This is a genomic window from Mesobacillus subterraneus (genome assembly GCF_003937825.1).
Classification (GTDB): Bacteria; Bacillota; Bacilli; order Bacillales; family Cytobacillaceae; genus Mesobacillus; species Mesobacillus subterraneus.
This window is the reverse complement of the sequence record NZ_RSFW01000019.1, coordinates 1-57,114: the sequence shown is the minus strand read 5'-3', so window position 1 is coordinate 57,114 and position 57,114 is coordinate 1. Positions and strand designations below refer to the sequence as shown.

At 42.5% G+C, this 57,114-nt stretch carries 61 protein-coding genes, 3 pseudogenes and 1 riboswitch (1 of these 65 only partly in view); of the genes and pseudogenes, 43 read left to right on the top strand and 21 right to left on the bottom strand.

The genetic code is table 11. From position 1 onward, the window contains the following. Positions 1–727, bottom strand: partial view of a metallophosphoesterase family protein gene (locus EJA10_RS16610; RefSeq protein WP_125481149.1) — the 5' portion only. The gene continues 644 nt to the left of window position 1, outside the view; only the first 727 of its 1,371 coding nucleotides appear in the window; its start codon is at positions 725–727; its stop codon lies off the left edge, out of view. 425 nt (positions 728–1,152) lie between these two features. On the opposite strand from EJA10_RS16610, the gene EJA10_RS16605 reads away from it, so the two are divergent. Both EJA10_RS16605 and ppc read left to right on the top strand, forming a co-directional pair. Further along, on the top strand, positions 1,153–10,269 hold the full coding sequence (locus tag EJA10_RS16605; protein ID WP_125481148.1) for a carboxypeptidase regulatory-like domain-containing protein: 9,117 nt from the start codon (positions 1,153–1,155) through the stop codon (positions 10,267–10,269). A 196-nt stretch (positions 10,270–10,465) separates the two neighbouring features. Then, positions 10,466–13,228, top strand: coding sequence for a phosphoenolpyruvate carboxylase (ppc, locus tag EJA10_RS16600; protein WP_125481147.1), 2,763 nt, complete (start codon positions 10,466–10,468; stop codon positions 13,226–13,228). A 92-nt stretch (positions 13,229–13,320) separates the two neighbouring features. On the opposite strand, the gene EJA10_RS16595 is transcribed toward ppc, so the two are convergent. Continuing rightward, positions 13,321–13,782 (bottom strand): hypothetical protein, encoded by a 462-nt coding sequence (locus tag EJA10_RS16595; RefSeq protein WP_125481146.1) that lies wholly within the window; start codon positions 13,780–13,782, stop codon positions 13,321–13,323. Positions 13,783–13,891: 109 nt separating this feature from the next. Here EJA10_RS16595 and EJA10_RS16590 point away from each other — a divergent pair, with 109 nt between their 5' ends. From EJA10_RS16590 to EJA10_RS16580, 3 genes are all read left to right on the top strand, one after another. Continuing rightward, positions 13,892–14,173, top strand: coding sequence for a hypothetical protein (locus EJA10_RS16590; RefSeq protein ID WP_125481145.1), 282 nt, complete (start codon positions 13,892–13,894; stop codon positions 14,171–14,173). Between the two features lie 59 nt (positions 14,174–14,232). Further along, entirely contained in the window at positions 14,233–14,841 is a 609-nt protein-coding gene (locus tag EJA10_RS16585; RefSeq protein ID WP_125481144.1) for a CBO0543 family protein, read from the top strand. A gap of 105 nt (positions 14,842–14,946) precedes the next feature. Continuing rightward, a complete protein-coding gene (locus EJA10_RS16580; protein ID WP_125481143.1) occupies positions 14,947–15,273 on the top strand; it encodes an MGMT family protein in 327 nt (108 codons plus the stop codon). A 1-nt stretch (position 15,274) separates the two neighbouring features. Here the strand turns inward: EJA10_RS16580 and EJA10_RS16575 are convergent, their stop codons facing one another. Both EJA10_RS16575 and EJA10_RS16570 read right to left on the bottom strand, forming a co-directional pair. Then, positions 15,275–15,433 carry an aspartyl-phosphate phosphatase Spo0E family protein gene (locus EJA10_RS16575; protein WP_125481142.1) on the bottom strand — a complete coding sequence of 53 codons (159 nt, stop codon included), beginning with the start codon at positions 15,431–15,433 and terminating at the stop codon, positions 15,275–15,277. Positions 15,434–15,560: 127 nt separating this feature from the next. Continuing rightward, positions 15,561–16,574 (bottom strand): DUF3231 family protein, encoded by a 1,014-nt coding sequence (locus tag EJA10_RS16570; protein WP_125481141.1) that lies wholly within the window; start codon positions 16,572–16,574, stop codon positions 15,561–15,563. A gap of 185 nt (positions 16,575–16,759) precedes the next feature. Here EJA10_RS16570 and EJA10_RS16565 point away from each other — a divergent pair, with 185 nt between their 5' ends. The 8 genes from EJA10_RS16565 to EJA10_RS16530 all read left to right on the top strand — a co-directional run bounded on the left by EJA10_RS16565 (position 16,760) and on the right by EJA10_RS16530 (position 21,634). Further along, positions 16,760–17,446: a Na-translocating system protein MpsC family protein gene (locus EJA10_RS16565; RefSeq protein ID WP_125481140.1), complete on the top strand. Its 687-nt coding sequence runs from the start codon at positions 16,760–16,762 to the stop codon at positions 17,444–17,446. Positions 17,447–17,698: 252 nt separating this feature from the next. Beyond that, positions 17,699–17,977, top strand: coding sequence for a hypothetical protein (locus EJA10_RS16560; protein WP_125481139.1), 279 nt, complete (start codon positions 17,699–17,701; stop codon positions 17,975–17,977). Positions 17,978–18,086: 109 nt separating this feature from the next. Continuing rightward, entirely contained in the window at positions 18,087–18,515 is a 429-nt protein-coding gene (locus tag EJA10_RS16555) for a flavoprotein (protein ID WP_125481138.1), read from the top strand. A 17-nt stretch (positions 18,516–18,532) separates the two neighbouring features. Continuing rightward, positions 18,533–18,901 carry a YbaN family protein gene (locus EJA10_RS16550; RefSeq protein ID WP_211340590.1) on the top strand — a complete coding sequence of 123 codons (369 nt, stop codon included), beginning with the start codon at positions 18,533–18,535 and terminating at the stop codon, positions 18,899–18,901. A gap of 34 nt (positions 18,902–18,935) precedes the next feature. Beyond that, the gene (locus tag EJA10_RS16545) at positions 18,936–19,223 is read left to right on the top strand and encodes a hypothetical protein (protein ID WP_125481137.1); all 288 of its coding nucleotides are present in this window, start codon (positions 18,936–18,938) and stop codon (positions 19,221–19,223) included. A 240-nt stretch (positions 19,224–19,463) separates the two neighbouring features. After that, positions 19,464–20,069 carry an alpha/beta hydrolase gene (locus EJA10_RS16540; RefSeq protein ID WP_125481136.1) on the top strand — a complete coding sequence of 202 codons (606 nt, stop codon included), beginning with the start codon at positions 19,464–19,466 and terminating at the stop codon, positions 20,067–20,069. Between the two features lie 84 nt (positions 20,070–20,153). Further along, positions 20,154–20,840, top strand: a complete 687-nt coding sequence (locus EJA10_RS16535) for an aspartate/glutamate racemase family protein (RefSeq protein WP_125481135.1) — start codon at positions 20,154–20,156, stop codon at positions 20,838–20,840. 26 nt (positions 20,841–20,866) lie between these two features. Then, positions 20,867–21,634 carry an alpha/beta hydrolase gene (locus tag EJA10_RS16530; RefSeq protein WP_125481134.1) on the top strand — a complete coding sequence of 256 codons (768 nt, stop codon included), beginning with the start codon at positions 20,867–20,869 and terminating at the stop codon, positions 21,632–21,634. 53 nt (positions 21,635–21,687) lie between these two features. On the opposite strand, the gene EJA10_RS16525 is transcribed toward EJA10_RS16530, so the two are convergent. From EJA10_RS16525 to EJA10_RS16515, 3 genes are all read right to left on the bottom strand, one after another. Continuing rightward, positions 21,688–22,134, bottom strand: coding sequence for a hotdog fold thioesterase (locus EJA10_RS16525; protein WP_125481133.1), 447 nt, complete (start codon positions 22,132–22,134; stop codon positions 21,688–21,690). 74 nt (positions 22,135–22,208) lie between these two features. After that, positions 22,209–22,541 carry a cyclic-phosphate processing receiver domain-containing protein gene (locus EJA10_RS16520; protein WP_125481132.1) on the bottom strand — a complete coding sequence of 111 codons (333 nt, stop codon included), beginning with the start codon at positions 22,539–22,541 and terminating at the stop codon, positions 22,209–22,211. A gap of 590 nt (positions 22,542–23,131) precedes the next feature. After that, on the bottom strand, positions 23,132–23,464 hold the full coding sequence (locus EJA10_RS16515; RefSeq protein ID WP_125481131.1) for a hypothetical protein: 333 nt from the start codon (positions 23,462–23,464) through the stop codon (positions 23,132–23,134). 177 nt (positions 23,465–23,641) lie between these two features. Here EJA10_RS16515 and EJA10_RS16510 point away from each other — a divergent pair, with 177 nt between their 5' ends. After that, positions 23,642–24,247 carry a class I SAM-dependent methyltransferase gene (locus tag EJA10_RS16510; protein ID WP_125481130.1) on the top strand — a complete coding sequence of 202 codons (606 nt, stop codon included), beginning with the start codon at positions 23,642–23,644 and terminating at the stop codon, positions 24,245–24,247. Between the two features lie 105 nt (positions 24,248–24,352). Further along, on the top strand, positions 24,353–24,835 hold the full coding sequence (locus EJA10_RS16505) for a PaaI family thioesterase (RefSeq protein WP_125481129.1): 483 nt from the start codon (positions 24,353–24,355) through the stop codon (positions 24,833–24,835). A 45-nt stretch (positions 24,836–24,880) separates the two neighbouring features. Here the strand turns inward: EJA10_RS16505 and EJA10_RS16500 are convergent, their stop codons facing one another. Continuing rightward, positions 24,881–25,390, bottom strand: coding sequence for a hypothetical protein (locus EJA10_RS16500; protein ID WP_125481128.1), 510 nt, complete (start codon positions 25,388–25,390; stop codon positions 24,881–24,883). A gap of 138 nt (positions 25,391–25,528) precedes the next feature. Here EJA10_RS16500 and EJA10_RS16495 point away from each other — a divergent pair, with 138 nt between their 5' ends. Next, a complete protein-coding gene (locus tag EJA10_RS16495) occupies positions 25,529–26,242 on the top strand; it encodes a nucleotidyltransferase domain-containing protein (protein ID WP_125481127.1) in 714 nt (237 codons plus the stop codon). A gap of 44 nt (positions 26,243–26,286) precedes the next feature. On the opposite strand, the gene EJA10_RS16490 is transcribed toward EJA10_RS16495, so the two are convergent. Further along, entirely contained in the window at positions 26,287–26,748 is a 462-nt protein-coding gene (locus tag EJA10_RS16490) for a hypothetical protein (RefSeq protein ID WP_125481126.1), read from the bottom strand. A gap of 21 nt (positions 26,749–26,769) precedes the next feature. Next, complete coding sequence (locus EJA10_RS16485) at positions 26,770–27,186, bottom strand: hypothetical protein (RefSeq protein WP_125481125.1); 417 nt, start codon at positions 27,184–27,186, stop codon at positions 26,770–26,772. A 379-nt stretch (positions 27,187–27,565) separates the two neighbouring features. Between EJA10_RS16485 and EJA10_RS16480 the strand changes: the two genes are divergently transcribed. From EJA10_RS16480 to EJA10_RS16455, 6 genes are all read left to right on the top strand, one after another. Beyond that, positions 27,566–27,799, top strand: coding sequence for a hypothetical protein (locus EJA10_RS16480; protein ID WP_125481124.1), 234 nt, complete (start codon positions 27,566–27,568; stop codon positions 27,797–27,799). Between the two features lie 165 nt (positions 27,800–27,964). Next, a complete protein-coding gene (locus EJA10_RS16475; protein WP_125481123.1) occupies positions 27,965–28,342 on the top strand; it encodes a hypothetical protein in 378 nt (125 codons plus the stop codon). A gap of 75 nt (positions 28,343–28,417) precedes the next feature. Next, positions 28,418–28,460, top strand: a riboswitch (PreQ1 riboswitch). Positions 28,461–28,514: 54 nt separating this feature from the next. Continuing rightward, complete coding sequence (queC, locus tag EJA10_RS16470) at positions 28,515–29,171, top strand: 7-cyano-7-deazaguanine synthase QueC (protein ID WP_125481122.1); 657 nt, start codon at positions 28,515–28,517, stop codon at positions 29,169–29,171. Continuing rightward, a complete protein-coding gene (gene queD, locus EJA10_RS16465) occupies positions 29,171–29,647 on the top strand; it encodes a 6-carboxytetrahydropterin synthase QueD (RefSeq protein ID WP_125481121.1) in 477 nt (158 codons plus the stop codon). Before queC ends, queD begins: the two co-directional genes overlap by 1 nt. Then, entirely contained in the window at positions 29,640–30,365 is a 726-nt protein-coding gene (gene queE / locus EJA10_RS16460) for a 7-carboxy-7-deazaguanine synthase QueE (protein WP_125481120.1), read from the top strand. Before queD ends, queE begins: the two co-directional genes overlap by 8 nt. Positions 30,366–30,377: 12 nt before the next feature. Beyond that, positions 30,378–30,917, top strand: a complete 540-nt coding sequence (locus EJA10_RS16455; RefSeq protein ID WP_125481119.1) for a VUT family protein — start codon at positions 30,378–30,380, stop codon at positions 30,915–30,917. Positions 30,918–30,944: 27 nt separating this feature from the next. Here the strand turns inward: EJA10_RS16455 and EJA10_RS16450 are convergent, their stop codons facing one another. Continuing rightward, positions 30,945–31,820, bottom strand: a complete 876-nt coding sequence (locus EJA10_RS16450; RefSeq protein WP_125481118.1) for an SDR family oxidoreductase — start codon at positions 31,818–31,820, stop codon at positions 30,945–30,947. A gap of 118 nt (positions 31,821–31,938) precedes the next feature. Here EJA10_RS16450 and EJA10_RS16445 point away from each other — a divergent pair, with 118 nt between their 5' ends. The 6 genes and pseudogenes from EJA10_RS16445 to EJA10_RS24095 form a co-directional block, all read left to right on the top strand. After that, positions 31,939–32,205, top strand: a complete 267-nt coding sequence (locus EJA10_RS16445) for a hypothetical protein (RefSeq protein ID WP_125481117.1) — start codon at positions 31,939–31,941, stop codon at positions 32,203–32,205. Between the two features lie 280 nt (positions 32,206–32,485). Then, entirely contained in the window at positions 32,486–33,520 is a 1,035-nt protein-coding gene (gene desA / locus EJA10_RS16440) for a Delta(5) desaturase DesA (protein WP_125481116.1), read from the top strand. Positions 33,521–33,690: 170 nt separating this feature from the next. Further along, positions 33,691–34,833 carry a sensor histidine kinase gene (locus EJA10_RS16435; protein WP_125481115.1) on the top strand — a complete coding sequence of 381 codons (1,143 nt, stop codon included), beginning with the start codon at positions 33,691–33,693 and terminating at the stop codon, positions 34,831–34,833. Next, positions 34,830–35,429 (top strand): response regulator transcription factor, encoded by a 600-nt coding sequence (locus EJA10_RS16430; RefSeq protein ID WP_125481114.1) that lies wholly within the window; start codon positions 34,830–34,832, stop codon positions 35,427–35,429. Before EJA10_RS16435 ends, EJA10_RS16430 begins: the two co-directional genes overlap by 4 nt. A gap of 341 nt (positions 35,430–35,770) precedes the next feature. Further along, positions 35,771–36,172, top strand: a pseudogene (locus EJA10_RS16425) (transposase); the annotation flags it as partial. 30 nt (positions 36,173–36,202) lie between these two features. Beyond that, a pseudogene (locus EJA10_RS24095) lies at positions 36,203–36,382 on the top strand (transposase); the annotation flags it as partial. A gap of 189 nt (positions 36,383–36,571) precedes the next feature. Here the strand turns inward: EJA10_RS24095 and EJA10_RS16415 are convergent. Beyond that, positions 36,572–36,946, bottom strand: coding sequence for a nucleotide excision repair endonuclease (locus tag EJA10_RS16415; protein ID WP_125481113.1), 375 nt, complete (start codon positions 36,944–36,946; stop codon positions 36,572–36,574). 231 nt (positions 36,947–37,177) lie between these two features. Here EJA10_RS16415 and EJA10_RS16410 point away from each other — a divergent pair, with 231 nt between their 5' ends. Continuing rightward, positions 37,178–38,734, top strand: coding sequence for a DEAD/DEAH box helicase (locus EJA10_RS16410; RefSeq protein WP_125481112.1), 1,557 nt, complete (start codon positions 37,178–37,180; stop codon positions 38,732–38,734). 55 nt (positions 38,735–38,789) lie between these two features. On the opposite strand, the gene EJA10_RS16405 is transcribed toward EJA10_RS16410, so the two are convergent. Continuing rightward, positions 38,790–38,909 carry a DUF4023 domain-containing protein gene (locus EJA10_RS16405; protein WP_125481111.1) on the bottom strand — a complete coding sequence of 40 codons (120 nt, stop codon included), beginning with the start codon at positions 38,907–38,909 and terminating at the stop codon, positions 38,790–38,792. Positions 38,910–39,037: 128 nt separating this feature from the next. Between EJA10_RS16405 and EJA10_RS16400 the strand changes: the two genes are divergently transcribed. After that, positions 39,038–39,595, top strand: coding sequence for a GNAT family N-acetyltransferase (locus EJA10_RS16400; protein WP_125481110.1), 558 nt, complete (start codon positions 39,038–39,040; stop codon positions 39,593–39,595). Here EJA10_RS16400 and EJA10_RS16395 read toward each other — a convergent pair. After that, positions 39,592–40,143 (bottom strand): histidine phosphatase family protein, encoded by a 552-nt coding sequence (locus EJA10_RS16395; RefSeq protein ID WP_125481109.1) that lies wholly within the window; start codon positions 40,141–40,143, stop codon positions 39,592–39,594. The two genes, EJA10_RS16400 and EJA10_RS16395, sit on opposite strands and share 4 nt — an antisense overlap. 197 nt (positions 40,144–40,340) lie before the next feature. On the opposite strand from EJA10_RS16395, the gene EJA10_RS23470 reads away from it, so the two are divergent. The 6 genes from EJA10_RS23470 (at position 40,341) to EJA10_RS16370 (ending at position 45,657) form a co-directional block, all read left to right on the top strand. Continuing rightward, a complete protein-coding gene (locus tag EJA10_RS23470; RefSeq protein ID WP_170169168.1) occupies positions 40,341–40,490 on the top strand; it encodes a hypothetical protein in 150 nt (49 codons plus the stop codon). Positions 40,491–40,631: 141 nt separating this feature from the next. Beyond that, positions 40,632–41,639 (top strand): LacI family DNA-binding transcriptional regulator, encoded by a 1,008-nt coding sequence (locus EJA10_RS16390; protein ID WP_125481108.1) that lies wholly within the window; start codon positions 40,632–40,634, stop codon positions 41,637–41,639. Between the two features lie 46 nt (positions 41,640–41,685). After that, positions 41,686–43,365 (top strand): glycoside hydrolase family 13 protein, encoded by a 1,680-nt coding sequence (locus EJA10_RS16385; protein ID WP_125481107.1) that lies wholly within the window; start codon positions 41,686–41,688, stop codon positions 43,363–43,365. Between the two features lie 152 nt (positions 43,366–43,517). Continuing rightward, positions 43,518–44,249: an SDR family NAD(P)-dependent oxidoreductase gene (locus tag EJA10_RS16380; RefSeq protein ID WP_342773934.1), complete on the top strand. Its 732-nt coding sequence runs from the start codon at positions 43,518–43,520 to the stop codon at positions 44,247–44,249. 1 nt (position 44,250) lies between these two features. Then, positions 44,251–45,291, top strand: a complete 1,041-nt coding sequence (locus EJA10_RS16375; protein WP_125481106.1) for an S-adenosylmethionine:tRNA ribosyltransferase-isomerase — start codon at positions 44,251–44,253, stop codon at positions 45,289–45,291. 12 nt (positions 45,292–45,303) lie between these two features. After that, positions 45,304–45,657 carry a VOC family protein gene (locus tag EJA10_RS16370; RefSeq protein ID WP_125481105.1) on the top strand — a complete coding sequence of 118 codons (354 nt, stop codon included), beginning with the start codon at positions 45,304–45,306 and terminating at the stop codon, positions 45,655–45,657. A gap of 67 nt (positions 45,658–45,724) precedes the next feature. Here the strand turns inward: EJA10_RS16370 and EJA10_RS16365 are convergent, their stop codons facing one another. Next, entirely contained in the window at positions 45,725–46,201 is a 477-nt protein-coding gene (locus EJA10_RS16365) for a DUF2062 domain-containing protein (protein WP_125481104.1), read from the bottom strand. 308 nt (positions 46,202–46,509) lie between these two features. Between EJA10_RS16365 and pssA the strand changes: the two genes are divergently transcribed. Continuing rightward, a complete protein-coding gene (gene pssA, locus EJA10_RS16360; protein ID WP_125481103.1) occupies positions 46,510–47,205 on the top strand; it encodes a CDP-diacylglycerol--serine O-phosphatidyltransferase in 696 nt (231 codons plus the stop codon). Positions 47,206–47,274: 69 nt separating this feature from the next. On the opposite strand, the gene EJA10_RS16355 is transcribed toward pssA, so the two are convergent. Next, positions 47,275–47,469, bottom strand: coding sequence for a CsbD family protein (locus EJA10_RS16355; protein WP_125481102.1), 195 nt, complete (start codon positions 47,467–47,469; stop codon positions 47,275–47,277). Positions 47,470–47,554: 85 nt separating this feature from the next. Between EJA10_RS16355 and EJA10_RS16350 the strand changes: the two genes are divergently transcribed. Continuing rightward, positions 47,555–48,385, top strand: coding sequence for a nucleotidyltransferase domain-containing protein (locus EJA10_RS16350; protein ID WP_125481101.1), 831 nt, complete (start codon positions 47,555–47,557; stop codon positions 48,383–48,385). Positions 48,386–48,406: 21 nt separating this feature from the next. Here the strand turns inward: EJA10_RS16350 and pduL are convergent. Next, a pseudogene (gene pduL / locus EJA10_RS16345) lies at positions 48,407–48,969 on the bottom strand (phosphate propanoyltransferase). A 154-nt stretch (positions 48,970–49,123) separates the two neighbouring features. On the opposite strand from pduL, the gene EJA10_RS16340 reads away from it, so the two are divergent. Then, positions 49,124–50,173 carry an ATP synthase beta subunit C-terminal domain-containing protein gene (locus EJA10_RS16340; RefSeq protein ID WP_125481100.1) on the top strand — a complete coding sequence of 350 codons (1,050 nt, stop codon included), beginning with the start codon at positions 49,124–49,126 and terminating at the stop codon, positions 50,171–50,173. A 139-nt stretch (positions 50,174–50,312) separates the two neighbouring features. Next, positions 50,313–51,200, top strand: a complete 888-nt coding sequence (locus EJA10_RS16335; RefSeq protein WP_125481099.1) for a hypothetical protein — start codon at positions 50,313–50,315, stop codon at positions 51,198–51,200. A 19-nt stretch (positions 51,201–51,219) separates the two neighbouring features. Here EJA10_RS16335 and EJA10_RS16330 read toward each other — a convergent pair whose 3' ends face one another. Both EJA10_RS16330 and EJA10_RS16325 read right to left on the bottom strand, forming a co-directional pair. Then, the gene (locus EJA10_RS16330; RefSeq protein WP_125481098.1) at positions 51,220–51,708 is read right to left on the bottom strand and encodes a hypothetical protein; all 489 of its coding nucleotides are present in this window, start codon (positions 51,706–51,708) and stop codon (positions 51,220–51,222) included. Beyond that, entirely contained in the window at positions 51,701–53,242 is a 1,542-nt protein-coding gene (locus tag EJA10_RS16325; RefSeq protein WP_125481097.1) for a GGDEF domain-containing protein, read from the bottom strand. The genes EJA10_RS16330 and EJA10_RS16325 overlap by 8 nt, the downstream gene beginning before the upstream one ends. Positions 53,243–53,399: 157 nt before the next feature. On the opposite strand from EJA10_RS16325, the gene EJA10_RS16320 reads away from it, so the two are divergent. Next, on the top strand, positions 53,400–54,404 hold the full coding sequence (locus tag EJA10_RS16320; protein WP_125481096.1) for a DUF3231 family protein: 1,005 nt from the start codon (positions 53,400–53,402) through the stop codon (positions 54,402–54,404). A 44-nt stretch (positions 54,405–54,448) separates the two neighbouring features. Here the strand turns inward: EJA10_RS16320 and EJA10_RS16315 are convergent, their stop codons facing one another. Then, positions 54,449–54,811, bottom strand: a complete 363-nt coding sequence (locus EJA10_RS16315; RefSeq protein WP_125481095.1) for a hypothetical protein — start codon at positions 54,809–54,811, stop codon at positions 54,449–54,451. A 68-nt stretch (positions 54,812–54,879) separates the two neighbouring features. Next, positions 54,880–55,938: an AbrB family transcriptional regulator gene (locus EJA10_RS16310; protein WP_211340589.1), complete on the bottom strand. Its 1,059-nt coding sequence runs from the start codon at positions 55,936–55,938 to the stop codon at positions 54,880–54,882. A gap of 136 nt (positions 55,939–56,074) precedes the next feature. Between EJA10_RS16310 and EJA10_RS16305 the strand changes: the two genes are divergently transcribed. Both EJA10_RS16305 and EJA10_RS23125 read left to right on the top strand, forming a co-directional pair. Beyond that, positions 56,075–56,695, top strand: coding sequence for a pyridoxamine 5'-phosphate oxidase family protein (locus tag EJA10_RS16305; protein ID WP_125481094.1), 621 nt, complete (start codon positions 56,075–56,077; stop codon positions 56,693–56,695). A gap of 166 nt (positions 56,696–56,861) precedes the next feature. Further along, complete coding sequence (locus EJA10_RS23125; RefSeq protein ID WP_170169167.1) at positions 56,862–57,032, top strand: hypothetical protein; 171 nt, start codon at positions 56,862–56,864, stop codon at positions 57,030–57,032. The last annotated feature ends 82 nt before the right edge of the window (positions 57,033–57,114 follow it).

Here is a 57,114-nt window from a genome sequence, read left to right as displayed (position 1 = left end):
TGCATATTTGATTGATATCTTTCTCTGAAAGGCTTAACTCTCTTAGCCTTTTACCCACCACTATAGGGAGTTTTGAGGCAATCTCAGCTGCGATCACGTCACCAATTGGGGTTTGCATATAACTTTTTAGGTTTTTGTGATCTCCTTCAAAATTAAATGGGTCCCATTCGTGCCCATGCCGCGCAAACACCCCATGCTGTTCGTCCAGAAAATAAGTAGGAAATTGATCATTCTTTGACGACAAACCTTGCAAGTTGAGTTCATTGATTACTCGTTTTCTCAAAGCGGGATATACACTACATAAACGATCATGATTTCCCGGAATGTAAACGATTTCGGGACGTTTTGGAAATCCTAGCTCTTTCCATTCTCTTCCGGATAGAATTGATATTATCTCCTTATTCTCTTTCATTATATTACTCAAAATATCATAGGCTACCGCTTCTGTTTTCTTATTAGCTGTATTTCCCCATGGACGATCAGATAAAGGAACTTCAATTATTTCACTTCCAACTTTTTCTTGGAACCATCTTTCTGTCCTTATCACATCAAAAATATCCCCTAAAAGAACTATTTTAATACTCATATCGTCTGTATTTAAATGATTCAGCGCAGCATTTGCCTGGCGGGCAAGTTCAATAAAAGTATCTCTGAAAAGTTCAGATTCAACATGATGCCTACCTGCAGTTCCGTCCATTAAGTGTAAATCACTAATAAGTATAATCATCCTTTTCACATCCTTTTAGCCTGCCAAATCTTTTCCATAATGAGGTTTCTCCGTGAATAATGTTTTAGTGTGCTTGTCGATAGGTTACCGTACCACACGCAAGCATCTTTTTAAGTTGAGTTGATAATAGACGCATAGTTACGATGAACCTTAAAAATAGAAAGAATATGACAGTCAATATAGCTTTTATATATTTATATGCATGAAATTTAGAAAGGAATGGACATGTATCGAGGTATGTTTAAAAATAATCAGACCGTTTACAAATCTTCAATAAATTAAGGACTATCCTTCTAAAGTCACAATGCTTAATAGTTCTTTCGGGTTATTTTAGTCTGAAAAGTTAAAATATTCTTTATATTTAAAGGAATTTACAAAATTTTGCAGTATTTCTTCGATAATCAAATACTCAGGGGGTGCAAGAAATGAGAAGAAAGACGAAGCAAACATCAAGAAAGATTTCAGCTATCATACTGGCTATAATGATGATTTTTTCTACCTTTTCCAGCCAGTTGGCCTATGCAGCAGACCCGAAACCGAAGAGTTTTTCAGAAGAAGAACTGATTTTTGAGAAACAGCGAGAACAGCAACACAAAACTGGAGAACCTGAGCAAAAAGAAACCCAAGAGGATGAAGAACTGACATCATTGCTTAAAGGTCTGGGCATCGAGCCGCCACCATTAAAAGGGGCTGAGGAAAATGGGAAAGAAAGGGAAGAGAAAGAAGCCACTCTTCAAACAGCTTTTGGTAAGAAAAAAGAAATCGATGTCATCATCAGAATGAAGGAAAAGCCGGACCTCAACCAGGTGTATCCTCAAGTAAAGACCAAGAAAAAGCGGGCTGATAAAATTCAGGCCGTACAGGACCACCTTAAAGAAAAAGCGAGTCATTCCCAAAAAGGGGTCCAAAACGCGCTGGCTTCACTTGAAACGAAGGGAAAAGCAAAAAAGAAAGAATCACTTTGGATCATTAACGGAATTTCTGCAACCATTACAAAGGAAGCACTAGAAGAATTGAACCAGCGTGATGACATAGCGGAGATCTCTCTGGATGAGACATTGAGTTTGCCAGAGGTTACAGTAGAAGAAAACCCTCCAAAACTACCTCAGTGGGGATTAGAGAAAATCTATGCTCCAAAGGTATGGGGACAGTACGGATTAAAAGGGGAAGGGATTGTCGTTGGTATCATGGACTCAGGAGTGGATGGCAATCATGAAGCTCTTAAGCACAATTACCGCGGCCGGGATGGCAATCATCAATATTCATGGATTGATTTATCAGGACAAAATTACGCAACCCCGAATGATGGAAATGGCCATGGAACACATGTAGCCGGTTCGGCAGTTGGCGGCGGAGCTGGCGAACCTATCGGTGTAGCTCCGGAAGCAGAATGGATCGCTGCGAAGATCTTCAATGATGGCGGATCCACAACTCTCTCAGCCATCCACCAGGCATTCCAGTGGTTCATGGCTCCTGGCGGGGACCCGTCTAAGGCTCCGCATGTCGTCAATAACTCCTGGGGAAATTCAAATACTTATAATCTTGAATTCTACGAAGATGTGAAAGCATGGATAGCAGCAGGAATTTTCCCATCTTTCGCTGCGGGAAATGATGGTCCTGGTTCGCAGACAATCGGATCACCAGGAAGTTTCCCAGAAACATTTGCTGTCGGCGCGACTGATATCCATGACCAAACCGCCTATTTTTCAAGCAGAGGGCCGGTTTTCTGGAAAGATGAAAACGGACAGGAACGGCGAATCATCAAACCGGATATTTCCGCACCTGGCCACAAAATTTATTCAGCATGGCCGGCAAAACGGAATGAAGGAAAGTACCATACAATCAGCGGGACTTCCATGGCAACCCCTCATGTTACTGGAGGGATTGCATTACTGCTGCAGGCAAATCCCAACCTGACAGTTGACCAGGTAAAAGAAACGCTTATCCAGACAGCAAGGGTAGAACCGCATATGGGCAGCCTGCCGAATGACTCCTATGGCAGCGGCATCATGAATATCTATCAGGCGGTTACTGAAACAGCCTTTGCTGGAGAATTAAAAGGGTCATTAAAAAATAAGGAAGGAAAGCCTGTCCAGGGTGAGTTAAAAATTGAAAAAGAAGGCCTTTCCTTACAAATTGGAAAAGAAGGAAACTTCAGCTTTAAAATCAGGGAGGGCAGCCATAAGGTAAGGATTTCATCCTTCGGTTACAAGGAGTTTGAAACCACGATCAATCTGAACAGAGGAGAAACTTTATCTATTGACTGGATCCTGGAAGATGCCCTGACATATTCCCTCAAAGGAAAGGTTTCTGATGAATCTGGAAAAGCTGTCCCTTATGCATATATCCGGGTAATGGATACTCCATTGCCATTTTACCGGACAGATGAAAATGGAATGTTCGAAATCAATAATCTGCCTGGCGGTAAGTATGTCCTGCAAATATCAGGAGAGGGCATAACCGGTCTGGCAAAGGAAATAGATGCGGGAACAAATGCTGTTATTGAAGTGAAAGTGAGCCCTCAAGCATCACAGTCAAGTGGTGATTGGCAAATGGCAAACGGTAACGTGCATCGGAATGCTGTCTCCCGAAACGGCATCGATATTGATGCACTTGAGAAAGGCTGGGCCTATGACACCTCAGGAAAAGGGAAAATCTTATTTTCGACTCCTTCCGCTACAAAAGAAGTATTAGTACTTACTACTGACAGCGGTTACGCCGTCGCTCTTGATGCTGCAACAGGCGAAGAAAAATGGGCTGTCAGGATAGGCAAGACCAACAGATCATCTCCAACAATTGAAGGGAATACCGTATTTCTGTCTGGCGGGGAAGATGGAAAAATCTATGCGCTCGATCTGAAATCCGGAAGCAACGTCTGGACGACAGCAGTTGGAGGAAAACCAATCTATGAATCTCCATTATTCTTGGAAGGAACTTTGTTCGTGGCATCGGATTTAACTGATGGTGCGAAGCTTACGGCATTGAACGCCGAAACTGGTGAAAAGAAATGGGATACAGCCCTCAGTGCGCCGACGTATTTCGGTCCGAGTGCCGGGGATGGAATGCTTTTTGTTGGAAGCTATGACAATCAGAAACTAAGAGCTTTACGGATTGAAGACGGCTCTGAAGTTTGGAATAAAACACTTGTTAATGAAGGGGTTGCTTCCAAACCTGTTTATGACAATGGAACACTTTATGTAGCCGGCACAAATTTCAATACTGAAGCCGGTACGCTGTATGCCCTTGAAGCAAAAAGCGGGAAGGAAAAATGGAAAACTCCAGGGATTGGAGATACACAGGCAGGTTCACCGATCATCTATGAAAATAGGGTGATCATCGGTTCAGCAGGCCAGCCGGTCTTGCGAGCATTTGACGCAAAAAACGGGGAAGAGTTATGGAATAACCGATCAGTTGGTACAACGTTGAACAATGGATCGGTGTCAGCAAATGGACTCTTGTTCTTTGCCGGGACGAGCGGCAACCTTTCTGTTATTGACGTATATACTGGTGAGAGACTGAAAGATTTCAGTCTGCCAGTCTACAGTACTTCAGGAATCCCGATTCTTCCTGGCCAGGTCATCGTCCCGCACCAGGCAGGAATCCAAAGCTACTCTTCACCTGGAATCATAAAAGGTTCATTAAAGGATAGCAGCGGAAAGGCTATAAAGGGATCTGTCACAGTAGCCGAGACAGGAAAAACAGTCAGCGCGGACAATGACGGAAACTATGTGCTGAAGCACCAGCCTGGTGAATATACAATCAGTGCTTCATTTTACGGAAAAAAGCAGATGATTGAAACAATCAATTTGGTCTCAGGCTATCAAAATACGAGAAATTATCAATTTGAAGAGGCTGAAAAAGGATCATTCGCTTTAAAGATAACAGACAAACGTACACAAGAGCCGGTGGTTGGAGCCGAAATCAAGCTCAACGGTTCCCCAATTGAGGGGAAGACCAATACAGAAGGCACGTTTGCTGTGAACGATGTCTTTGAGGGAACTTACACGGCTACGATCGCGTTGAATGGCTATAAGAACGGTCAAACGGAGGTTGAGGTTACAGCCGGCGAAAAAACTGAAATGACATTTGAACTTCAGCCTATCGATATCGCAGTCCTCGACGATTATAAAAGTGAGATCACAAATCTGCTGAATGCTAACGGCTATATTGCCGAAGAACGCGGCTGGGAAATAGCCGATGATCCAGGACGCTATAAAGTCATTTACCTGAATGGCGGATATGGTTCAGATGGCGCCAAGCCGTCAGAGGAACAATTTAAAAAGCTGCTCCAAAATGCGAAGGAACAAAATGTCAGCATTATTTTTACCGACCAATGGGGAGCGAACTACGGATCGATTCATCACTTAAAAGACTTCATTCAGGATCCAAAGGAGCTTGGCCACGATTATGATGGTGGAGAAGTAAGGATCCAGGTAGAAGCTGAGCATCCAATTTTCAAAGGATACAAACCAGGCGACAGAATCAGTGTGTTGGAACACAACGCAGATTTTGCCTGGTTCAACCAATACTCAGGAAGGACGATTGGCAAAATTGGCAATACAGATCTTGGATTTGTCGGTTCAGGGGTTGCCTATAATGCCATTTCAGAAGAGAGTGCCCATTTACTGCTGTCAAGCCATTCAACTGTTCCATGGGAATCAGCAAAAGCATGGTACAGAGGACAGCAGCAAATTCTGTTCAATAGTATTGATTATCTATATAGTGCCACATTCGGGAAAATCACTGGAACGGTAACCAACCCTTCAGGTGAACCGGTTGAAGGAACTATCGAGGTGATTGAAACTGGTGTGAAGACAAAGACAGACAAGAACGGCAGCTTTACCTTCTTCCATGACGAAGGTGATTTCACAATCGAGATTCGCGCCAAAGGGCTGGGTTCCAAAACGGCAAGAGTTACTGTTGCCAAAGGAGCCGTCGAGAATGTTGAAATCGTCCTCGGAGAATCTGAGAGGGGTGTGCTGACAGGTATTGTTACCGATTCGTTATCTGGAATGCAGCTGCAGGACGTAACAGTGTCAGTTAAAAACGAAGCAGGTGAACCGTTTACTGAAGTCCAGACAGGCGCAAATGGCCGGTATGAACTATCTGGACTGGAGGAGGAATCTTATACACTGGTATTCAGCAAGGAAGGCTACATTGCCCATTCTCAAAATGTAGATGTTGCCCGTCACTCAGGAGAACTTGACATCCAGCTTCATACCATGCCTTCGGTAGGGGTTGTGGGAGATTATTTCTCGGCAGATAAAAATTTCAAGGCGATGTTCAGAGAAATCGGTGTGAATGTGTTGGATATCCAGCCCGCTGATTTGGTCAGGAGAATGGCAGAGTTTGATGTCATCTTCTTTAATGAGCCTACATCTGCCCTGAATAAAAAAGTTTTTGATGAAATGATGGCTGCAGCAGACCAGTCAGAAACTAGTCTTATTTTTGGAGATGCTTACTGGAGCGGTTCCGGGATCAATCATCTCGTCAATCACAGGCAGGACCCAAAAATGCGCAATACCATCAGGAAAACGAACGAAGCGGCACAATACAAAATTCTTGAAGAGCATCCCATCTTCAGCGGAGCAGCCGCCGGAGAAATAGTTGAAATTCTTACCCCTTCGTCAAGTGCCGTAGGATATTTCAAAGATTACAGCGGGTATCCACTGGCAGAGATTAAACATGAAGGTTTAGATACTACACATGGCCTGGGAGTTGCGTATAAACCAAGATCAGGGCGCAGTGTTGAACTGTTGATGAGCGGACATGGCTTCACGTCTTATCATGGAGCTAAGGATTATACCGACGAAGGAAAACAAATGCTGATCAATGCCGTTCTCTGGGCAGCCAATGTTGAATTCCCTGTGGTGAGCGGAACCATTCTTGATGAGGCAGGACAACCGTTAAAAGCAGAAATCAAGGTAAAAGGGGAACCATTCCAGACTCAATCCAGTGTCGAAAATGGCGGCTTCTCCATCGCAATCAATGAAGGCGAATACGAACTGGAGGTAAATGCATTCGGCTATGCTCCTAAGATGGTGAAAGTTACCGCAAATCAGGAAAGCAATCCATTATCGATCTCGATGGAGGTCGCAGAAAATACTGGTTCCATTTCCGGAACTGTCGAGAATCTCAAGGACGGGAATGCCATTGAAGGGGCGAAAGTCATTCTTATAGGAAACCCTAGAGAAGCAGCCTCCAATCTCCAGGGCCAATACAATCTTACTAAAATTGAGCCAGGAGATTACACCTTAAGAGTAGAGAAAGCAGGATATGTACGTCAGGACATTCCTGTTAAGATCACAGACAAACAGAAAGCAGCGGTCAATGTAAAATTAAGGCCGTCGCCAACAGTTGGAGTCATCGTCGACTTGACTGCTTCAGGTACGACCTATAAGCAATATCTGGAGGAAAGAGGATACAAGGTCATCAGCATGGATTATAAGGAACTGGACAAATTGGATGAAGTGGATGTGGTGTTCGCCAATTCTGATTATGCCCCAAGCCTTGTTCCATCGAAGGATGTATTCCTGGCATTCCAAAAGGCACTGGATGAAAAACGGATTTCCGTCATCTGGACTGGCCAGGCAGGAGGACGTGGTTCCATCCGTTATTTACAGGATTACATGGATGACCCAAAGACCATATTCGAACATAACAATAAACCTGGTGCCCAGGGAACAGTACTTGGAGAACACCCATTAACGTCAGGTTACGAAACAGGAGATACAATTGAGATCCCGGCAAAATCCGGCTATTACTATGGATTCAGCGGCTACTCAGGAACAACGGTCGTAGACTTCTCCCATTCTCAGACAGGTGAGAAGGGAAGTATGGTTGCCTATAAGGGCAGGACAACAGACTCAGTCGAAATCCTGCTTGCCAATATGACCATCAGTCATGTCTTCAAACCGAATGAATCATTCGACCCGTCCCGGGAACAGCTTTTAGCCAATGCGCTGAATTGGGCCATCGACGAGAAAGAAGCACTAGTCGGTGAACTGCATGGAACAGTCCGGAATGAAAATGGACCATTGAAGGCAACTGTTACAGTCAATGAAACAGGCAAAACCTATGAAACTGATGACGATGGCAAATTCTTTGCAGCTTTGGAGGAAGGGACATATACGCTGACTGTGGAAGCATTCGGACACAGCGGAACGGAGTTTTCCATTGTAATTGACAACGGTGAGTTGATTTCAAAATCCTTCACCATTCAGTCAGTCGATTCAGGCATTCTGACCGGCAGAATTGTCGATGCGTCAACGAAAGACCCGATAGCCGAAGCAAGAATCGAGGTGCTCGGTACCCCTGTGTCAGTCAAGACCAATGCAGAAGGAAATTACCAGGCAACTCTTCCTTCAGGCAGCTATGAAGTAAGGGTGATCGCAACAGGCTATGCACCGACTTTCCAAAGTGTTGAAATTACAAAGGACCAACAAGCAGAACTGAATGTGAACCTTGTTGTTTCAGAGAAAATTGCGTTGCTTGCCAACCCTTATCAAAGCGATAAAATCTTGCCATTTCTCGAAAGCAATGGCTATGAGGCTGACCTCTATCCATATACGGAATTCGAAAGTCTGATTGACGAAATACCAAATTACAAACTGGTTATCGTCAATGACACTACGACTTCAATGAATAAAGACCGATTAAGGGCAATGATTGATAAAGCGAATGCCCGCGGAGTCAGCATGATTTTCACTGCCATGTTTGGAGGACCGATTGGGGATTTAAGAGACGCATACGGAGATCCTCAAGCTCTTGTGAACAGCTATGCGGACAAGGAAATTAACTTGAGAGTGGATGAGTCACATCCGATTCTGAAGGGATTCAATGAAGGAGATGAGATTCCATTCTTATTGAATCCGAAGGGAGCTGTACAGTATTCTGTTTATCAAAACTACAGCGGAACTTCTCTTGCCACTTTGACGAATCCAGTAAAAGGTGAACTGGGCAGTACGATTGGCTATAAATTCAGTTCATCAAACAGTGTTCATATCCTGCTATCAGCACTCAAAATAGGTAATTACGGACATCCAAATGACAGATGGACAGATCACGCAAAGGCGATTTACCTGAATGCCATTGATTTTGCCCTGACTGCCAGCCAGGGTGAAATTAAAGGAACAGTTAAGGACACTCAAGGAAAACCTGTTGCTGGTGCGCTGGTATCAATCGAAGGAACGAACATGAAAACCACGACAAATGCAGAAGGTATGTACAGATTCGGCATAGGCGTCGGTGAGTATGCGGTAAAGGTACAGGCACGCGGATTTGCTGAACAGACAAAACAAGCAGAAGTTGCGGACCTTGGGAACAGTGCCGATGTGAATTTCACGCTAGAAGCAATTAATGGAGCTGATTTTAGCGGTTCCATCATGAGCAAAAAAGAAAAGTCAGCCATTGCCGGTGCATTACTGACACTGATTCCGAAAGACCAGCCTGACTTTTACCTCGAGGCACGAAGCGATGAGAAAGGGAGCTTCAGATTCGAAAACCTGCTGCCTGGTGAATATACACTAAAGGTTTCTGCAGAAGGGTATCTTCAGGAAGCGATCGAGGTTGAAATTGGGGAAGACGACAAGGAAACAAACATAGACTTGAATGCCTTTGAAGCTGCTGTATTAGGTGATGTAAATGGTTCGCTGACAGCACTGCTAAATGGGCAAAAGCTCTATGCGGAAGAAAAAGGCTGGGATATTCTCGGCAATGTCGGCAAATACGAGGTCATCCTTGTGAATACGAACAAAGGGACAAAGGAACAATTCCAGCAGCTGATCAGCGAAAGCGATGAGCATAAAACTACCCTTGTATTCACTGGATCATGGGGTGTGGCCGAAGGCTCAATCCCAAGACTGAGTGAAATTGAAGGCAAACCCGAAATGGACCAACAGGGATACAACGAGGGAGCGGTTTACCTTAATTCAGCAAATAAACATCCAATCTTTGAGGGACTGAATACAGATCCAGATGGAAGAATCAAAATCCATGCTGCCAGAAGTCCGTATTCGACGTTCAAGAATTATCCGGGAATCGCTGTTGCGAGCCTCTCTGTAGATGATAAGAGCAAAGGAGAATCAATTGCTTATGAATTCAGGAGCAAGGAACATATGCATTTACTGATGTCTTCTTTTGCCGTCACGAATATCATCGGGCCTGATTATGGATGGACACAGGAAGGAAGACAGGTATTCATCAATGCCCTGCGATGGTCAAAGGATGCAACACAAGAAATCCCTTCAGCACCTGCATTCGATCAGGAAGAATTGATTGTTAAGGGAGAGCCGGCAACGATCACCGGGATGGCCGATTCGGGAACGACGATCCACATTTACGAACAGCAGGGCAATAAAGTAACACTCATTGATTCCGTCAAGACAGGCAATGATGGCAAATTTTCAATCACCCTTGACCTTGCGAATGGAACACATACTCTGATATCCGAAGCAGAGAATTTCGCAGGAAAAATGACATCACTGAAAACAATGAAATTGATCATCACTGGCAAACCGGAGAAAAAAGACAAAGCAAGCTAATTTAATCCTTGTTATGTGATAAGGGCTTCCCATTTTGGGAAGCCTTTCTTTTATGGCAATAGGAAATAGAAATAGGAATTCGGAAAAGATCCAGTTTGCATTAAGAACGGGAACATGCTTATCATTTCACATTCTAAGTACTTTTGTGATATATTAATAGTTAAAATATTCTTACAAGTTTTAGGAAGGTGACAATATGACATCAGGAATCGAAATAAACGACAGCAGTTTGCCGCTCCGCAGAGATGTAAAAATGTTAGGAAACATCCTGGGGGACATCCTTGTCTATCATGGCGGAGTAGAGCTGTTTGAAAAAGTAGAAAAAATCCGTGCAATGTGCAAAACACTCAGGAATGAAAACGACCGTGAAACCTATCCAGCTTTAAAAGCTGAAATCGCAGGACTATCGGTGCCAATGAGAAAAAATATTATCCGGGCTTTTTCTGTTTATTTTCATTTAATTAATGCGGCAGAACAAAACCATCGGATCCGCAGGCGCCGTGACTACCTGCTTAAATCTGAATTAAGCGCACAGCCAGGATCCATTGAATCTGCCATCCTATCATTGAAGGACAACTATATAACCTCAGATATCATCCAAAATGTACTCAATACCATTTCCCTGGAATTGATCATTACTGCCCATCCTACGGAGGCAACCAAACGCTCCATCCTTGAAATCCAAAAAAGGATCGCTGATCTTTTAAAGAGTCTGGATAATCCACTTCTTTCAAAAAAAGAACGGCAAAGTATCGAAGAAAGTCTGTTTAATGAAGTTTCCGTGCTATGGCAAACAGATGAATTGAGGGACCGGAAGCCAACCGTTATTGATGAAGTCAGGAATGGCCTATATTATTTTGACCAGACTTTATTTGACGTTCTTCCTGAAATACACCAGGAAGTTGAAACAAGTTTAAAAGAGCATTATCCGGAACACGATTGGAAAGTGCCTCACTTCCTTCGCTTTGGGTCCTGGATTGGGGGCGACCGTGATGGTAACCCAAACGTAACTCCTGAGATAACCTGGGAAACTCTTCAACGACAAAGACGTCTAGTGCTTAAAAAATATAAAGCTGTCCTGGTGGACCTGATGAAACGTTTCAGCCACTCGACTGCAAGGGCTGAGGTAAGCGAAGAGCTTATCCAATCAGTCGTTTTTGATGAAGGAACCTATCTGACAGAGGATCAAAAGTGGAAGGTTGAAGGCGAAGTATACCGCCGAAAATTCGCGGTCATCCTACAGAGACTGAAAGAAGCTGGAAAATCAGCGATCGGTTATCAATCATCAGAACAAATGCTGGAAGACCTGATGATCATAAAGCGCAGTATCTATCAGCACCATCCAAAACATCATGAATTAAAAACCTTGCAAAAATTGATCAGGCAAGTCCAGCTGTTTGGTTTCCACCTTGCTACTCTGGATATTCGAAACCATAGCGGTGAACATGAAGCCGCCATTTCTGAAATTCTTAAAAAGGTGGGTATTACAGAAAATTATCCATCTCTTTCCGAGGAAGAAAAACAGGAGTTGCTTGGCAACATTTTAGCTGATCCGCGTCCTTTGCTTTTGCTTCATGAAGATTATTCAGAGGAAACACAGGAAATGCTGGAAGTTTTCCAGATGATCAAAAATGCGCACAATGAATTCGGCAAACGGTCGGTTAACGTTTACCTTGTCAGTATGACTCAATCGGCAAGTGATTTGCTGGAAGTGCTTGTACTTGCGAAGGAAGCGGGGATTTACCGACTCCATGCCGACGGCACATTCGATACCGACTTAAACGTCGCACCATTGCTTGAAACAATCGACGATTTGACGGCTGGGCCGAAAATCATGGAAACACTGTTCAATATGCCGGTGTACCGTAACCATCTGGCGAAAATGGGGAACCAGCAGGAAATCATGCTTGGGTATTCTGACGGCAGCAAGGATGGAGGCACATTGACAGCAAACTGGAAGCTTTACAAGGCCCAGCTTGAGATCAATGAAATGGCAAAGAAATATCAAATTGGCCTGAAATTCTTCCATGGGCGAGGCGGTTCTCTTGGAAGAGGGGGCGGACCATTGAACAGAAGCCTTCTTTCCCAGCCTGTCGAAACACTTGGCCAGGGTGTCAAAATCACTGAGCAGGGAGAGGTTCTATCGTCCCGTTATCTGTTGAAGGACATTGCCTACCGCAGTCTCGAGCAGGCTACATCAACCATGATGAAAGCCGCAGCTAATGTCTTGAAGGAGTCAGAACAAGGGCATATTAGAGATCAAAAATGGGTGGATGCTATCGAGCAAATCTCTGCAGTGTCGCTAAGAAAATATCAATCGCTCGTTTTCGAGGATCCTGATTTCATTGTCTATTTCAATCAGGCAACTCCACTAAAGGAGCTGGCCGAGCTGAACATCGGTTCTCGTCCGATGAGCCGTAAAAACAGCAGCAAGTTTGAAAACCTCCGCGCGATTCCGTGGGTATTTGCCTGGACACAGAGCAGACAGCTCTTCCCGGCCTGGTATGCTGCCGGATCTGGTTTGCAGAACTTTGCTCAAGAGAGCCCACAGAATTTGAAGCTGTTGCAGGATATGTATGCTGAGTGGCCATTCTTCCGCAGTACGGTTGATAATTTGCAAATGGCATTAATGAAGGCCGATATCACAACAGCACAGGAATACACATCGCTTGTGGAAGACAAAGCGATCGCAGACCGTATCTTCGGCAATATTGTCGAAGAGTATGAAATGACAAAGAACACCCTGCTCCAAATCACCGAGGATGAAGAGCTGCTTGACCATACACCGAATATCAAGGATTCCGTCCATCGGCGAAATCCATACGTGGATCCTCTTAATTTCATTCAGGTTAAGCTGATCCAGGAACTTCGAAAGGACGAAAATCCGGACGATGAACTATTGACACAAGTTTTACTAACGATCAGCGGCGTTGCTGCCGGCCTAAGGAATACAGGCTGATTCCAAACTGCCCGCCATCCTGCGATGGCGGGCAGTTTTTTTCTAAATCATTCTCATCAGTATCATGTCTGAAAAAGAATTCTAGTCATCCACTACCCAGGCAGCCTCATTTGCCGTTCAGTAGTAATATGGGTTAAAATTTCATGGTTAAGTGTTCGAGCCATACTCAATGTAAGGTCCAGCACCTTTCTCATACCTTCTTTATGGCCGTTCATTATGGCAAGTCCATCGCATTTGATTTCACTGTCCAAATTCAGCTGCTGTTCAAATACTGGATATTGGATATGTCCGAGCTCATGCCAGATTATGGCTTCTTTAATTTCCGGGTCTGCACAAAACGCAGGATAATCGTATACGACAATATACCAGTCATATTCCGACTCGAACGATTTATAAAACAATGTCAAAATACGCGAATCAATATTCCATACATTCAGCCATTTAGCGTTCGTAAGGCCGAAAACCTTCATGACCGTCTCTTTATTTTCAATAATGGCAATTCTCCCTTTGACCCGATACTTTTCCTGATCCAGCAGCTCACCGATGCATTTCAAAAGAATCCTCCTTTTGACGATTGACCTGTTATTATTGTTAAATATATTAGTTAATCGTAATCAACATGAGTAAAATAAAAATTGGAGGTTAAAGAAAGGAGGGAGCTGGTTGCTTTGTTCGCATCAATACTTAAGGGTGAAAAGAAAAATCGAAGACAACGAACAGGTCTATGAAGAATATGAAGAAGAAATACAGGTATACGCTGACAGAATAACGACGGCTTCTGACCATTTTGATATCAAGGATGTTTTGGACATTACATTCAAGACTATGTCTGGAGATCGGGGCTTTCTTTATTTGCATACAACAAGAGGGGTCTATTCCTACTTTACAAATGCTAATCCGGAGCAGCTGATGGAGATCTATCAGAAAATTAAAGCCCAAAAATAAATCATTGTTTACATATAAAAACCAGAAATTCACACCATATATACAAAGGGTGTGATGATATGCTTTTTCCCACCGCAGTGACCATAGGGCATTACTTTCATGATCATCTACATGTACTCAGTTCCATTTCACTTCAGGAATTGCTTGAGGCAGAAAGAAATTATCATAAAGTGTTAAGGTCCTACTGGTATGAACATAATTTCCTTACTGGAAAATGGTGGTTTTTAGTTATCCTGTCGATTGTGCCGGCAATCATGTGGTGGATCATTGTTGATAAAAAGAAATTGGTAGAAAATACAGCGTTCGGATTATTTTATGGGGTAATGGCCATCTTCCTGGATTCGATCGGTAGCAATGCAATGGTATGGACCTACCCAGTGAGGCTGACTCCATACTTGAATCCGCAGCTCTATCCCTATGATGTTGGGGTCGTCATTATCCCATTCATGCTGGTCTATCAAAGGTACAGTTTCTCTTTAAGAAAATTCTTTATCGCAACTGGACTGCTGTCGCTCTTTTTGGCTTTCGTCGCTGAACCATCCATGGTCTATTTAAAAATTTATAAAGAAATTACCTGGAAGCACATTTATTCTTTTCCAATATACTGGGGTTTAGGATTGTTATGTTGGACCATTATAAAAAAATTCAAATCCTATCAGCAAAAGTAAGAAAATTTACCGCAAGCAATCCGGAAACAGCAAAGAAAATGCCTGGCACATGCCTGGCATTTTCTTTTGTAGTATATTAAAGGATAGAAGAAAGGATGTTGGCCGTTGACCAGATTTACTGAAATCGTAATCAATATCATTCAAAACATACCCAAAGGGAAGGTCATGACATATGGACAGATTGCCAGCGTCGCGGGCAGTCCGCGAGGTGCAAGGCAAGTTGTCCGGATCCTTCATTCGATGTCAGATCAATACAGTCTCCCATGGCACAGAGTCATTAATTCAAAAGGTGAGTTAGGATTCAAAGATGAGGAGATGTTCCAGACCCAAAAAGTCATGCTTGAAGCAGAAGGAATTGAATTCATGAATGATAAAGCCATTTCTCTTCAGCGCTATTTATGGGATGCACATGACCTGGAATTTAAGGAGTGATTCAATGAACGTATTCCTGGTACTTCATAATCAGCTCATCTAATAATTGGCTGAGGTATACCGTCTCCGGGCTGCCAAAGCCTGTCTTCAATCCCGATTTAATCATTTCTTCTCTGAACAACTCGATTTTTACCGAAAGACTTTCTTTTGATTGATCCATTAGCCATGCTCCTCTGCAGAAAATAGTCAACCTACTTCTTATATCGGCAGGGTTATGAAAATTTTCACAGGCTGATTACAGTTACTTCCAGATGAATTTAATTGCCACTAGCGTCTAAGATATCATTTCATTTATAACCTTTGATAACATCATCCCTGTCCAGGGATAAAGGTGGCTGTTCGAGCCATTGGTTGTTGATCATGATATTCGCTCCATCCTCGGAGTATTTCAGGATCTCCGCATTGAGCCTGGAGTAATCGATTACGAGATCTGTTCTCTGGCTTTCAGAAATGGCAATTCCATAATTGCCGATTCCTGCATAAATCATGAGGCTGAAATGGAACATCATCAGCTTCTCAGAGAAAGGTGACTCTTTCGAATCGGTTACTTCTGGCTCGAACCCCGCAGGCGCGGGCAGGGAGTTTTTCTCTAAGTAATCCCTGAAAACAGCGATATGCTTTAACGCAATATCTTTTCCTCTGACAAAGTAATTTTTCACTTTCTTGGATTTTGCAACCTGGCTGAAACCGGTGCTGATAGCTGCACCAAGCTGATTGGTTCCAATATTGTAGTGAAGATGGGTGACTTCCGTCCCGCTCAGAGACCCTCGCCGGTCCAGCCCTTCCAGGAAAAAGGATTGCTTGTGGACATACTCCACTTTTTGGGGATAAGGAATAAATGGCGGACGCACTGCCAATCCTTTTTCTTTCATGATCATTGTAGCCTCGTTTTCAAGCTCAATTGAAGCGGTCAGGGCTTTAGAATAAAACGATTTGACATCGTCACGGAAAATATTTGGAAGCATTCTGCTGTATCCGCCCAACCCGCCGCCTGCCATATTTTTTATGTACTTCAAATAAAATATATCCGAATACAACCTTTTCGCTTTAAGGTTCACATCTTGATCACTAAACCCATGAGGAACCTCAATGCCTTCCTCAATAAAGAGTTCTTTAATGATATCAACATGCTGCTGAGACAGGTCAATCGCATGCTTGACCAGTTGTTTTATGTCTTGATCATCGATGTGCTCAAGAAAATGTCTGAACACACAAACGGACATCGTATCAGATAGGTAAGTGGTCCAAAAATAGGATACTTCCGCCGCTGTCAGCTTAATGCTTTTATGAGTGCCTTCCAAAGTTGAGCCCCCCTTAATTCAAGAGATAATATTCCCGAACATGCAGGCAAATATTACAGGCGCATCTGATTTATTGATACATAAAAAGACACAATCGTCTTAAATTAAATACGATACTTAGATGGTTTTGGCAAGTAGCAAATAGGGAACATAATAGAGGAGTATATTGCATAGCGAGGTATTTTATGGAAGTAGAATTGCTTGAAAAAGAAATTAGCGGTTATATTGGAAGATTGTTAAGAGAGAACTTTGGGCGGGGTCCGGGAAATGTTTTCTGTACCATCTCAAGACCATTTGCCTGTATTTATATCACAAACTTTTTATCCCCGATGGAAAACACCTTAATTTCCAACCAGCAAAGCGTCTATGTTCAAAAGACGCGAGACTTGATGATGGAAACCCTGGAAGAAGAAATCAAGTCATACATCGAAACCAATACGAAAGATAAAATAAAGGAATTTTATTATGACTGGAACCTTGATGATAAATCAGGCATGTTCTTGTTTATTTTTGAGAATGACCGTCCATATGATTTTGTTCCATACACACATCAGGAACATGTGGAGCAGGAGACCGTTCAACTTAGCATGGAAATCCAGAAAGCACCAGAAGTGTTATATTCAAAGCTTCTCAACGAAAGAACGCTAATCATCGTCAGACATGGGATCTTAATCAGCCTTGAAAAAGAGTTCATTCAGCTTGGTTTCCAGGAAACATTGAAAATCGCCAAACGAAATCTTGAAAAGAAAATGATTGAAAAACACAAGCAGGCTTATGAAGCCTATCTCCATGCAAAAATAACGGATTACTTTATTGACTGGAATTTTGACCAGGATAAAAGCTATACCTTATTTATTTTAAGGCCTGAATAAACTATTGATTTTCTTAAGGTAAGATGTTAAGATACTCAATAGGGTAAAGATTAAAACTCTTAATCTTACTTGATTGATTCTATTATTTTTTGTTGAACGAACAAATAAATACTTTATATATCTGATAGCAATGAATGGGCATAGAACCAGATCATAAGTCAGAAAAGGATGAAACTAGAACAATCCTTTTCTGACTTTTTTTATTGGATTTTTTTGGAAAAATAACTAGTAAGGGAATGATTCTTCATAGTAATGACGACAAAAAATACAAACTTAGTTTCTTGCATAGATGAGTTTATCACGGAAAAACAGAGAGCAAACTTTGTAGACCAGAAGCCTAATACAATCAAGAAAAAAGAGCTTGAATCCTACTTGGAAGAAGTTGCAGCTGAAAATGGCATCGTCTTTCAAAAAAACTCTCACCCTACCAAGACAATTTATACGTTTTCAATCGATGGCCAGGAAGCCAAGGTTGAATTTTTCTATAGATACAGTCACTATTACACGAGACATACTATTACAATTGACTAGGCAGCTGTTCCACATCGGACAGCTGTTTTATTTTGCCTTAGAAGGTATTGTCATACCTCGCTTAATATAGGATAATTTTGTCATTGCCGTCTGGAAGGAGAGTTATAGGATGCCGTCATTCAATAGTTTTCATAACAAGTATCTTGATGCCTGGAGGAATTCTTCTCTACAGGAGTTAACACCGATGATTTCACGAGATTATCAAGCAAGAGAAATAGCAGAAGGTAAAATCTCAGACTTTGGATATGAAGAGTCAATCAGAGGTTGGGAACAAGGGTTTACATTCGTGAAAGAAAACAAGGCAGAATGGGAACTGAAGGAGATTGCAAGAATTCCGTTAAGAGAGCACGAGACCATGTCTGTCATTTTCGCGAAGCTCGTCATAAATGGAAAGACATTGAAAACCGGGAACTTGTTCTTTCAGACCTTTATTTATGACTTTGGCTGGAAGCTGGCCAGAAGCTATATTGAAGCAGGAATTCCGTCCAGCCAAATGGAAAATAACTCTTTGATGTCCATCCCGGGAAAATCTTTTTAACAGCTAGGAGGGAGATCGTGAAGACAGCATTGAAGGCTTTGTTAATCATCATAGGGACGCTCTCCATCTCGCTTGGCATCATTGGAATCGTGGTTCCGTTATTGCCAACGACTCCGCTGATTTTACTCGGTGCAGCCTGCTACGTCAAAGCATCAGACAAGTTGTATCAAAAGCTGATCCAAAATAAATGGTTAGGAAGCTATATCCAGGATTTCCGTGAAAAAAACGGGATCACACGCAAAAATAAAATCCTAAGCCTCAGCATGATGTGGGGATCGATCATCCTAACCATTATTATATTGGATGCTCCGTTCTGGCTTGCGGCTATCCTGATCATAATCGCGGTATCGGTCAGCGCCTGGATCTTATCCTTTGATACACTATAAATCATCATTCGAGTTTATAAAGTGAGGAACAACCGTGTACGAATTCAAGCACGAAACAGAACGCAAAGAAAAAATCTTTAAACTTTATCAATTCATTTTTGGAATAACAGTGCTTTCCACATTCTTATATGACGTATTTACTCAACCTGATTCATTTGAATTTCCATTATTCCGCCTTTTGATTGGGCTGGTAATTTTCTTTTATGCCAGAAAAAAGAAAGCGTGGGCTGTATTTTTCTTGAAACTGCTAGTTTGGATGCATGTGGTTACTATACTGCTAGCCGGTTTAGTCAGTATTTTTGAGAGATTTTTGTTCAATTAAAGGGTCAGGAGCAAAATATTCGTACTTAACATAGAGATACTGCCGCAGCCTAATGTAGTTTCCTTGACACAACCATCAATACATACTACCATTATCTTTAATTCGAGATATTTTACAAAAATGCGATTCAGCGAATATCTTTGACCGGGGTATGGACATGGCCTGTTTAGCAGAGTGTATAGCTGAAGAAGCTTAGAACAAATTGTTATTAAAAGCTTTTTAAAGGGATGGTGTAAAACCATGAAACACATCTTTCAAAAAGGTTCAGATGAATCAAGACCGACGTTATTGCTGCTGCATGGTACGGGGGGAAATGAAAATGACCTGCTTCCTTTAGCTAAGATGGTCGATCAGGAAGCTTCTGTCTTGAGCGTCAGGGGGAATATTCTTGAACACGGAATGCCTCGCTTCTTCCGCAGACTGGCGGAAGGAGTATTTGATGAAGAAGATCTGGTGTTCCGTACGAAGGAATTAAATGAATTCTTAGATGAAGCTTCAGCAAAATATGGTTTTGACCGGGACAATATAATCGCGGTTGGATATTCCAATGGAGCCAATATCGCAGCCAGCCTGTTGTTCCACTATAAAAAATCACTAAAAGGGGCCGTTCTGCATCACCCGATGGTGCCAAGAAGGGGAATTCAACTTCCTGACCAAACCGGAACAGCCGTTTTTATTGCCGCAGGCAAAAACGACCCCATCTGTCCAGCTCAGGAGTCTGTGGAATTGAAAACATTGCTTGCAGAGTCAAATGCTGATGTAGAAATTCATTGGGAAAACAACGGTCACCAGCTGACACTTCAGGAAGTAGAAGCAGCTAGTGAATGGTACAGAAAACATTTTTAAGAAACTTTAGGGCAATCAGCTGTTGATTGTCCTTTTTTGTGTACAGGGAGTTATAATTTTATCATGGTAGAAGGAGGGACGTGCGTGAAGACAATTGGTTTGATTGGAGGCATGAGCTGGGAGTCTACAGCAGAATATTACCGGATCATAAATGAAGAAGTTCGGCAGCGCCTTGGAGGTCTCCATTCCTCTAAATGCATTCTTTACAGTGTTGATTTTGATGAAATCGAAAAATGCCAGGCAGAGAACAGGTGGGATGAGGCTGGAGACATTCTGGCCAGCGCAGCTGAGAACCTTGAGAGAGCAGGTGCAGATTTCATCATCATCTGCACCAACACGATGCATAAGGTGATAGATCGTATTATGGCTCGAACCTGTCTGCCTATCGTTCATATTGCAGATGTGACAGCTGGCATCATTAAGAAGCATGGCATCCGAAAGGTAGGTTTGCTGGGCACCAAGTATACGATGGAGCAGGATTTCTATAAAGACCAGATTGAGACTCATCAACTGGAAGTGCTCGTTCCTGATTTAGGGGACAGGGAAAAGATAAACAGTACGATTTTTGAAGAACTATGTCTCGGAGTCATCCAGGAAGGCTCAAGAGAGTATTTCAAGAAGGTGATCGAACGACTTATTACCGAAGGCGCAGGCATCATCCTCGGCTGCACTGAGATTGGCTTTCTGATCAAACAGGAGGATATCGATATACCACTATTTGATACAACGGCAATCCATGCCAAAGGTGCTGTGGAGATGGCCCTCAAATAAAGTTCTATGCAATAGGAGGTTACAACATGTTCGAGCATTTTAGCGTCAAAATGACCACCCTGGATCGCGAAAGAACGATTCGGGTTTATTTACCGGAAAGCTACCATGAACACCCCAATAAACGATATCCCGTCCTTTTCATGCATGACGGACAAAATCTTTACAAGGATGAAGATGCGGGATATGGAATGTCCTGGGGGATATCGGATTACCTTGAGGAGAGCGGGCTGGAGTTGATTGTTGTTGGAATCGACTGCAACGATGGCTATAAGCGACTCGATGAATACTCGCCCTGGGCCAGTTCCGAGATGAGGAATATCTTTGCACCGGAACTTGATGGAATCGGCGGGGAAGGAAAAGACTATATTGAGTTTGTCGTACACGAACTCAAACCGCTGATACATCAAAAATATCGCACCAGGCCCGATGAAACTGCAATGGCCGGCAGCTCTATGGGAGGGTTGATTTCCACCTATGCGGCTTGCATCTATCCAGGCATCTTCAAAAAAGTTGCTTCGGTTTCTTCTGCCTATTGGTTTGCCCAAGAAGAAATCGCACAGTTGATTAAAGAATGTGACCTTTCAGCAGTCGAAAAATTCTATCTTGATGCAGGTACTAATGAATCTTCTGGAACCATTGATAGTGAAAGGTATATTGAATCAGGCAAGGCTGTTTTTTCTTTGCTGAAGGAAAAAGTCAAAGATGTTGAATTCGTGGTCGCAGAAGGAGCGGTCCATAACGAACTCGCCTGGCGTAAAAGAGTGCCCGCTATTTTCAAGTATCTTTATGGTTAAGAATTTTTATAAAAAATAGTAATGGACCAGGAAGACTCCTGGTCCATTTTGTATTAATCCTCTGGGACAAAATATTTTTCCTTCCGATAAGCTGTCGCTTCCATGGTTGAAATCAACTCACCGTTACTTTCAATTGCAATTTTATACCATGCGGTCCTGTAATTTTTTCTTTCTTCAGTTGCTTTTGCTGTGACCACCGAACCCAATTGGCCTGCAGCCATATAATTAACAGTAGTGGTCAATCCTACAGACATTCTTCCATACGAATTGCAGGCGGACTGAAAGGCAAAATCGGCGAGTGCGAAAGTGACAGCACCGTGGAGGGTTCCATGCATATTGAGCATGCCATCCTGAACCAGCAGCTCGGACTTCGCAGAACCAGGACCTAGTTCTGAAAGCCGAATTCCCAATGATTTGGCATAAGAATCTCTTTCTAACACTTCGATTATTTTTGCTTTATATCTTAGGTGGATTTCGGTTTCTGACATGTTCTTTTCCATTTACCAAACCTCCATTCATAGATAATTTCGTTATCCTGAAGGTTATTTCCTTTGAAGGATGGCAAATTCAATTTTCAGGGGTAAAGGGGCAGGGGGCGAAGATAAACTTTAATGTTCTGAGGCATCATGTGGTCTTTCTGAGCATTCAGGAAGCAATTGTACATCGCTTTTCCTCCAACAGAATTGGCTGAATGAATGGTGATCCGGTTAGCAAAAAGTCGTTCTGCCACCATAATTTTCACCAGCATTAAGCCATTCCTTGAATAGCTGGTAAGATCATGGTCCAATGATAGATGGTCAATTTCATAGCTTTTTAACAAGATGATACATTCATCGATTGTTTCGGCCAGGACATATCCTTGTGGCGGCTTGCGAAAGTCATCCAGGAAAACACTGATCTTCTCCATTTCTTTTCCTCCTTCCCTAAAATGGGGTGACTAAGAAAAGTCGAGAAGCCCTAGACTTATTCTCTCAAGGCTAACACATTTTTTGGCAGAATGGGGCAATTTTAGATTGGGAAATCCTTCTTTTTTTCTTGACATCGCCCTTAGAGCTTACTCCCAGGCGGATTATGGGAGTTTAAGAAAAAAACAAATTTGAAACCCTAACCATGTTGATTCTTTTTTAATTAACCCATTATATGGAAAAAGTAGTGAAATGCCGATTTTCATAGTGAAAAGGGAGCAAATCGTAGTGTAAATACCGAAAAACGTAGTGACTAGAACAAAAAACGTAGTGAAAATTGATGAAATCGTAGTGAATTGTATTAATGGTCGACTTGAATAGCTATAGAGTCGTAGCGTTTAGCCCGAAAATCGATATGACGGGGACAAAGATTGAAGTGTCCAGGTAAAAAATTGTTTTTTCAGCATGAAAACGAAGGGATTAATCAAAAAATCGTGTTCATCTAGCCCTTTGCACAATGGGGGCACACAACAATTAAAAAAAACCGGCCCAAGGACCGATTTTAGGCTGCGAATAAATCTCATCGCAAATATTAACAGCTGCTGTCCTTTGCTGCACAGTCATTTGACCTGAAAACACCGGCCAGAATCGCAGGTTTAAACAAACTGACCGGATGGGATTTCAGATGCAGGACACTCATGAACTGAGCATATACTTTCTCGTTCTGAAAGCCGGCCACGACGACTTTTTTCACAAACCATTGCAGGAATGTCAGCCCGAACGGTTTTTTCCCGCTTGTGGATCCAAACCGAAAGTCCTCTGTCAATGCAATCAGCCAGGGGATCTCGATGATTCTGTTCACCTGACTGTGGAAAGCTTTTGTTAACTTTGCTTTACTTTCACCCTTTGCCAGTAACTTGCTCAATCAGCTGCTCTTTTGCCGTTCTTCTGTTCGTACATCCCATCATTTATCCCCCAAGAAACTCCAGTAATATAGTAATGTTACAACATGCTAGGGTGAGTTAAAATATATATATAGGAATTATTAACTATCAACTGGAAAGAATAATAGCCTTTATGAAACGAAATGGAGTTCAAAGGAATGAATGATCAAATGTTTGATAGAAAGCTGAACATTAAAACAACTGGTGAACAGATGGGTTTCATGGCATCTTTGCATTACCATCGATATGAGCCGACCCCATACAGCGCTCTGGAGAGATTCTTTGAGGACTACAAGCTTGAGCCCCGTGATAAAATCGTCGACTTTGGCTGCGGCAAGGGCAGATTGAACTTTTACCTGAATCATCGATTCAACAATCATTGTATTGGAGTAGAGATGAACGAATTGTTCTATTATGAAGCATTGGAAAATAAGCTGAGCTATTTGAAGCGTTTCAAAAACAGGGGAGACAGAATCAATTTTCACAGTGTCCTTGCTGAGGAATATGACATTCAAAATGACGAAAACCGATTCTATTTCTTTAATCCTTTTACCGTTCAAATTTTCATGAATGTAGTGAATAATATTTTGTTGTCGTTTGAAAACTCGCCAAGGGAACTGGATTTGATTTTGTATTATCCTTCAGAGGACTATATCTTTTATCTTGAGAATCAGTCTCCATTTGAATTGGTAAACGAGGTCAACCTTCCAGATCAAAATCCTAATGAACGGTTTTTAGTTTATCGGATTGGTCCTGTTCTTTGAGATATCGGAAACTGCTTATGTATTACGAATGCAAAGAAGGAATTGCGACGCCTCAAGAAGAATGTATACCAATAAGAAACTTCACTGTATCTAGGAGGAGATTTTATGGTAGAAAGCATAAAGAACGCAATTCAGGACGAGTATCCGGAAGATTTCGCGTGGTGTTATGGCTGCGGAAGGATGAATGAACAAGGGCATCATTTCCGCACTGGCTGGGACGGCGACACGACCGTTACCGTGTACAAACCAAAGCAGGAGCACATGGCATTGCCTGGTTTTGTTTATGGCGGGTTAATTGGATCGCTTGTCGATTGCCATGGTACTGGGTCAGCAGCACTATACCTTCATCGAAAAAACGGCAATGAACCCGGGGATGGAGCAGAACCACCAAGATTCGTCACTGCATCACTGCATGTCGATTTCCTGAAGCCAACTCCACAGGGTGAAGATTTGAAAGCAGTGGGGACTGTGCACGAAATCCACCCTAAGAAATATAAGGTTGTGACCGAAGTGTTCGCCGGGGAGGACCTCTGTGCCAAAGGTGAGGTCTTGGCTGTGGTCATGCCGGCAACTTTTACCGCTAAATAACTTGTGTAAAAGCAAAAAGTCCCTGGTTCGCCCAGGGACTTTTATTTATTCAAGTGGATCCAGGATGGTTGTTGGCAGGTAGCCTTCATCATCAGATTTCATAACCTTTACTTTTGTGCGTCTCAGATCTCTTTCAAGAATCTCCACTTCGGTAGCAGCCTGGATTTCCTTAACCTGCTTGTCCTCAACAATCTTGTCCACACCTTCGAAATCATTTACCTCAATCAATTGATACAGTTCATCATAGGCTTCAGGAGTGAGTGCAAGCAATGCATCTTTTTTAACAGTAGCCTGATCGCCTTTTTGAAGCGTATTGTCCTTAAGCTCCTGTTCGCTTTCTTTATAAGTGTCCTTCATGTTCTGGATGATACCTGGCGTCTCAGCTTTGACCGTATCTGCCACTTCTTTGGACTTTTCCTCCGTGGCTTCTGCCGCTTCCTTTGCCTCTTGTTCGATTTGCTTTGCACCATTTTCCGCTTCTTCACTGCTGCAGCCGGATCCTAACAAGATGATCAATCCAAATGGGAGCAACAGTGATTTTATTGAAAACGCCATAAAATTTCCTCCCTGCTCAATCACACTTTATATTGTAGGATACCACTGTAAGCTTATCGCAAAACATATGAACGCCTGTCGACAAATTCAGAATTATCATTAATAATTAAGTCAATGTATAAATTTGGAGGTAACAGTATGAATAGAACAGAGAAGATGGCACCATTTGAAGCCGCCAGGAGGTTTGTTGATGAGACTTTTCCTGAATGCGATGCCGCCTTGCTGGCGGGCAGTATCACCAGAGGGGAGGAAACATCGACGTCTGATCTGGACATTGTGATCTTCGATGAAAATATCCCTTCCGCCTATAGAGAATCCATGTTTGCTTACGGTTGGCCTATTGAGGTATTTGTCCATAATTATCAATCTTACCGAACGTTTTTTGAGAACGATGTTAAGAGGGCCAGACCTAGTTTGCCGCGGATGGTTTCAGAGGGGGTCATCCTAAGGGAAGGCAGACAATTGCCATTGATTGTGGAAGAGGCAAAATCAATTCTGAAAAATGGACCTGAACCATTGAGTATCAAGGAGATTGATTTTAAACGCTACTTTATAACTGATTCTCTTGATGATTTTATTGGCTCTGAAAACAAAGATGAAGAGATTTTTATTGCCAGTACCCTTGCTGAGCAACTGCATGAATTCGTACTGAGGACGAACAATCGCTGGATTGGCCGTTCAAAATGGGTAGTCAGGGAGTTGAAAAGTTTTGACCCTCTGCTGGCAGAACGCTATACGAAGTCCTTCAGAGAATATTACCGAACCGGAGAGAAAAGAGCTGTCATAGAATTGGCAGAATCGATTTTAGAACCATATGGCGGACGGCTATTTGAAGGATTCACCATAAAATAATAATAGAAACGCGAAAAAGCAGCCTAAGCTGCTTTTTTACATCTTCAAGCTCTGAATGAAAATAACAGCAACAGTGCTGATAAGCCTTGGATACACACACTTAACAAGGCAAATACAACTATGATATTCTGCCCCGATAATAAACTTTCCGGCAGTCCGCATATAGATGGATCCAGCACAATTGCCCCAAGCATGGTACCCATCATTCCACTGATGCCTCCATGGTATATTCCTGCAATGATTGATTGTGAATTTAAGAGAGACCCATAAAGCCACCCAAATCCGATTCCAATCAAGATGTTCAACACACCTATCATTTCTATATGGTTCTGAAATAACAATACAAGGCCAAGAGAAATTGCCAGCCCACTGGTACTGCTTGATACGTAAGAAGAGGTAAAACCGAATCTGTCTGTAAAAATTATCATTCTTCTTTTCAAAAAATAGTAAAGGGAGATTCCGATAGTCAGGTTGATCATTATAGTAAGAATTAAAACGATCACCATTTGCACCTCCACAAAACTTTGTCAGGCCTTGTAGGCAGAAGCAGCCACAAAAATAAAAATACAGATGATGAAAATCTCTACCATGATGAGGAATAAAACTCCTTCAAAAGCCACAGCACCTACCATTGGTGCCATGATGCCCATAATCAGTCCATTTATGAATCCAGTCAATATAGTTTGATAATCAAATAGATTTCCGAACAGGATACCGGTTATGCACCCAATGACTACTGCAATCAAGGTCGCCTCCAAAAAATACAAAGGATGGAGATTAATAAAGACGATTCCCGTACCCAGCGCAAGTCCGCCTCCAGCTGCCATTGAAATATTCATACCAAGATGAAAGCCTATCCGCTTCCTCCGATGGTAAAGGTAGATATACAAAACATACGCTGATAAGAAATTGATTGGATAAAAAATCACAATCCATTCCGGCATGATCCATCACCTCTAATGTTCAATGTATTCATTCCTACATCAGAAGTGTTTGAAATAATTTCCAAAAGCGAATGAACCTTTAAGGAAATCTACCCATAATATAATGAGACTTTTTCCGAAAAGGGGGGCCGCAATTTGAAAACTGGGATGCGCCATTCGCATTATATTAAAGCCCTAATTGAAGCAAGAAATAATGAAACCAGGCAGATTGATTGATCCCATCCATGAAACAGGCCAGTACATCTCCTCGCCTCCAGGAGCAACGTCGCTTGAATAAAACCGATTATTAACTGAATACATGGAGCAAAAGAATCTCCATACTTTTGTTAATATCGTACCCGGGTTAAAGAAACCAATATTATTAAAGAGATTTTTTAAAATGAAGCGGAATCAGGAGGTCGTTGTCTCCACTGAACTCAATGGTAAAACCATTGAGCTTTCCGGGAAGGTGGCAGCAATCGGCAGGGATTTCGTCATGCTGACAAATTTGAAGGACCGGTTCTGGATACGATATCAGGCAATTTTATCAGCAAATAGTCCTCCAGGTGTACCGACAAAAGAAGCTTCACATCAGAACCTCATTTATGACAATGTTCTGAAAATGCGGTTTTGATAACCAATTTTGGAGAAACCGTTGCAAGACAGGAAGCATTGATTCCGCCTGAGCATATGTCCTCCTGAATAGCTTGACCATGCTGAATAGATTATTATAAAGTTTAGGGACAGGTGTTAGAATAGAATGAGCGATAATTTTTAAAGGTCATCAGAGAGGACGGATATGATGGAGGAGATCGTCAAGAAATTACGTTATAAGCATGGGAGCGCAGCTGTGGTGAACGCACCGGATGGGTTCCGTCTTGGAATTGAATCAAATGATGCTTCTTGTCAGAATGAGTTTACCCTGTTGTTTGTCAATAACAGTGATGAAGTCAAAAGCCTGCTCTCGGAAACTATTTCTTCACTTAATGAAGATGCACTTTTCTGGATTGCGTTTCCGAAGAAAAGCTCCAAGGTCAAAACAGACATCAACCGCGATATCCTTGCAAGTCTAGTCCAGGAACTGTCTGCTTATCGTCCTGTGAGCAATGTATCGATCGACGACAAATGGTCTGCCCTCCGGTTCAGGCATACGGACCTTGTTAAGACCAAGAAATAAAATGTCATAAGAAAAGCTTTTATTTTATAAGATATATGATAAAATGATTAAGTCAAAATTACATATTCCGTTTTTACGGAAGAGGTTCTAGCTACCCTCTCAAAAAAACTAAGGGAAAACAGTACTGCTGTCTTAGTGGTGCTGTTTTTTTCTGTTAAAAGGAGATTTACCTATGAAAAAAGAAAAAGCTGTTGTCGTTTTCAGCGGCGGGCAAGATAGTACGACATGCCTGTTTTGGGCAATGAAGGAATTCTCCAGTGTCGAGGCAGTCACATTCGATTACAACCAGCGGCACAGGACGGAGATTGACTGTGCGAGGGCAATCACAAGTGAGCTTGGAATCAAGCATCATGTGTTGGATATGAGCCTGCTGAACCAGCTTGCCCCCAATGCTCTCACTCGAGAAGAAATCGCTGTAGAGGATGGGGAAGAAGGAGGACTGCCATCAACCTTCGTACCAGGAAGGAATTTGCTATTCATGTCCTTTGCAGGTGTGCTAGCGAGCCAGGTTCAGGCAAAGCATATCGTAACAGGGGTATGCGAAACGGATTTCAGCGGGTATCCCGATTGCCGCGATATATTCGTAAAGTCCCTGAATGTCACGCTGAATCTATCAATGGACCAGGATTTTGTCATTCACACACCATTGATGTGGTTGAATAAAGCGGAAACCTGGAAATTGGCCGATGAGCTTGGCGCTCTTGATTTCGTCCGTACCAAAACATTGACTTGTTATAACGGAATCATAGCCGATGGCTGCGGTGTGTGCCCCGCTTGCAAGCTGAGAAAAAAAGGGCTTGATCAGTTCCTGGAAGGGGATGTTTCATAATGTACGACTTCCGTATTGTAGAGCAGCTGCAAAAAATAGATAAAGATATTAAGAGAGAGCAATTAAAATATCATGCAAAGCGCGTTCTTGTCAGCAAGGAATTCACCTTTGATGCCGCGCACCATCTGCACGAATACGAGGGAAAATGCAAAAATCTCCACGGCCATACTTACAAGGTCATATTCGGAATCAGCGGCTATGTCGACTCCAGAGGATTAATGATTGATTTTGGTGACATAAAAGATATTTGGAAATCCGAAATCGAAGTTCATTTGGACCATCGATATCTAAATGAAACTTTGCCTCCCATGAATACGACTGCAGAAAACATGGTTGTCTGGATTTTCGAGAAAATGTCCGAAGCACTTTCCAGAAGAGAGAATTTATACATCGGTGTACAAGTTGAATTTGTCAGGCTTTACGAAACCCCTACAAGCTATGCGGAAGCAAGACGGGAGTGGATGGAGATTGACTAAGATTCCTGTATTGGAAATATTCGGCCCAACAATCCAGGGAGAAGGAATGGTCGTTGGACAGAAAACAATGTTTGTCCGTACTGCAGGTTGTGATTATTCATGCGCTTGGTGTGATTCATCATTTACTTGGGATGGATCAGGAAAAGACTTAATCATGCAAATGGATGCCGAGGAAATCTGGAGGGAGCTGGAAAGGCTTGGCGGCGACCGTTTTTCGCATGTGACGATTTCAGGAGGTAATCCGGCTTTGCTGAAAAGCCTGTCGAGTCTCGTAACTTTATTGAAGGCTTATCAAATTAAGATTTGCCTGGAGACACAGGGGAGCAGATGGCAGGATTGGTTTTTGCAGATTGATGCGCTTACTCTTTCGCCAAAGCCTCCAAGCTCAGGTATGAAGACGGATTTCAAGATTTTGGACAGTATTATAGCTAACCTGCAGGGGAAGGCATCCAATGAGGTAAGCTTAAAAGTCGTCGTTTTTGATGATGCTGATATGCAATACGCCAAGATGGTGCATCATCGATATCCGGGATTGCCTTTCTACTTGCAGGTGGGCAATGAGGAAATTAACATGACAGATCAACCAAGATTTGTTTCATTATTGCTGGATAAATATGAATGGCTGATAAACAGAGTGATTGAGGACAGTGAACTGAAAGATGTTCGGGTCCTTCCCCAGCTTCATTCTTTGGTCTGGGGAAATAAAAGAGGAGTTTAGGAGGTTAAATAGATGAGAATCTTATTATATTTAGTATCCATTGTGGCCGCGAATGTCATCACAGCGGCATTCGCACCGCTTCACTTGGGGATGTTCATTATTCCAATGGGAACTTTGCTGATTGGGGCTACGTTCATCTTCCGTGATCTGGTCCAAAATAAATACGGCCGCGCGAAAACGTATATGTTCATCGCTACTGCATTGATGTTGTCAGCTCTCGTATCATTCATTCTTGGGGACACACTTTTAATCGTTTTTGCCTCAGCGTTGAGCTTTGCCGTCGCTGAAACAACTGATACGGAAATATACACAAGGCTGAAGCTGCCAATGAGCTGGAGAGTTTTTTACAGCGGATTGGTCGGCGGACTGCTGGACTCCGTAATTTTTGTCATCATCGGATTAAGCCCCATCGGTGCGAACTTCCTTCCTTGGGAAGCTGTACCGGCAGCTATTTTAGGCCAGGTAATTGTTAAAACGATCATCCAGGGCATTGGCGCAATGCTGCTCAACCCTGTAAGCAATATGTTCAATAACAAAGCATTATCCAATTAAAATAAGAACGGTGCCGTAGCACCGTTCTTATTTTTGTCTAATAGTCAGCTGTGAAAACTTAAGTTTTCTCATAACGATTTTCTCAATCACCTTCCATGGCATGACATGTTTCAGATTGATTGTCGTCTTTACTCCTATGCCAATTGGATACCTGAATTGTGCATCTTCGTCTGCAGAGGCAATCCTGGCAGCGAGTCTTGCGACATCCACCGGATTACCGTAGCCCGCTTCACCTTTCTTGAGTTCGTCCAAAATCGCGTGTTTAAAAGGTTCATAGGGAGAATTCTCTTTCATTGTCACCTTTCCAACGCTTTCCCATATATTCGTTTTATAGGATCCCGGCTCAATAAGGACGACATCAATGCCGAATGGCTTGAGTTCTAGTCTTAAGCTCTCACTATAACCTTCAAGCGCATGCTTAGACGCCGAATAAGCAGACAACCCTGGAAAACCGAACCTTCCGCTGATACTGCTCATGTTGATGATTTTTCCTGAGCCTTGTTTTCGCATATAAGGAAGCACAGCCTGAGTAACAGCTACCACTCCAAAGAAGTTCGTGTCAAATTGCTTCCGATAGTCCTCTAGTGAAAGCTCCTCACTGAACCCTCCCTGAGCAAACCCCGCGTTGTTCACCAGCACATCTACTGACGGGAGGGATTGTAAATAAACTTTAAATTCCTCGATGGAAGAAGAACAGGTTACATCCAGAGGGTGGATGCACAAATTTCCCTCGAGCTTTTCTGCTGCTGCAATCTCCTGCAATCCAACAGCTTTTTGTGGATTTCTCATCGTTGCTGTTACTTTGAAACCTGACCTCGCCAGTTCCATGGCAATCAGCAATCCAAAACCGCTGGAGGAACCTGTGACTATAGCATTTTTCATTTCTTCACCTTTTTCTGACATCCTTTTTTCTCATTCTACAGTTTCTCGATCTTTTTGAACATGAAACAAGGTATCTTTATTTTCTACTTGGAAAAAATGTTATACTGTGAAATTCCCAATTTAGGGAGGAGCAGGGACATTGACAAAGGAAGAAACCTTCAAGCTTCTGGCTTTGATTGAAAGCATGTACCCCAATGTGACAGTAAAAAATGAAACTGTTCTGCACTGGATGGCGTACTGTGGTTTCCTAGATCATTCACTTGTTATTAACAATCTGCTTCGGCATGCCCGTTCAAAGCCTTATCCGCCAAGCTTTGATGAAATCACTGGATTGCAGGAATCGAATGCAGCCGTCTCCGGACTTTTTTGGCAGAACGAATATTCAATTAGAGCAAACCATCGATAGCTCATTTAAAGCGAAAATGTATGAATGCACCGAATTGCAATATTCAATCCCCAAAAAGGGGTTCCCATAAGGAAAATCATGATCCGAAAAAATTATTAACAAATATTATTACCTGGTCATAACCAGCTAAAACCCATTGGTATCAACGTTTCCAATCAAAAAAAATAGCGAAACATGACATTTGTCATGTGACATATATGACACCTGCTACTGCACAAGAAACTTTCTCTTATTTATAATTTGGATAACTAAGAAATATGAAAGGGGAATCATTCTCAAGATGGCAACAAACAATGCAAAAGAACTAAAAAAACAGGTCGCCCCTTATGAAAACTCCAATCTAAAGGCAAGCATCATTCAAATCATCAACACGGTCCTGCCATTTATGGCGCTGTGGTTTCTGGCATACAAAAGCCTGGAAATCTCCTATTTGCTGACTTTGGTTGTCGCTGCGGTTGCCGCTGGATTCATGATCAGGATTTTCATCATTTTCCACGACTGCACACACCATTCATTTTTCAAAAATCGCACGGCCAATAAAGTGGTTGGCACACTGACTGGTGTACTTACTTTATTCCCATATAGCCAATGGGGACATGAACATTCAGTTCACCACGCAACAAGCAGCAACCTGGACAAGCGGGGAACAGGTGATATCTGGGTCATGACTGTGGATGAATACCTTGCCGCTCCTTTATGGCAAAAGCTTGCTTACAGAATGTACCGCAACCCTTTTGTCATGTTTGTTCTAGGGCCTATCTACATTGTACTGTTCAAAAACAGGTTCAATCGTAAAGGTGCAAGAATGAAGGAACGCCTGAACACGTATTTAACAAATGTATTAATTTTTGGCATTGCAGCTCTTTTGATCTGGGCGATTGGCTGGAAGGCATTCGTCATGGTAGAGGGACCGATTTTCTTTATCGCTGGCATGTTTGGTATTTGGCTGTTCTATGTGCAGCATACGTTTGAGGATTCTTATTTCGAAGCTGACAAGGATTGGGAATATGTTAAAGCAGCAGTCGAAGGCAGCTCTTATTATAAGCTGCCTAAAGTTCTCCAATGGATCACGGGAAATATTGGTTACCACCACGTTCACCATTTAAGTCCGAGAGTTCCGAACTACAAACTTGAAGAAGTTCACAAGAATACGGAGCCACTACAGAATGTCCCGACCATCACTCTGTCTACTAGCTTGACTTCATTGCGTTTCCGTCTGTGGGATGAAAGACGCAAGCAATTTATCAGCTTTAAAGAAATGAAAGCATTGCAGCACAGCAGCAAGCTAACGGCTCAGACAAAGCCTGAATTATAAAAATTAACTCCCCTTATCCGGAATGCAAAAGCACCCTGGAAGAAGGGGAGTCATTTTTTGTAAGCCGGCATTTTCTCTGTGGTAAAATAAAGAAGGAATGTAAATAAAGGCGTTTTTCATATTTATTGAAATCGTTACTCTTGAAGAGCCATACAAAAAGAGGTATGAATATGTTCAAAAAGTTTTTCAATTCATTAAGAAGCACAGGTATTTCTCCATACATATGGACAATTCTCGGAATATTGCCTTTTTATTTTATCTGGCAATTGCCCACAACCATCGGCAAGGTTATCGGCATCATTCTGACGCTGATGTTCTTCCTCGTATACTGGTTCGCTTTCGTATCAAGAGGCTGGACAGTGTATATTTGGACTTGCATATTAATAGGAATTTCCATTGCCTCGGCAAGTCTGTTCAGCTATGTTTATTTCGCGTTTTTCATTGCCTATTTTATCGGCAATATCAAAGACCGGATTCCCTTTCTGGTCCTTTATTTCATTCACCTTGTCGGTACATCGATTGTCATCAACTTTGAAATTGTCCTGAAAGAAGAGTTCTTTATCAAGCAGCTTCCAATCATCGTGATTGTCTGGATCAGTGTCATCTTGCTGCCATTTAGCATTTATAACAAAAATGCCAGGGGAGTGCTTGAAGAAAAACTGGAGGATGCAAACAAACGGATCTCCGAGCTGGTGAAATTAGAGGAACGCCAGCGCATTGCCAGGGATTTGCATGATACTCTCGGACAAAAGCTCTCACTCATTGGACTAAAAAGTGATTTAGCACGTAAATTGATTAACAAGGACCCTGAACAGGCTAAGGAAGAGCTGAAGGACGTCCAGCAGACGGCAAGGACGGCATTGAATGAAGTCAGAAAAATGGTTGCCGAGATGAGAGGCGTCCGTGTCCGTGATGAATTGGTCCATGTGAAACAAATATTGAAGGCGGCTGAAATCAGATTTGTCGGCAGGGAAGAAGACTTCAACATAACCAATGTCTCTCTCCTTTCAGAAAATATCTTGAGCATGTGCCTGAAAGAGGCTGTCACGAATGTAGTCAAGCATAGCAGGGCTTCGGAATGCAGCATCTCCATCAGCCATATGGAAAAGGAATTGATTGCAAAAATAAGCGATAACGGAGTAGGGAATATCACCGATGAAGACTTATACAAAGGGAGCGGTTTGCAAGGAATGAGGGAACGGCTTGAATTTGTGAATGGCTCACTTGATATTTTCTCTCAAAACGGTACGACTCTGATCGTTAAAATACCTAAGGTACTGAAGCAAACTGACAGGGAGGACCTTATAATATGATTAGGATTGTAATAGCGGAAGACCAGCGCATGCTTCTGGGGGCTCTGGGATCCCTGCTTAGCCTCGAGGATGACATGGAGGTCGTAGGAAAGGCGGCGAACGGGGAAGAAGCAGTCCATCTGGCCAAGCAGCTGCAGCCAGATGTATGTATTATGGATATAGAAATGCCAGGAAAGACAGGATTGGAAGCAGCAGAAGAACTTAAGGGCCTTGGCTGTAAAGTGATCATCTTAACCACGTTCGCACGCTCCGGCTACTTCCAGCGGGCACTGAAGGCTGGAGTAAGCGGCTATTTATTGAAGGATAGCCCCAGCGAAGAGCTGGCCAGTTCCATCCGAAGTGTGATGGGGGGCAGACGAGTGTATGCACCTGAATTGATGGATGATGTCTACAGTGAGGAAAATCCATTGACCGAAAGGGAAATGGAAGTGCTCGAACTTGTGGCCGATGGGAAAAACACGAAGGAAATTGCTGGCCAACTCAGCATCACGACCGGAACCGTACGTAATTATATCTCGACCATCCTTGATAAACTACAGGTCACCAATCGCATAGAAGCCATTACCCAATCGAAAGAAAAAGGATGGTTTAAGTAAGAAAGAGGGTGTCCCAAAAGTTTTAACTCTTGGGCACCCTCTTTATTTTTGAGACTGCTTGTAAAAATGGTCCGTTGATTTCTGTTCCAGGCGCTTCGCTTTCCGCGGGGCTGGCGCTGAGCCTCCTCATCGCTTCGCTCTTGCGGGGTCTCACCTGACCAGCTTAGCCCGCAGGAGTCTTCACGCCTTCCACTCCAATCAACTCAAGTTTCTAAATTCATTTTTTGCGCAAAAAAATACAAGAAAATCCCTCTTGTTATAATTAAGTCACCACAACAAAACAAACAAAAGGAGAGATTTTCTTGTACAAAAATTATAACACAAACCAATTGACCCTTCCAATGGACATTCAATTTTTGATTCCTCAACAACATCTCGTTCGATTGATCGATTTCGCCGTCGATCAGATGAATCTCCATATCTTTTTATCTCTTTATCCGGGAGGTGGCCGTCCGCCTTACCATCCTCGAATGATGTTAAAAGTCATTCATTATGCATATGCCAACCGAATTTATTCCTCTCGACAGATCGCGAAACAACTAACAGAGAACATTATGTTTATGTGGATTTCTGGCGAACAGAAACCGGATTTCCGTACCATCAACCGTTTTCTTTCCGAACGCATGAAAGAAGTTATTTACGAAACGTTCTTTTCCATAGTCGACCTCCTTCGGGAGGAAGGCCTCGTGAAGCTGGAAGATTACTTCGTGGATGGGACAAAAATGGAGGCAAACGCCAACCGTGAACTAGCTACTTAAGATGGAACCCAAAAATACAGGCGGCGGAAAGTAGACGTTGAATCAGTATTTGGGCAAATTAAACACAACCGAGCGTTTAAGAGATTTGGATTAAGGGGCCTCTCCAAAAATACCACGGATTGGGGTCTTATTTGTGCTGCACACAATCTACTGAAGTGGGCAGCAAACAAAGAAAGTGAACAAAAATTAGGGTAATTAAGGGAAGGAATATCCCTCTCTCTTATGAATCCACCATATTTATACCTAGAAACTGGATAAACAGTAAAAGAGGCGACTCTCAGATCGATTTTATTCAACCTTTTGAGTCAGCCTCTTTCTTTCTATTCCATGACTATGGCAGCATCATTTATACTATAAGCCAGCAAAAAGCCGCCTTGTCCTGTTCTACTTAAAAAACACCTTATCAATATTGTACTTAGCTTTCAGCGTATTGATTGCGTAGGTTTCATAAATATCTCTGTCCATCGGATCCTCTACTGTCAGCACAGCGATTTTGTAAACTTCATGGCGATGATTTTTAATAGGGGAAACATTATCCTCAAAATGCTTCTTTACCCGGGGTCTTAGTTTACGCGCCTTTCCGACAAACATCAGTTCATCATCAGCATTAAAAAACATGATAATTCCGCCTTTATCCCTCGGAATCCGGTGATAATCCGTAAAGCCATACTCACTGCTGATTACAGCTTCAACCTTTTCGCCTAATTTCTTGCTTCTCGTAATAACTACATCCGGTGCCGGCAGTTCAATCTTGATCATTGTTCATCACTTCCTATTCTTCAATTAGTAAATCGTACCACAGGGTATAATGAAAATCTACATATAATTATTTTACCCAAACAAAAAGAGCCTGACCCGCGATTTTCCTCAAGGCCAGACTCGGTATTCGATCTTATTTCACCTCACAGCTTGATATTTTCATGCTCAAAAAGCAATAATGAGAAGGGCGGATCAGGATTTTCCCCGCCAATTACAGAAAGCAGGGATTATATGAAGAACTTCAACTCATTAGGTATTTCTGAACAACTCACCGGAACGTTAAAACATCACGGAATATTAGAACCGACAGCCATCCAGGAAAAAACGATTCCTTTGCTGCTAGACGGAAAGGATGTTATAGCCCAGTCGCAAACGGGAACAGGGAAGACATTTGCGTTCGTCCTGCCAATCCTGGAAAAAATAGATATCAACCGATCCCACATCCAGGCTTTGATTGTTACGCCGACACGTGAACTTGCGCTCCAGATCACGAATGAAATATCAAGGCTGACACATGAGTTGCAAGGTGTAAATACACTTGCTGTCTATGGTGGTCAGGATGTTGAAGCCCAGCTGAAAAAACTGAAAAAAAACATCCATATCGTTATTGGCACACCCGGGCGACTTCTTGACCACATCAGACGGGAGACAATCGATTTATCAAGAACTTCTTTTGTCGTGCTCGATGAAGCGGACCAGATGCTCCATATAGGATTTCTAAATGATGTTGAAGAAATCATCCGACAAACTCCCAAAACGAGACAGACCCTTTTGTTCTCGGCGACGATGCCTGATGAAATCAGGAATCTCGCCAAGCACCATATGCACAGGCCTGAATACATCCAGATCAAAAAGACCCAGGCACCGCTGGAGAACATTAAACAAATCGCGATCAGCACAACAGACAGAGCAAAACAGAACGATTTATTTCAGTCTATGCGAATGTATCAACCATTCCTTGGAGTGATATTCTGCCGAACCAAAAGGCGGGTCAGTAAGTTGAACGATGCGCTTAAAGCACAACATTTCAATTGTGATGAGCTCCACGGCGATTTATCACAGGCAAAAAGAGAACAAGTAATGAAGAAATTCCGTGAAGCCAAGATCCAATTCCTGATTGCGACGGATGTTGCTGCCAGGGGTCTGGATGTAGAAGGTGTCACGCATGTATTCAATTATGATATCCCGCTTGATACTGAAAGCTACATTCATCGGATCGGCCGAACGGGGAGGGCAGGAAGTGAAGGGTTAGCCATAACTTTTTATGCTCCAAAAGACCGGCAATTATTGGATACCATTGAATCTGAATTAAAAGTAACAATCGAAAAGAAGAACATTGGGAATGCACAAAAAGCAAAAACCGGTGCTGAACAGGAACGGGGCGACACAAGCAAGAATCGAACAGGTGAGTACAAAGGGAAAAATACAAAAGTACGCCGACGGGATCAAAATACGATGGATAGAGATCATCGAGGCGAAAAAATCAAAAAGGAGCCTCACTCACGAAGAGCTAGAGAAGAGAGCCGGAAGGCAAGCCCTTCGATGAGTACCCGCAGGAAAAGTGAACAAAAATCGAGTGACCATCGTTCTGAAGGGAAACCCAGAAGCCAGGAAATAGCAGGACAGAGCAAAAGAAAAGCAAACAGAGACCGCTTCAGTGAAAAAACCTCTAATGACCCACGTGCCAATAGACGTGATAGCGCGAAGAGGCAATCCTCTCTCCCGGGAGACCGCAGCACAAAAGGGTTAAACAGCAAGTCAGCAGGCAGAAAAAGAAGAAGCCGGTAAGAATACAAAGCGCACAACTAGCAAAATAGACCGCTACGCTGCGGTCTATTCTGGCTTAGTGTTGTTTATTCGGGAGCTTGTCGCTGGGATTTTCCTTGCCCTGACGCTTTTTATTCTGCTCATTTTTTCTCTGGTTTTCATGTAGCTTTTCTACAAACTCATGTGTATTCTCCATCACTTTACCTCCTGTTTTATATGGCTCGTCGTTACTTTTTCCAACCGCTATGTGAATCATGCAGGTAATTTAAACCTGAATTCAGTACAATAAACTACAATAACTTTGTTATTGAGGAGATCCTATTTATGAGGACAGAAGATATCTATGGCAACCTTCCAGTGATGGAAACAGAAAGAATGATCCTAAGGAAAATAACACTCGGAGACATTGATGATATCCATGCATACGCTTCGAACCCTGAGGTTTCAAAATATGTCTTTTGGAATGCCCATCAATCCAGAGCGGACACTGAAGAATATGTAAAAGCGGTATTATCTCTATACGAACAAGGTAAATTGGCTCCATGGGGTATTCACTTTAAAGAAGACCATAAACTGGTAGGCACAGCAGATTTCGTTTCATGGCAGCCGCAGCATAAAACGGCAGAAATCGGTTATGCCTTGTCTCAGGATTACTGGGGGAAAGGCATTGCAACCGAAGCTGCAAGGGAACTGATCAGATTTGGATTTAAGAATATGGATCTTGTAAGAATCCAGGCAAAATGTCTGGTCGCCAATAAGGGGTCAGAAAGAGTGATGGAAAAGGCCGGCATGACCTACGAAGGAATTTTAAGAAAATACGTTTTAATCAAAGGGATACATTATGATGTGAAGATGTATTCGATCGTAAAAGAAGACACTTAGCCTGCAGTGTCTTCTTTTTTTTCAAAGATATAAAGCAGCGCATTTTCTGGCCTGTTGAATTTTGGGCCGTGAAAGCCTCTTTTTTTCAATTCCTTTCTCATATACATCATGATTCCCCCATGGCTGACAATCAGCACATTGTCACCATGCTCTACTGCTTTGTCCAAAATTTTGTTGATCCGTTCTAACACAGTTTTCTTATTCTCCAATTGTGACTTATGTCCGATCAGCCAGGCAAGTCTGATCAACGTTACATGCAGCCAGAGTGGAAGTCGAAGGGTGGATTGGAAGAGTGGATGCAGTGTCACTTCCCGCAACTCCTCGGCAAAAATGATGTCTCCCTCAAATGCCTTCAGAGCAGTATTCTTCGCCCTATCCAGGTCGCTGGAGTAACACATGCTCCATTCATGACCGTCATGGTCAATTTCAACTTCCTCAACCCCCGATCGATCATAGTCCTGCTGCCACTTCAGAAGTTCATCAGAAGTAACAAACTTTCCAGGATAACCGAGTGTTACCTTAAAATGCCTTATCAATCCTATTTTCATAAGCAACCATCCTAAACTAAATAGTGGGTTGTTATACATTTCACCATCGAAACAAAGAATACCTTCCATTTTTGTGTATTTCTTAGCTTCTTAACGAAAGTCAGAAGCAATATTTTAAAACGGATTCCGTATTTTTTTTAATGAGGAAGTGTTTGTTTAGTCAAAATGAGGGACTTTATTTACAGGGGGTGTTTTGAATGCCAAGAGGAAAAGAACTTGAACAATTACCGATGGCTAACACTTTGCCTGGAATGGGTGAAGACCGCAGCAATTTCAACCGGCAAGTCCTGACCGGAATGACTACAGATGAACGGCCTATGCCATCCAAGGAAAATAAAAAAGGATAAGTATGAACCGGAAAACTTGAGGAGATCAACCTCAAGTTTTTGCTTGAAGAAAAAGTAATGAATGAATTTACTTGATAGAAGAAGTTTTCCGTACTATGATAGAGTTGCGACGTAAACGTTTACGTAAAGGTTTGGGTGATAATGAGTTATACAATTAAAGATATTGCCAGAATTACAAATGTATCGACCGCAACAGTTTCAAGGGTTATTAACGGTCAGGGTGGATATTCCAAAGCTACAGAAGAAAAAGTTCTCCATGCGATTGAAGAGCTAGGCTATCGGCCTAATGCATTTGCACGAGGATTGATCAGTAAAAAATCCGATACTGTTGGTCTCCTGTTCCCTGAAGTGTCGAGCCAGTTCTCATCCAAGATTTTAAGGGGTGTCGAGGACGCTGCACACCTTCTTGACTCTAGCGTGATTGTCTGCAACACAGCATCACATGGACAGCGGACAATGAAATATCTCCAGCTCCTGGCCGAGAAGCGAGTGGATGGAATCCTGTTCGTCAGTGAAGTGATGACAGAAGAATACTACAGGAAGCTCGAGTCAATGAAGATTCCTGTTGTACTGATTTCAACGGAATCATATCAATACCCTCTCCCGTTCGTTAAAGTAGATGATCGGCATGCAGCCTTCACAGCAACTGACTATTTGTTAAAAATGGGGCATCGTAAAATAGGGATGATCAGCGGCAATAAGGAAGATGCAATCGCTGGGCAGCCAAGAATCGATGGTTTTATACAAGCCATGAACAATAAGGGTTTGACCGTCCAGGATGCTAATATTGTCTATTCGCATGGATTTTCTTTTCACGACGGATTAATAGGCCTGCCAAAATTGCTTGCACAAGCACCTGATATCACAGCCGTTTTCGCAGCCAGTGATGCAGTTGCCCTGGGCGCGATTTCCGCTGCATATAAGCTTGGGATCAAGGTACCTGAAGACCTCTCTATAATTGGCTTCGATGATCTGCCAATGGCTGAAATGTCGATACCGCCGCTGACAACCGTAGCCCAGCCGCTTGAGGAAATGGGCAGGGTTGCGGCAGAACTGCTTTTTTCCATGATGAAAGATGGGGGGAAGACCGAAAGCCGGATTATACCACATTACGTAGCAGAGAGGGAGAGCGTTAAGAAAATTCTATAGGATGCGTAAACGTTTACTTAAATTTAAAAACTTGGAGTGATTTTTCTTGAAAAAACAATGGTGGAAAGAATCGGTCATTTATCAAATATACCCGCGCAGTTTTATGGATTCCAACGGCGATGGAATCGGGGATATCCCTGGCATTATCTCCAGATTGGATTATCTGAAGGATTTGGGTGTAGACGTCATCTGGCTCTCGCCTGTTTATAAATCTCCGAATGATGATAATGGTTATGACATAAGTGATTATCGGGAAATCATGGATGATTTTGGAACCATGTCAGATTGGGAGCTCCTTTTAAAAGAGATGCATGACAGAGGAATGAAGTTGATCATGGACCTGGTTGTCAATCACAGTTCGGATGAACATCAATGGTTCGTAGAATCAAGGAAATCAAAAGATAATCCATACCGCGACTACTATATCTGGAGACCCGGCAAAGACGGTAAGGAACCCAACAACTGGGAATCCGTCTTCAGCGGATCCGCATGGCAATACGACGAAACAACGGATGAGTACTATTTGCATATTTTCAGCAAAAAACAGCCTGACCTGAATTGGGAAAATCCAAAGCTCCGCCAGGAAATCTACGATATGATGAAATTCTGGCTTGATAAGGGCATTGACGGATTCCGCATGGACGTCATCAACTTCATTTCAAAAGTGGACGGCCTCCCGGATGCTCCGAATCCTGAAGGCAAGCCGTATGCTTCTGGTAGCAAATTCTTCATGAACGGGCCGAAGATCCATGACTATCTCCAGGAAATGAACCGCGAAGTTCTTGATCATTATCAAGCGATGACTGTTGGCGAAATGCCAGGAGCAAGAGTGGATATTGCCAAATTATATACAGACGAAGATCGTAATGAAGTCAATATGATTTTCCAATTCGAGCATGTTGATTTAGACTCAGGTCCAGAAGGCAAATGGGATCTGCGTCCGTTAAAGCTCACTGACCTGAAGAACAGCTTCACTAAATGGCAAAAAGGACTTGAAGAAATAGGCTGGAACAGTCTTTACCTCAACAACCACGATCAGCCAAGGATGGTCTCACGGTTTGGAGATGATAAGAAATACCGGGTTGAATCGGCAAAAATGCTTGGTACCTTCCTTCATATGCTAAAAGGCACCCCTTACATTTATCAAGGGGAAGAAATAGGAATGACAAATGTCCGTTTCGAGTCGATAGATGACTATAAGGACATTGAAACGCTGAACATGTACATTGAAAAGGTTCATCAAAATGGCGAGGATCCTGCCAAGGTAATGGAGTCGATTTATGTAAAGGGCCGGGACAATGCTCGCACGCCATTCCAGTGGGACGAAACAGAACATGGTGGATTCACCTCTGGCAAACCATGGATTCAGGTGAACCCGAACTATAAAGACATTAATGCTAAGCAAGCTGTCGAAGATCCTCAGTCCATTTATCATTATTACCGCAGACTGATCCAGCTGCGAAAGGAATATCCAATCATTGTTTATGGCAACTACGACATTTTGCTTCCAGAAGACGAGAATATTTATGTTTATACGAGAACATTCGAGTCACAAAAATTACTGGTCGCACTGAACTTCACTGCCGAAGAGCAAAGCTTTGATGTACCAGCTGAGCTTCATGGCAAGGAAGCTCAAATCCTGATTTCAAACTATGAGACAGCAAAAGAATTAACATCAACTCTTTCGTTAAAACCGTACGAGGCGGTTGTTTATCATATACAGTAATATCGACCTTTTCAAAGGCTGCCATATGGCAGCCTTTTTTGGTTTTCTGACTTATCAAGACTAAAGTCGTAGAAAAAATCAAGCTTCTCTACGAGGAAGAGTTTTCTTCAAAATCTTATGATGGATTTAACAAGAAAATTTAGGAGGACTTGATGATGATAAAAGACAAAGTTGTCATGATTACAGGTGTAACACAAGGATTGGGGAAAGCTCTGACATTGCGATTCGCAAAGGAAGGTGCGAATCTTGCGGTCTGCGCCCGAAGAGAACAAGAACTGGAAGCAGTGAAGAATGAAGCCGAAAAATTCGGCGTAAAGGTCCTGGCCATAAAGGCAGATGTGTCCGTTCCGCGAGATGCAGAAAAATTCGTCGCTTTATCTCTTGAAACCTTTGGACGTATTGACGTCCTGATCAATAATGCTTCCATCTTAGGACCAAGTCCAATGCCTTATTTGCTCGACTATCCGGAAGAGGATTTTGCAGAAGTAATCAGGACTAACAGCATAAGCCCTTTCCTGATTGCGAGGAGAGTACTCCCAGCCATGCTTCAGAAAAATGAGGGCTCTATTATTAATGTCACTTCTGAAGCTGGCCATACAGGACATGCCGGCTGGGGGGCATATGGAATTTCAAAATTCGCCGTTGAAGGATTGACGGAAACATGGGCAGATGAATTAAGTGATACGAATCTCAGGATGAATATGGTCGACCCTGGAGAAATGGATACCGAAATGCATCAGCTTGCGGTACCTGACTGTGATTATGAACTGACAGATCCTAATGAAGTACTCGATGTCTTTCTGTTCCTTGCTTCGGATGACTCAAAAGGAATAAATGGCAAGAGGTTTCAGGCACAGGAATTCACATGGAAGGGGAGAGAATAAGATGCAGTCAAAAGCAGCCGCTGATTCCTATGACTTTTACCTTCCACATGACCTTAACGCATCCATACCGCCAGAAAGGCGCGGAATGCTCCGTGACCAGGTGAGAATGATGGTTCTCGGCAAAAGGAGCGGAAACACCAACCATCGTACATTTAATGAACTTGACCAGTATCTTGAAGCTGGTGATATACTCGTTCTCAATAACAGCAGGACAATACCGGCTGTTTTAAAAGCCGAATGGTATAGAAAAGGAACACAAATAGATTCAGACATTGAAATACGATTAGCACGAAAAAAGAGTGATTCTGCCTGGGAGGCCTTGATCGTCGCGAAAACCGTGAAGGTCGGGGACCAGTTTAAACTTTCGGAAACACTAAATGCCAATGTCATCGGAAAAGTATTAAAATCCCCGTTATTAATCGTCCAGTTCTCTTTAGAGGGTATAGCTTTGTTCGATGCGTTTTACTCACTAGGCGAACCTGTAAGATATGAATATATCAACCAGCCTTGGAGTCTGGACTACTATCAGACCGTCTTTGCTTCACAGCCAGGATCGGTTGAAATGCCTTCTGCCGGCAGGGCATTCAGCTGGGAACTGATTTATAGGTTAAAGAGAAAAGGGGTCCAGGTCGTTTTCCTTCAGCTCCATACAGGTCTTAGCTACCTGCTTGATGATGATTATCATCATTCACCTGATCAGCATTTTGAAGAATATGTTATTTCAAAGAATGATATGGATGTAATCCTGAGCGCCAAAGCGTCAGGCGGGAAGGTGATAGCAGTGGGCACAACTGTTGTCCGTGCCCTCGAAACAGCCGCAGCAACCGACTCGCTTGCCGGTTGGACAAATTTATATATCACTGCCGATTATCAATTGAAAGTGGCAGATGGTATTATCACCGGATTCCACGAACCAAAGGCAAGCCACCTTGATATGCTGACTGCATTTGTGGACGAGGAAAAGCTTTTTGAAGCATACAGAGAAGCCATTCAAGAAAACTACTTATGGCACGAGTTTGGTGATATTAACCTGATTATATAAGGAGGCGGAAGTTTGAGAATTCACCATTATGCATTGGAAGTAGCAAATTTGGCCGCTTCCATCACATTCTATAAAAGTATCATTGGCTTTCAGGAGAGCAGCAAGGTTCTATTCCAGGGAGAAGAAATCTTCTTCCTGGATCTGGACGGTTTCAAGCTTGAATTGTTAAAGAAACAAACGAAACAAGGTCTCCAATCGAATGTACACCTTTGCTTTGAAGTGGATCATCTTGAGAGAAAAATCGAGGAATTGAAAATACTGAACCTTCACCCGATAGAAGGACCCTATCACCTGGAAACAGGCTGGAAAACAGTTTTTTATAATGGACCTGATAATGAAATCATCGAAATTCTTCAGACGAAGTAAGGATTCGACATTTTTGTGACGATAAAATAATAAAAAAGGAATGAAAAATCTGAGGATTTTTCATTCCTTATTTTTTTATCTCCCATTTCCTAATAATTGAAAGAAATGTTAACCGATATTTTCTCATAATCATATAGATCAAATAGTATACAATCATACCAAACAAAATGATATTTACAATCATGCCGAGGAAAAAAGCAGCCCCTAAATGCATCCCTGCTCCCAGCGACATTCCATGCTGGGACATATCAATCGAACTGGGGAACATTCCATAAGGAAACAGTGTTTCGCCTACGACAACATTTAGATAAAATAAAAACGGGAACAGCCAGATCAGTGCAACACCGCTAATGAAACCTGCAACTGCATTCCCTCTGAAAAGCTTGGCGCTCATGGTCGATAATACCGGTCCCATGCCAAAAGACGGAATAAAGTGGATTAAGAATCCTAGAGTAAAACCCAACGAAACATTATGGGCATTTCCTTTAATTCTGAATAGCTTTATAAGAAGAAATTTTAGTTTTCGCATGTTTTTATTGATCATAATTCACCAGCCCCAAAATAGTATACAATTTGATGAATCATTTTAATAGCCCTTTTTTACAATATTTGAATTTTGGGCTATTCATTCTGCAGCTGTCTATAATTTTTTCTTATTCATCACTATTCAGAATGAGATATAATGGTATAGTTAAACTATATTTTTGTCGATTCTTTTAGAAAATAAACATGTTTCCTGGGAGGATAGGGTAAAAATAGGCTAGAACATAATTAGAAAGGCTCTTCTCGTTAAAGCAAAAAAAAAATGAAAGCAGCCTTGAAATAAAAATAATCGGAGAGTGATGACAACTGATGCGTTTTACAAAAATGATTCCTAATATGTTCACTTTGGGGAATCTTTATTGCGGTTTTCTTTCAATCGGATTCGCAGCGAATGGCCAATTCAATAACGCAGCCATCCTGATTTTGATCGGCATGATGCTGGATAGTATGGACGGAAGGCTTGCCAGAATGCTGAAAGCGGACAGCCAGCTTGGCAAGGAGCTCGATTCTCTGGCGGACATTGTGACATTCGGTGTAGCACCTTCATTCCTGGTATATTATACATATTTTTATCAATTTGGTTTCTGGGGCCTGACGGTAGCAGGACTGTTTCCGCTGTTCGGAGCTTATCGTCTGGCCAGGTTCAATATCAGTACAGATAAATCATCCCTGAATTACTTCATCGGAGTCCCCATTACAGCAGCAGGAGGAATTATGGCGATCCTGACGCTCTTCGGTGACTTAATCCCGAATATCGTGACCACAGTTGTGTTTACAGGGCTCAGCTTCCTGATGGTAAGCAGAATCAGGATCCCAAGCTTTAAGGAGGTCCCGCTGCCAAAGTATGGGACAATCGTAACCGTCTTTCTTGGTTCACTGCTGTTTGTCATATGGAAGGGAACTTACGGCCAGTTTCCATACTTGATCTACATCGCCACACCACTTTATATAGCGTATCTGGCATACCGGTTTGTTAGAGGAAAACATAAGAATAATATAGATTAAAGAGAGGAAAGGGAGCCATCTTTCCAAAATAAAAAGCCTTTGCATAGCAAAGGCTTTTTCTATAACTGTTTAGTCTCTGGAGGCATCATTGAAGGCACGGGACACATCTTCTTTAAGATCTCCTGCAGTTTCTTTAAGCATGCCTTTTCCTTTATCCAGGCGGCCTTCCGCTTCCATTGACTCATTATCTGTCATTTTGCCGAATTGTTTTTTCGCCTCACCTTTAACTTGGTCAAATGCTCCTCTGGTTTGCTTGTCATTCATGAGTATAGCCTCCTTTAAAATCTGTTTATTCTTCTATACCCTTTTACTAGTTGGACAAACTATAAATCGCGAAAGGAGCCGTAGGATGAAGGAACATATCTCATCGGTGTTAAGACAGATTGAACAAGAGTTCAATGTAAAGATTTTGCATGCTTGTGAAGCAGGGAGCAGAGCGCTCGGTTTCCATTCACAAAAAAGTGATTACGATATCCGGTTCATATACCTCCACAATCTGGAATGGTACTTATCCATTGATCAGGGAAGGGATGTGATTGAAATTCCCAGGCACGATACCATATCCATACATGTGGACCCTTTGCTGGATGTAAGTGGCTGGGAACTCAGAAAAGCGCTTAGACTTTTCCGAAAATCAAATCCATCATTGCTCGAATGGCTGCATTCAAGCATTGTTTATAAGGACGACTTTGGCATCGCAGAAAAAATGAGAGCATTGGAAAAAGAAGTGTTCTCCGTAAAGCCATATTTCTACCATCACTTAAACCTCGCGAAGAGCAATTTCAAGAATCAGTCAAAGAGCGACGATGCTGACCTGAAGCCTTATCTTTATATGGTACGCTCTGTTCTGGCGGCAAAATGGGCAGCAGCACACAGAAATATTCCGCCTGTAAATTTAAACGACCTATTGCGTTCATTACCCGACTCTCCTGTGAAAACAGAGGCTATGAACATCCTTGCAATAAAAAAAAGCGGCAACAGCATTTCACAGGTCAAGAATTCAATCCTGCATGAATATATAAAGAGCGAGTTAGTGCAGATGGAAAGTTACGGGAAACATCTTTCTGAAAACACCAGTGATCACACAGAATCTCTAAATAGTCTTTTTCAACTTGCCCTGGAGCACGTTTGGGATCCTGAAATCTTGGTCAATCAGAATAAAGAGCCGGACTGCACATAAGACAGTTCCGGCCCTGTTTTTTTATTTTATCAATTCTACGTGGTCACCAGTTTTCAAACCTGCCGCATTCGCTTCATCGGTATCAATGTGCAGGTCAAGTGCATATGTTTCTTTTACCCGGATAAGGACTTGATTGAATAACAGGCTCCTTTCACCAGCCGTTTAACTCTCACATAATCCCCATCCTTCACACCGTATTTCAATGCATCCTCAGGTGTCATATGAATATGCCTCTCTGCCACGATGACTCCTTCGGGAATTTGCACTTCACCTTCAGGCCCGACAATCTCGATGCCCGGACTTCCTTCAATATTTCCTGATGAACGCAAAGGTGCCTTCACTCCTAACGAAAATGAATCTGTCTTTGAAATTTCGAGCTGTGTGAACTTCCTGACTGGACCCAGGATTCTTACGGCCGGGAACTCTCCCTTAGGGCCAATGATCTTTACGGTTTCATTTGCAGCAAATTCACCTGGCTGAGACAGCTCTTTAGCAACAGTAAGTTCATAGCCATCTCCAAAAAGCTGGTCCAGATGCTCTCGTTTTAGATGGAGATGCCTATTCGATACGCCAACTGGAATCATCTTATACTCCTTCCGATATAGAGATTTATATATTTTACCCAGTACAGAATAATTAACCCAGACATCCAAAAGTAATATTATTTACTTCTAAAAGAAAAAATACTTGCATCTCAAAGTAAAAATCTTTACTCTTAAAAGTAAGGAGGTGGAAGTATTGGAAAATCTTAGATTGAATGTTCCTTTATTGAGAAAGAGAGTGCCAAACCTGACAACTGCTGCAAAATCAGTCGGTCTCAGGCCCGCGACGGTTTCCAATTTATCGACCGGCAAAATTCCGGTAGGGAGGGCTGAAGTCAGGACCATTGTTGCTTTGGCAGAATTAGCCGGCTGCAGTTTGGATGAATTGATTTTACGAGGGGAGAGTGTTGAAATGATTGAGACGGGAATAAAGACATTGGACTTATTCGCTCCAGTAGCAAAAGGCGGGACAGTCGGATTGGTCGCACGCCCAGGAATGGGCCAATTGGTGGTCCTGGCCGAGTTAATATACCGAATGAAAAGAAATGGGTTCGTAACAATCCTGATCAAACCGGATGGCAACCATCCTGAGTTGAATGATGTCCTGGACGATGTGGACTTTGTTGTAGAGACAATTGAGGAATCAGTTAAAGTAATAACAGCAGCAGGAAAAGACAAAGAATTCGTCCTGACGGCTGACCGTTCGTTTGTTTTGAATGGAGAGATGTTTAAGCTCCAGGAATTACTTGATGACCAATTTCTTTTCCGGGTGACGACCTTCCTTGTCGACCTGAAAGGGGAGGCTGTCGATGAAGACCTTCCATATGGTCCGCTTGACACCTTATGGCAGTTTGATGCCGATTTAGCAGCCCGCCATAAATATCCTGCTGTGAATCCAATCTACTCAACATCCTCCATCCTGGAAGGCTCATATTTGGATCCATTACACCACAGCATTCAGCAAAGGGCGCAAAAACTGCTTCGGCGCTATCGCGAGCTGCGTTCGATTGTCAATGTACATGGACAGGAGCGCCTGCCTGGTTCAGAGCTGCAAACCTACCAATTGGGAGAAAGACTTGAAGCATATCTGACCCAGCCATTTTATGTAGCGGAAGCATACACAGGCAAGAAAGGAGCAGATGTCAGCCTCAAGGATACTTTAAACGATGTTAAGAGAATTATTGAAGGCCCATCAGAACAATTTGAACTTGAAGAACTCCATTTTATTGGAAATCTGCCAGCCTGAATAGCTTTCACGATCCAAGCCCAATCGTTAGGTTGGGCTTTTTGTTGATCACAATTCCAAGGTGAATATTACTGGCTAACATCGCAGACCTTAATGAGAGATACCTAAACTGTTTAATGGGGCAGGTGAAAGGAACATTATGGCAAGGAAACTGAACAAGAAACATCCTATTCCGTTCTTAATCCTTTTGGTTCTCCATTCGTGTCTGCTCATATTCACCTTTTATAAAAATAAGGATCGCAAACGATTAACGATTACCCTTTTATCGGGAATGGGTCTTTGTTTCATTTTTGAATATTTTGTCTTGAGCCTGTTTAACGCTTATCGTTATAAACCGAAGTTGTTCGTCAATAAAGATCTTGATAACTTCATGGGCGCGATCCTTTCGCAGGCGATTTTTGTCCCATTCACAGTTATCTTTCTGACAGCATTCAAAATAGGATGGAGGGGAAAGGCATTTTTTGCGTTATTCTTCGCAGTCATTGAAAAGCTTTTCCTCAGAATGGGAGTTCATCAGAACAACTGGTGGAAAACAAGATTCACGATTACTCTTATTCCAATCTTTTTTTACATAAATGATTTTTGGTATCAGCAACTTAGGATCGGAACACCTATCTTCCAATTTGGTTCACTGTTTCTATCCATTCTCGTTAATGGACTGAATTTAATGTATTCAATGTCGATTTTAAGGAAGTTCAGGTTTGGATTAGGAAGGTGGCACAGATGGAAAGAACATTTTATGGTCGCTCCAATCTATTCCTTCACCCTGTCAATGACAACTGCGCTGTTGATCAAGAAAGACAGCCATGCTAAGGGGATCATTTCCGCATTTGCTTTTACTAAAATAATGGATATGCTTGTCATGCGTACTGGCGTCGCCAAACAGAATTTCCGCCATTTCCTGATTAATAATTCCATTCATTTATTGATGATCTTCTGGGCAGTCCTAGTCAAGAAGTGGATCTACCAGGATTTAAACTGTAAAGAATTAGATAAGGGAGAGGAATGTGAAAAAGCCGGTATCTAATATACCGGCTTTCGCTAAGTCAATAACGTCCAACCTGAAGCTGTTTGTAGACTTCCTCTCTGACCTCCTGGAGAGTCCCGGCTTGCAACAGTTTAGTCGTGCTGATCTTCAGATAGGCTTCTTCGTCGATTCTTCCTTCCTGTTGGAGTTTGTCCAAATGAGGAAGACGGAAATTGCCAATTGGCAAATATGCAAGATTAAGGCTTTTTCCATCCTGCTTCAACGAAATGCGGATCCCCTTAAGGGACGGATAGAAAAACGAAGAATAATCCTGTTCAATGATCAAATCTTCCTTAGTGGCCGACCTAACATATGGAAGCGTGGTTGGCAGTGAGATGAAGTAAATCATTTGATCATATGAATAATGAAGGTCGGAAACGCTGAAACCATACTTGCTGCTGACCCTTTTAGAGTAGTTCTTCATCGAGTAGTTATAAAGCGGCCTGCTTGTAAGTGCCGAAGCCGCCAGGAACACCAGGGAACCAATAATGAATGTAAGCTCAATCAATACCAACAAACTCCTTATAAGAAACTACAATATTTCTGCCTGCATTTTTAGCTTTATAGAGTGCCTTGTCAGCGGCGTCTATCAATTCATTTTTATTAGTGACATCTGGGTGGTCAGTACATGCTGTTCCCATACTGACGGTCAAAAAGCCATTCGGCTGTGTTTCTTCGCCAGGGAAACTTGCTTTCTCCACGTTCCAGCGGATGGCTTCTGCAATGTCTCCGGCTCCTTCCAGGCATGTATCAGGAAGAAGGACAACAAATTCCTCTCCGCCGAACCGGAAAGAAAAATGTCCTGGTCTTAATGATTCCTCTATGACACGCGCAAGCTTCATCAGAACTTCATTTCCGAGCAGATGTCCATTCTTATCATTGAAAACTTTAAAGAAATCGATATCAAAAATGACCAGCGACAGCGGACCGCGTCCAGATCCCTCAAAAGGAAAATGTTCATTCAGGACATTTTGGAATGCACGCTGATTAAGGAGCCCTGTCAAACCGTCTCTTAACGCCATTTCCTCTATTCGCTCATACAGGCTGGCATGATCCAGGGCAATGGCTGCCTGGTTGGCGAGGGGAAGGATATTCTCTGTATCTGACAAAGTAATTGGGCGTTTATTAACGATATTATCGATAAGCAGAATACCAATATTTTTTCCCTGATTGATCAGGGGGATGACAGCGAATTCATCCGTTTGAAACAGCTCATGGATAAGAACCTGAGAATCATCATTCCGGTCGATCTTATTGACGATGACAGGCTTTTGGCTTGATAAAGCTTGACCGAATACATTGTGTTCAGTAAAGGGAATATCCAATGATTGCAGAATAGAATTCAGCTCTGGATCCGTAAAGTTGCTGTCGAAATTGTGTTCAATTAAATCCCGAAGCTTCAAACGGTCTTCCGAAATCTTTTCCCATACTTCGTATCCTCTTTTTACATCCATCGGACCGACACCGACTACGCCCTTCAAAGATTGTAGATCACTGGAAGAGAGGAAAATCATCGCACGGTTAAAGCCAAGCCCATGGCCTGCTGTAACAGAAGTCAAAATGACCTTGAGCAGCAGATCCTGCTGAAGTGTACTCTGCATGGTCGTGCTGACTTCCCGGAATACCTGCAAATGCTTGGACTGTTTCATCAGCATATTCATCCATTGATGAAGATCCCTTTTTTGATGATTTAAATAGTGTGCAGCATATCCTGCACCTGCACCAACCAGTAAATAAACAGGCAAAAGGAATAACTCAACGCTTCCGGTTTGTAAGCTGATGATTAGAAAGCCCAAGACGGCTGCAGCCAAGCCACCCTTAAGATTAAATGAATAGCCCGCAATACCGATGAATAAAAGAATCGTCCACTTAAGATGGTCACTGCCAAAGATAAAAGTAAATGCCTGAACGAGGATCAATGAGGCGGCCGTGATCATCAGCTTATTCATTAAAACGCTTACACGGAATCTCAATAAATTTGCCGTCTGGGAAAGCACAACGGCAAGAATTATGTATAGTATAAAAGTTTTCAGTTTGCTCACTCCTAATGAATTCCTGATTCTATTTTACTATCTTTCTTCAGAATACACAGTACATATATTTAAACTCATCAAAAATCCTGCCTTTGTTGTTAATAGCCTAATAAAATCCTGTTGATTTGGAAAAATAATAATATCATCAGTGCATAGGGGTGTGAAGATGGAGGACAAGACAAAAATCCGTTTTACAGCGGCTGAAATGTCTAGCTTATGGACCCAGTATATTAACGATTCGGTTTCTATTTGTGTATTAGCTTACTTCTTGAATCACGCTAAGGATCCTGAAGTGAAAGAAGTAATCGATTTTGGGCTGAAAGCATCAGAGAAAAACATAACTATTGCCAGAGAAATATTCGCCCTTGAGGGTTTTCCGCAACCAATCGGTTTTACAAAGAAAGATGTCAACGAACACGCCCCGCGTCTATTTTCGGACACGTTCATGATGATGTACCTTAGGTATATGTCAATTTTGGGGATGGCGGCAAATAGTGGGGCGATCGGCCTTTGCACCCGTCAAGATGTAATCGCCTTCCATAAAAGTGTTTTAAAGTCTGCCATTGGTCTTCAGGATAAAACAAGGGAATTGATGCTGTCTCAAGGTACATATATAAGGCCACCGTTCATTTCGGTGCCGGATAAAGTCGATTTCGTTGAAAAACAAAGTTTCCTTTCAGGATTAAAAAACAGAAGAAGAGCTTTAACCTCTGTGGAGATCACCCATCTATTCATGAATATCCAGACTAACCAGATAGGAAAGGCACTGATCATGGGCTTCCTGCAGGTAGCACAGGACAAAGAAGTGAAAGGATACCTGCAGCGTGGCAAAAAAATTGCCCAGAAACACGTCGACCTATTCAGCGATATTCTCAAGACGAATGACATTCCCGCACCCATGTTTTGGGATTCAGCTGTAACAGATTCTACAACACAGGTTTTCTCAGATAAACTCATCATGTTCCATATTACCGCCATGATTGCTGCAGGGATCGGAAATTATGGTGCTGCGATATCCGCCAGTCCCCGTAAGGATATAGGCGTGCATTACGCTTCCCTTATTCCTGAAATCGCGCTATATGCCGAGGATGGTGCCAACATCATGATTAAAAATGCCTGGTTGGAAGAACCTCCCATGGCAGACGACAGGGACCAGCTGGCTGGCCAATAGCAGTATAAAAGGCTTCTGCACTTTGCAGAAGCCTTTTATAACGATTATACTCCATTAAGATCTGGAAATTTCACTGGTGTATCAAGTGAAAAATGATCACGATAGGAACGATAGGAAACAACACTGTGATAATGAGAATGCACATCCAACTGCAAAATTTTCACCTGATTCGTTTCCATATAATATTTCATCTCACCTTGTTCGAGTTCATAAAATGATAGAGTTACCCCTAAATAGTGTTTATTCGTCACCTTAGTATCTGGATGAGCCTTGATGTAATCAGCAATTTGCTGAACCGAGGCCGAGGAGGTCCCGGTTACAGAGTAGATTTTTTCTTTAGCATGTCCAAAGGCATAGTTCAAGGTCAGTTTAGCTTTGTTAATCAGGTTATTAAACGACTGGTTCATAGAATCCCTCCATCGCCAAAATTCTAAAATCTGTTAGTTAATATACCCCTCAATCATGAAGTGATTCCTTATCCCTTCATTTTTCTCCTGAAAAACCATCTTAATAATGGTGGAATGGCGAAGAAGATGAAAAATAGCCTAAAAAGCTGAAAGCCAGTCACAATGGATAAATCGGCTTTTACCTCATGAGCAATGATCCCCATTTGATCCATTCCCCCAGGAGCTAGACTTAGAAAGGCAGTTACGATGGATATATCCAATTGCTCAGACAGGAAAACGCTCATCACTAATGAGCCAGAAACAAGAAGGAAGCTACTCGAAAACGCAAGCAAGAATGTAAACAACTTCCTCTTCAGCCTCTCAGGCTTCATTAGCATCCCGATATAGCCCCCGATCATCAACTGAGTTGCATCCATCAGAAGTGAAGGAAGGTGGGGGCCGTCCATGCCGGCATTTATCAGAATTGCTGCAGCAAGTATTGGACCGAGTAAAAAGGGGGTCGGAAACCTGAGCCTTTTGCCGATCATGCTTGAGAGAATACAAACAATAGCGAATATCAAATAAGTTTCAGGGGCAGCATACTCATTCCCGTTTCCAATGAGAACTAGATTGCTGTGTTCCTGTTTGAGGACAGGACCAAATATAATAAATGGAACAAAAAACACAATCATCAATAAGCGTGACACTTGAAGAAATGTGACCATCGTAAGGTCGATGCCTTTTGTTTCCTCTGCAAAGAGAATCATTTGTGACAATCCGCCAGGAATACTGCCGGTTAGCATGGTTGGGTAATCAACACCAGAAAGTTTTGATAAGACCTTAGCAATGATCGCGGCAAAACAAATCACCAAAACCGTCAAAGCCAGCATGATCGGAAGGTTCAAGATCATCTTTTCCACAGCTGAGCGGGTAAAATAAAGACCTATTGTGTATCCAACGACCACTAGGGCAGTATCTCTTAGGAATGGGGGCCAATATAAGGATAGGCTTTTAAACCGACAGGCGATCAGGACTGCAAACATGCTGCCCAAAAGCCATGGAACCGGGACTTGCAGGAGAAAAAATAGGAAGCCTCCGGCAATCGCGATAATCAATGCTGCCAAAAATGAGGTTAATTTATATTTCAATACTGCACCTTCTACATCATAAATTTCGTCCAGAATATAAAACTATAATCATCCATTTTGTGGTAACATCATCTTAACATACTTACATTTGCCTTTTTAACCGGAAAGCAAAAATGAGCCAGGGGAGTTAGGAATCATGGACTATACAATTACTAGTTTTGAAGAGTTAAGAACCTTATTCGGAGAGCCAAGCGAGCTTGCTAAAAAGAAGGTCATTCCTTTTATAGATCAACATGCCCGCAACTACATAGCTCAATCGCCGTTTTTGATTTTATCCACCTCAGATGCAAAAGGATACAGTGACGCGTCTCCCAGAGGGGATTCCCCCGGTTTTGTCCTGTCTCTGGATGAAAATCGAATCGTGATTCCTGACCGCCCGGGAAATAAGCGGATGGACTCTCTAAAAAATATCTTGTCAAACCCACAGGTAGGTTTATTGTTCCTGATTCCCGGCATGGCGGAGACGTTACGGGTTAATGGAAAAGCAAGCCTGACAAGGGAGCCTGAACTGCTTGCAAGAATGGCCGCTGGCGGCAAAAAACCGCTGCTTGGGATCGTGGTAGAAGTGGACGAATGTTTCATCCAGTGTGGAAAGGCATTGAAAAGGTCAGGTTTATGGAGCCCTGACACATGGAGCGATCCGGAAACACTTCCTTCAGGCGCGGAAATTCTCGCAGCACATTCAAAGCTTCCAGGCACGACAGCCGATGATATCCATGAAAGATTGGAAGATGGCTATAAGAATAGGCTGTATTGAAGTTCATTGCTTTTAAATACACACTAGGAGTTTTAAAAAAAGGGTCTTTTCGTAAACCTTGTTGCTTTAGGCTATCTATACTGCAGGGAATAAAAGTACTTCGGACAAAATCCGGTGGAGGAGCTGTGAAAATGTCCGAAGATGGCAGGACTTCGGACAAAATACGATGGAAGAGCAGTCAAAATGTCCGATGATGCCAGCACTTCGGACAAAATCCGATGGAGGAGCAGTGAAAATGTCCGAAGATGCCAGCACTTCGGACAAAATCCGGTGGAGAAGCTGCGAAAATGTCCGAAGATGGCAGGACTTCGGACAAAATCCGGTGGAGGAGCAGTGAAAATGTCCGAAGACGGCAGGACTTCGGACAAAATTTGATGGAAGAGCAGTGAAAATGTCCGAAGATGCCAGGACTTCGGACA

What these genes read in the sequence shown, in the direction of transcription:
- EJA10_RS16605 (WP_125481148.1), top strand. Translation starts at nt 1,153, where the DNA reads ATGAGAAGAAAGACGAAGCAAACATCAAGAAAGATTTCAGCTATCATA.
- ppc (WP_125481147.1), top strand. Translation starts at nt 10,466, where the DNA reads ATGACATCAGGAATCGAAATAAACGACAGCAGTTTGCCGCTCCGCAGA.
- EJA10_RS16585 (WP_125481144.1), top strand. Translation starts at nt 14,233, where the DNA reads ATGCTTTTTCCCACCGCAGTGACCATAGGGCATTACTTTCATGATCAT.
- EJA10_RS16575 (WP_125481142.1), bottom strand. Translation starts at nt 15,433, where the DNA reads ATGGATCAATCAAAAGAAAGTCTTTCGGTAAAAATCGAGTTGTTCAGA.
- EJA10_RS16565 (WP_125481140.1), top strand. Translation starts at nt 16,760, where the DNA reads ATGGAAGTAGAATTGCTTGAAAAAGAAATTAGCGGTTATATTGGAAGA.
- EJA10_RS16560 (WP_125481139.1), top strand. Translation starts at nt 17,699, where the DNA reads ATGACGACAAAAAATACAAACTTAGTTTCTTGCATAGATGAGTTTATC.
- EJA10_RS16555 (WP_125481138.1), top strand. Translation starts at nt 18,087, where the DNA reads ATGCCGTCATTCAATAGTTTTCATAACAAGTATCTTGATGCCTGGAGG.
- EJA10_RS16540 (WP_125481136.1), top strand. Translation starts at nt 19,464, where the DNA reads ATGAAACACATCTTTCAAAAAGGTTCAGATGAATCAAGACCGACGTTA.
- EJA10_RS16530 (WP_125481134.1), top strand. Translation starts at nt 20,867, where the DNA reads ATGTTCGAGCATTTTAGCGTCAAAATGACCACCCTGGATCGCGAAAGA.
- EJA10_RS16525 (WP_125481133.1), bottom strand. Translation starts at nt 22,134, where the DNA reads ATGGAAAAGAACATGTCAGAAACCGAAATCCACCTAAGATATAAAGCA.
- EJA10_RS16520 (WP_125481132.1), bottom strand. Translation starts at nt 22,541, where the DNA reads ATGGAGAAGATCAGTGTTTTCCTGGATGACTTTCGCAAGCCGCCACAA.
- EJA10_RS16510 (WP_125481130.1), top strand. Translation starts at nt 23,642, where the DNA reads ATGAATGATCAAATGTTTGATAGAAAGCTGAACATTAAAACAACTGGT.
- EJA10_RS16505 (WP_125481129.1), top strand. Translation starts at nt 24,353, where the DNA reads ATGGTAGAAAGCATAAAGAACGCAATTCAGGACGAGTATCCGGAAGAT.
- EJA10_RS16500 (WP_125481128.1), bottom strand. Translation starts at nt 25,390, where the DNA reads ATGGCGTTTTCAATAAAATCACTGTTGCTCCCATTTGGATTGATCATC.
- EJA10_RS16495 (WP_125481127.1), top strand. Translation starts at nt 25,529, where the DNA reads ATGAATAGAACAGAGAAGATGGCACCATTTGAAGCCGCCAGGAGGTTT.
- EJA10_RS16490 (WP_125481126.1), bottom strand. Translation starts at nt 26,748, where the DNA reads ATGGTGATCGTTTTAATTCTTACTATAATGATCAACCTGACTATCGGA.
- EJA10_RS16485 (WP_125481125.1), bottom strand. Translation starts at nt 27,186, where the DNA reads ATGCCGGAATGGATTGTGATTTTTTATCCAATCAATTTCTTATCAGCG.
- EJA10_RS16480 (WP_125481124.1), top strand. Translation starts at nt 27,566, where the DNA reads ATGAAGCGGAATCAGGAGGTCGTTGTCTCCACTGAACTCAATGGTAAA.
- EJA10_RS16475 (WP_125481123.1), top strand. Translation starts at nt 27,965, where the DNA reads ATGATGGAGGAGATCGTCAAGAAATTACGTTATAAGCATGGGAGCGCA.
- queC (WP_125481122.1), top strand. Translation starts at nt 28,515, where the DNA reads ATGAAAAAAGAAAAAGCTGTTGTCGTTTTCAGCGGCGGGCAAGATAGT.
- queD (WP_125481121.1), top strand. Translation starts at nt 29,171, where the DNA reads ATGTACGACTTCCGTATTGTAGAGCAGCTGCAAAAAATAGATAAAGAT.
- EJA10_RS16455 (WP_125481119.1), top strand. Translation starts at nt 30,378, where the DNA reads ATGAGAATCTTATTATATTTAGTATCCATTGTGGCCGCGAATGTCATC.
- EJA10_RS16450 (WP_125481118.1), bottom strand. Translation starts at nt 31,820, where the DNA reads ATGTCAGAAAAAGGTGAAGAAATGAAAAATGCTATAGTCACAGGTTCC.
- desA (WP_125481116.1), top strand. Translation starts at nt 32,486, where the DNA reads ATGGCAACAAACAATGCAAAAGAACTAAAAAAACAGGTCGCCCCTTAT.
- EJA10_RS16435 (WP_125481115.1), top strand. Translation starts at nt 33,691, where the DNA reads ATGTTCAAAAAGTTTTTCAATTCATTAAGAAGCACAGGTATTTCTCCA.
- EJA10_RS16430 (WP_125481114.1), top strand. Translation starts at nt 34,830, where the DNA reads ATGATTAGGATTGTAATAGCGGAAGACCAGCGCATGCTTCTGGGGGCT.
- EJA10_RS16415 (WP_125481113.1), bottom strand. Translation starts at nt 36,946, where the DNA reads ATGATCAAGATTGAACTGCCGGCACCGGATGTAGTTATTACGAGAAGC.
- EJA10_RS16410 (WP_125481112.1), top strand. Translation starts at nt 37,178, where the DNA reads ATGAAGAACTTCAACTCATTAGGTATTTCTGAACAACTCACCGGAACG.
- EJA10_RS16405 (WP_125481111.1), bottom strand. Translation starts at nt 38,909, where the DNA reads ATGGAGAATACACATGAGTTTGTAGAAAAGCTACATGAAAACCAGAGA.
- EJA10_RS16400 (WP_125481110.1), top strand. Translation starts at nt 39,038, where the DNA reads ATGAGGACAGAAGATATCTATGGCAACCTTCCAGTGATGGAAACAGAA.
- EJA10_RS16395 (WP_125481109.1), bottom strand. Translation starts at nt 40,143, where the DNA reads ATGAAAATAGGATTGATAAGGCATTTTAAGGTAACACTCGGTTATCCT.
- EJA10_RS23470 (WP_170169168.1), top strand. Translation starts at nt 40,341, where the DNA reads ATGCCAAGAGGAAAAGAACTTGAACAATTACCGATGGCTAACACTTTG.
- EJA10_RS16390 (WP_125481108.1), top strand. Translation starts at nt 40,632, where the DNA reads ATGAGTTATACAATTAAAGATATTGCCAGAATTACAAATGTATCGACC.
- EJA10_RS16380 (WP_342773934.1), top strand. Translation starts at nt 43,518, where the DNA reads ATGATGATAAAAGACAAAGTTGTCATGATTACAGGTGTAACACAAGGA.
- EJA10_RS16375 (WP_125481106.1), top strand. Translation starts at nt 44,251, where the DNA reads ATGCAGTCAAAAGCAGCCGCTGATTCCTATGACTTTTACCTTCCACAT.
- EJA10_RS16365 (WP_125481104.1), bottom strand. Translation starts at nt 46,201, where the DNA reads ATGATCAATAAAAACATGCGAAAACTAAAATTTCTTCTTATAAAGCTA.
- pssA (WP_125481103.1), top strand. Translation starts at nt 46,510, where the DNA reads ATGCGTTTTACAAAAATGATTCCTAATATGTTCACTTTGGGGAATCTT.
- EJA10_RS16355 (WP_125481102.1), bottom strand. Translation starts at nt 47,469, where the DNA reads ATGAATGACAAGCAAACCAGAGGAGCATTTGACCAAGTTAAAGGTGAG.
- EJA10_RS16350 (WP_125481101.1), top strand. Translation starts at nt 47,555, where the DNA reads ATGAAGGAACATATCTCATCGGTGTTAAGACAGATTGAACAAGAGTTC.
- EJA10_RS16335 (WP_125481099.1), top strand. Translation starts at nt 50,313, where the DNA reads ATGGCAAGGAAACTGAACAAGAAACATCCTATTCCGTTCTTAATCCTT.
- EJA10_RS16320 (WP_125481096.1), top strand. Translation starts at nt 53,400, where the DNA reads ATGGAGGACAAGACAAAAATCCGTTTTACAGCGGCTGAAATGTCTAGC.
- EJA10_RS16315 (WP_125481095.1), bottom strand. Translation starts at nt 54,811, where the DNA reads ATGAACCAGTCGTTTAATAACCTGATTAACAAAGCTAAACTGACCTTG.
- EJA10_RS16305 (WP_125481094.1), top strand. Translation starts at nt 56,075, where the DNA reads ATGGACTATACAATTACTAGTTTTGAAGAGTTAAGAACCTTATTCGGA.
- EJA10_RS23125 (WP_170169167.1), top strand. Translation starts at nt 56,862, where the DNA reads ATGGAAGAGCAGTCAAAATGTCCGATGATGCCAGCACTTCGGACAAAA.